General features: G+C 33.8%; 46 protein-coding genes and 3 pseudogenes (1 of these 49 only partly in view). 11 read left to right on the top strand and 38 right to left on the bottom strand.

What is annotated here, in order from left to right; translation table 11 throughout:
* Window positions 1–45 precede the first annotated feature (45 nt).
* Window positions 46–456: a DUF3284 domain-containing protein gene (locus JCM6256_RS01120; protein WP_025080008.1), complete on the top strand. Its 411-nt coding sequence runs from the start codon at window positions 46–48 to the stop codon at window positions 454–456.
* Window positions 457–536: 80 nt separating this feature from the next.
* Here JCM6256_RS01120 and celB read toward each other — a convergent pair whose 3' ends face one another.
* The 4 genes from celB to JCM6256_RS01100 form a co-directional block, all read right to left on the bottom strand.
* Window positions 537–1,886, bottom strand: a complete 1,350-nt coding sequence (celB, locus tag JCM6256_RS01115) for a PTS cellobiose transporter subunit IIC (RefSeq protein ID WP_025080007.1) — start codon at window positions 1,884–1,886, stop codon at window positions 537–539.
* 221 nt (window positions 1,887–2,107) lie between these two features.
* A complete protein-coding gene (locus JCM6256_RS01110; RefSeq protein WP_025080006.1) occupies window positions 2,108–2,620 on the bottom strand; it encodes a hypothetical protein in 513 nt (170 codons plus the stop codon).
* A gap of 102 nt (window positions 2,621–2,722) precedes the next feature.
* A complete protein-coding gene (locus tag JCM6256_RS01105) occupies window positions 2,723–3,094 on the bottom strand; it encodes a PTS lactose/cellobiose transporter subunit IIA (protein ID WP_035438084.1) in 372 nt (123 codons plus the stop codon).
* Between the two features lie 27 nt (window positions 3,095–3,121).
* Complete coding sequence (locus JCM6256_RS01100) at window positions 3,122–3,457, bottom strand: PTS sugar transporter subunit IIB (RefSeq protein WP_025080004.1); 336 nt, start codon at window positions 3,455–3,457, stop codon at window positions 3,122–3,124.
* Between the two features lie 320 nt (window positions 3,458–3,777).
* Here JCM6256_RS01100 and JCM6256_RS01095 point away from each other — a divergent pair, with 320 nt between their 5' ends.
* Both JCM6256_RS01095 and JCM6256_RS01090 read left to right on the top strand, forming a co-directional pair.
* Window positions 3,778–4,488: a GntR family transcriptional regulator gene (locus tag JCM6256_RS01095; protein WP_025080003.1), complete on the top strand. Its 711-nt coding sequence runs from the start codon at window positions 3,778–3,780 to the stop codon at window positions 4,486–4,488.
* A gap of 124 nt (window positions 4,489–4,612) precedes the next feature.
* Window positions 4,613–6,061: a 6-phospho-beta-glucosidase gene (locus JCM6256_RS01090; RefSeq protein WP_025080002.1), complete on the top strand. Its 1,449-nt coding sequence runs from the start codon at window positions 4,613–4,615 to the stop codon at window positions 6,059–6,061.
* A gap of 54 nt (window positions 6,062–6,115) precedes the next feature.
* On the opposite strand, the gene JCM6256_RS01085 is transcribed toward JCM6256_RS01090, so the two are convergent.
* Entirely contained in the window at window positions 6,116–6,319 is a 204-nt protein-coding gene (locus tag JCM6256_RS01085) for a hypothetical protein (protein WP_025080001.1), read from the bottom strand.
* 151 nt (window positions 6,320–6,470) lie between these two features.
* Between JCM6256_RS01085 and JCM6256_RS01080 the strand changes: the two genes are divergently transcribed.
* Window positions 6,471–7,406 carry a nucleoside hydrolase gene (locus tag JCM6256_RS01080; RefSeq protein ID WP_025080000.1) on the top strand — a complete coding sequence of 312 codons (936 nt, stop codon included), beginning with the start codon at window positions 6,471–6,473 and terminating at the stop codon, window positions 7,404–7,406.
* A 45-nt stretch (window positions 7,407–7,451) separates the two neighbouring features.
* Here the strand turns inward: JCM6256_RS01080 and JCM6256_RS01075 are convergent, their stop codons facing one another.
* Window positions 7,452–7,967 (bottom strand): SA1002 family membrane protein, encoded by a 516-nt coding sequence (locus JCM6256_RS01075; RefSeq protein WP_025079999.1) that lies wholly within the window; start codon window positions 7,965–7,967, stop codon window positions 7,452–7,454.
* A gap of 207 nt (window positions 7,968–8,174) precedes the next feature.
* On the opposite strand from JCM6256_RS01075, the gene JCM6256_RS10675 reads away from it, so the two are divergent.
* Complete coding sequence (locus JCM6256_RS10675) at window positions 8,175–8,318, top strand: SPJ_0845 family protein (protein WP_169787505.1); 144 nt, start codon at window positions 8,175–8,177, stop codon at window positions 8,316–8,318.
* 40 nt (window positions 8,319–8,358) lie between these two features.
* On the opposite strand, the pseudogene JCM6256_RS09370 reads toward JCM6256_RS10675, so the two are convergent.
* A pseudogene (locus tag JCM6256_RS09370) lies at window positions 8,359–9,980 on the bottom strand (ABC-F family ATP-binding cassette domain-containing protein).
* 347 nt (window positions 9,981–10,327) lie between these two features.
* Here JCM6256_RS09370 and JCM6256_RS01060 point away from each other — a divergent pair.
* Entirely contained in the window at window positions 10,328–11,938 is a 1,611-nt protein-coding gene (locus JCM6256_RS01060; RefSeq protein WP_025079998.1) for an Mbeg1-like protein, read from the top strand.
* A 341-nt stretch (window positions 11,939–12,279) separates the two neighbouring features.
* Here the strand turns inward: JCM6256_RS01060 and yihA are convergent, their stop codons facing one another.
* The 7 genes from yihA to rpsO all read right to left on the bottom strand — a co-directional run bounded on the left by yihA (window position 12,280) and on the right by rpsO (window position 20,232).
* Window positions 12,280–12,867 (bottom strand): ribosome biogenesis GTP-binding protein YihA/YsxC, encoded by a 588-nt coding sequence (yihA, locus tag JCM6256_RS01055; RefSeq protein ID WP_025079997.1) that lies wholly within the window; start codon window positions 12,865–12,867, stop codon window positions 12,280–12,282.
* A complete protein-coding gene (gene clpX, locus JCM6256_RS01050; RefSeq protein ID WP_025079996.1) occupies window positions 12,857–14,128 on the bottom strand; it encodes an ATP-dependent Clp protease ATP-binding subunit ClpX in 1,272 nt (423 codons plus the stop codon). Before clpX ends, yihA begins: the two co-directional genes overlap by 11 nt.
* Before the next feature lie 139 nt (window positions 14,129–14,267).
* Window positions 14,268–15,575, bottom strand: coding sequence for a trigger factor (tig, locus tag JCM6256_RS01045; RefSeq protein ID WP_025079995.1), 1,308 nt, complete (start codon window positions 15,573–15,575; stop codon window positions 14,268–14,270).
* Window positions 15,576–15,720: 145 nt separating this feature from the next.
* The gene (gene tuf, locus JCM6256_RS01040; RefSeq protein WP_025079994.1) at window positions 15,721–16,911 is read right to left on the bottom strand and encodes an elongation factor Tu; all 1,191 of its coding nucleotides are present in this window, start codon (window positions 16,909–16,911) and stop codon (window positions 15,721–15,723) included.
* Window positions 16,912–17,097: 186 nt separating this feature from the next.
* Window positions 17,098–17,931 (bottom strand): tetratricopeptide repeat protein, encoded by an 834-nt coding sequence (locus JCM6256_RS01035; RefSeq protein ID WP_025079993.1) that lies wholly within the window; start codon window positions 17,929–17,931, stop codon window positions 17,098–17,100.
* A gap of 2 nt (window positions 17,932–17,933) precedes the next feature.
* Window positions 17,934–19,787: a ribonuclease J gene (locus tag JCM6256_RS01030; protein WP_025079992.1), complete on the bottom strand. Its 1,854-nt coding sequence runs from the start codon at window positions 19,785–19,787 to the stop codon at window positions 17,934–17,936.
* Window positions 19,788–19,962: 175 nt separating this feature from the next.
* Window positions 19,963–20,232, bottom strand: coding sequence for a 30S ribosomal protein S15 (rpsO, locus tag JCM6256_RS01025; protein ID WP_025079991.1), 270 nt, complete (start codon window positions 20,230–20,232; stop codon window positions 19,963–19,965).
* A 208-nt stretch (window positions 20,233–20,440) separates the two neighbouring features.
* Between rpsO and rpsT the strand changes: the two genes are divergently transcribed.
* Window positions 20,441–20,692: a 30S ribosomal protein S20 gene (gene rpsT, locus JCM6256_RS01020; RefSeq protein ID WP_025079990.1), complete on the top strand. Its 252-nt coding sequence runs from the start codon at window positions 20,441–20,443 to the stop codon at window positions 20,690–20,692.
* Between the two features lie 56 nt (window positions 20,693–20,748).
* Here the strand turns inward: rpsT and holA are convergent, their stop codons facing one another.
* The 9 genes and pseudogenes from holA to typA all read right to left on the bottom strand — a co-directional run bounded on the left by holA (window position 20,749) and on the right by typA (window position 30,298).
* Window positions 20,749–21,735, bottom strand: a complete 987-nt coding sequence (gene holA / locus JCM6256_RS01015) for a DNA polymerase III subunit delta (protein ID WP_025079989.1) — start codon at window positions 21,733–21,735, stop codon at window positions 20,749–20,751.
* Window positions 21,732–24,023, bottom strand: a complete 2,292-nt coding sequence (locus tag JCM6256_RS01010; protein WP_025079988.1) for a DNA internalization-related competence protein ComEC/Rec2 — start codon at window positions 24,021–24,023, stop codon at window positions 21,732–21,734. The genes holA and JCM6256_RS01010 overlap by 4 nt, the downstream gene beginning before the upstream one ends.
* Window positions 23,992–24,677, bottom strand: a pseudogene (locus JCM6256_RS09365) (ComEA family DNA-binding protein). Before JCM6256_RS09365 ends, JCM6256_RS01010 begins: the two are co-directional and overlap by 32 nt.
* 77 nt (window positions 24,678–24,754) lie before the next feature.
* On the bottom strand, window positions 24,755–25,795 hold the full coding sequence (locus JCM6256_RS01000; protein ID WP_025079987.1) for a SepM family pheromone-processing serine protease: 1,041 nt from the start codon (window positions 25,793–25,795) through the stop codon (window positions 24,755–24,757).
* Window positions 25,795–26,283, bottom strand: a complete 489-nt coding sequence (gene coaD / locus JCM6256_RS00995; protein WP_025079986.1) for a pantetheine-phosphate adenylyltransferase — start codon at window positions 26,281–26,283, stop codon at window positions 25,795–25,797. Before coaD ends, JCM6256_RS01000 begins: the two co-directional genes overlap by 1 nt.
* A 2-nt stretch (window positions 26,284–26,285) precedes the next feature.
* On the bottom strand, window positions 26,286–26,834 hold the full coding sequence (rsmD, locus tag JCM6256_RS00990) for a 16S rRNA (guanine(966)-N(2))-methyltransferase RsmD (RefSeq protein ID WP_025079985.1): 549 nt from the start codon (window positions 26,832–26,834) through the stop codon (window positions 26,286–26,288).
* Window positions 26,831–27,175 carry a DUF2129 domain-containing protein gene (locus tag JCM6256_RS00985; protein ID WP_025079984.1) on the bottom strand — a complete coding sequence of 115 codons (345 nt, stop codon included), beginning with the start codon at window positions 27,173–27,175 and terminating at the stop codon, window positions 26,831–26,833. Before JCM6256_RS00985 ends, rsmD begins: the two co-directional genes overlap by 4 nt.
* Window positions 27,172–28,356, bottom strand: coding sequence for an FtsW/RodA/SpoVE family cell cycle protein (locus tag JCM6256_RS00980; RefSeq protein ID WP_025079983.1), 1,185 nt, complete (start codon window positions 28,354–28,356; stop codon window positions 27,172–27,174). Before JCM6256_RS00980 ends, JCM6256_RS00985 begins: the two co-directional genes overlap by 4 nt.
* A gap of 100 nt (window positions 28,357–28,456) precedes the next feature.
* Entirely contained in the window at window positions 28,457–30,298 is a 1,842-nt protein-coding gene (typA, locus tag JCM6256_RS00975) for a translational GTPase TypA (protein WP_025079982.1), read from the bottom strand.
* Window positions 30,299–30,553: 255 nt separating this feature from the next.
* Here typA and def point away from each other — a divergent pair, with 255 nt between their 5' ends.
* The 4 genes from def to JCM6256_RS00955 all read left to right on the top strand — a co-directional run bounded on the left by def (window position 30,554) and on the right by JCM6256_RS00955 (window position 34,383).
* Window positions 30,554–31,108 (top strand): peptide deformylase, encoded by a 555-nt coding sequence (gene def, locus JCM6256_RS00970; RefSeq protein ID WP_025079981.1) that lies wholly within the window; start codon window positions 30,554–30,556, stop codon window positions 31,106–31,108.
* Between the two features lie 369 nt (window positions 31,109–31,477).
* Complete coding sequence (locus JCM6256_RS00965; RefSeq protein WP_025079980.1) at window positions 31,478–31,699, top strand: DNA-dependent RNA polymerase subunit epsilon; 222 nt, start codon at window positions 31,478–31,480, stop codon at window positions 31,697–31,699.
* Window positions 31,700–31,705: 6 nt separating this feature from the next.
* A complete protein-coding gene (rnjA, locus tag JCM6256_RS00960) occupies window positions 31,706–33,385 on the top strand; it encodes a ribonuclease J1 (protein ID WP_025079979.1) in 1,680 nt (559 codons plus the stop codon).
* A gap of 50 nt (window positions 33,386–33,435) precedes the next feature.
* Window positions 33,436–34,383 carry a diacylglycerol/lipid kinase family protein gene (locus JCM6256_RS00955; RefSeq protein WP_025079978.1) on the top strand — a complete coding sequence of 316 codons (948 nt, stop codon included), beginning with the start codon at window positions 33,436–33,438 and terminating at the stop codon, window positions 34,381–34,383.
* Window positions 34,384–34,414: 31 nt separating this feature from the next.
* On the opposite strand, the gene JCM6256_RS00950 is transcribed toward JCM6256_RS00955, so the two are convergent.
* From JCM6256_RS00950 to JCM6256_RS00880, 15 genes and pseudogenes are all read right to left on the bottom strand, one after another.
* Window positions 34,415–34,798 (bottom strand): DUF1828 domain-containing protein, encoded by a 384-nt coding sequence (locus JCM6256_RS00950; protein WP_025079977.1) that lies wholly within the window; start codon window positions 34,796–34,798, stop codon window positions 34,415–34,417.
* A 165-nt stretch (window positions 34,799–34,963) separates the two neighbouring features.
* Window positions 34,964–35,584, bottom strand: a complete 621-nt coding sequence (locus tag JCM6256_RS00945; protein WP_025079976.1) for a hypothetical protein — start codon at window positions 35,582–35,584, stop codon at window positions 34,964–34,966.
* Window positions 35,585–36,050: 466 nt separating this feature from the next.
* Window positions 36,051–37,421 (bottom strand): IS4 family transposase, encoded by a 1,371-nt coding sequence (locus tag JCM6256_RS00940; protein WP_025079975.1) that lies wholly within the window; start codon window positions 37,419–37,421, stop codon window positions 36,051–36,053.
* Between the two features lie 190 nt (window positions 37,422–37,611).
* Entirely contained in the window at window positions 37,612–39,993 is a 2,382-nt protein-coding gene (gene recD2, locus JCM6256_RS00935; RefSeq protein ID WP_025079974.1) for an SF1B family DNA helicase RecD2, read from the bottom strand.
* A complete protein-coding gene (locus JCM6256_RS00930; RefSeq protein ID WP_025079973.1) occupies window positions 39,986–40,633 on the bottom strand; it encodes a tetratricopeptide repeat protein in 648 nt (215 codons plus the stop codon). The genes recD2 and JCM6256_RS00930 overlap by 8 nt, the downstream gene beginning before the upstream one ends.
* Window positions 40,633–41,292, bottom strand: coding sequence for a histidine phosphatase family protein (locus JCM6256_RS00925; protein ID WP_025079972.1), 660 nt, complete (start codon window positions 41,290–41,292; stop codon window positions 40,633–40,635). The genes JCM6256_RS00930 and JCM6256_RS00925 overlap by 1 nt, the downstream gene beginning before the upstream one ends.
* Before the next feature lie 51 nt (window positions 41,293–41,343).
* Complete coding sequence (locus tag JCM6256_RS00920) at window positions 41,344–42,168, bottom strand: Cof-type HAD-IIB family hydrolase (RefSeq protein ID WP_025079971.1); 825 nt, start codon at window positions 42,166–42,168, stop codon at window positions 41,344–41,346.
* A 94-nt stretch (window positions 42,169–42,262) separates the two neighbouring features.
* On the bottom strand, window positions 42,263–43,390 hold the full coding sequence (mnmA, locus tag JCM6256_RS00915) for a tRNA 2-thiouridine(34) synthase MnmA (protein WP_025079970.1): 1,128 nt from the start codon (window positions 43,388–43,390) through the stop codon (window positions 42,263–42,265).
* A gap of 4 nt (window positions 43,391–43,394) precedes the next feature.
* The gene (locus tag JCM6256_RS00910) at window positions 43,395–43,736 is read right to left on the bottom strand and encodes a DUF1831 domain-containing protein (protein ID WP_025079969.1); all 342 of its coding nucleotides are present in this window, start codon (window positions 43,734–43,736) and stop codon (window positions 43,395–43,397) included.
* Window positions 43,737–43,814: 78 nt separating this feature from the next.
* Window positions 43,815–44,510, bottom strand: a complete 696-nt coding sequence (locus JCM6256_RS00905) for a 5'-methylthioadenosine/adenosylhomocysteine nucleosidase (protein WP_025079968.1) — start codon at window positions 44,508–44,510, stop codon at window positions 43,815–43,817.
* Between the two features lie 18 nt (window positions 44,511–44,528).
* The gene (locus JCM6256_RS00900) at window positions 44,529–44,855 is read right to left on the bottom strand and encodes a hypothetical protein (protein WP_025079967.1); all 327 of its coding nucleotides are present in this window, start codon (window positions 44,853–44,855) and stop codon (window positions 44,529–44,531) included.
* Window positions 44,848–45,420: an NUDIX hydrolase gene (locus tag JCM6256_RS00895; protein ID WP_025079966.1), complete on the bottom strand. Its 573-nt coding sequence runs from the start codon at window positions 45,418–45,420 to the stop codon at window positions 44,848–44,850. Before JCM6256_RS00895 ends, JCM6256_RS00900 begins: the two co-directional genes overlap by 8 nt.
* A gap of 1 nt (window position 45,421) precedes the next feature.
* Window positions 45,422–45,643, bottom strand: coding sequence for a cold-shock protein (locus JCM6256_RS00890; RefSeq protein WP_025079965.1), 222 nt, complete (start codon window positions 45,641–45,643; stop codon window positions 45,422–45,424).
* Window positions 45,643–48,422 (bottom strand): annotated as a pseudogene (gene ileS / locus JCM6256_RS09360) (isoleucine--tRNA ligase). The gene JCM6256_RS00890 and the pseudogene ileS overlap by 1 nt, the downstream one beginning before the upstream one ends.
* A gap of 212 nt (window positions 48,423–48,634) precedes the next feature.
* Window positions 48,635–48,818, bottom strand: partial view of a DivIVA domain-containing protein gene (locus tag JCM6256_RS00880; protein ID WP_025079964.1) — the end only. Its footprint extends 683 nt past the window's final position; 184 of the gene's 867 nt are visible here — the last part of the coding sequence; its start codon lies off the right edge, out of view; the stop codon is at window positions 48,635–48,637.

The raw sequence follows: 48,818 nt of genomic DNA, 5'->3' as shown, positions 1-48,818 counted from the left end.
TACTTTAATATATAAAATAATATAGAAAAGAAAATTAAATTATCTATGATAACAATTACAAAAGAATATAATTTCTCTGCGAACGATTTTTTCAATTATTTAGATACTCAACTAATTGATGCTATTAAAAAAGCTCGTGGTACTGATCTTCCCGTTAAATTAACTTCAGGAACTCAATACAAACAAGGTGATATTGATACTACAATTACTAATTACAAACGTGGCGAAGTTTACGAAGCTCACTTTAAAAATAAACGCTTAGATATAGTTATCAGCTACAAAACTAAGGACACTGATAATGGTGTTAAAATCACTTTCTCAGAAGACATTAAAAGTTATGATCCATCCCAACATAGTAAATTAAACAATTGGTTCTACAACTTCCAATTAAAAATGGGTGCAAAGAAAGAATTAAAAAGAATGGCTGATAATGTATATGCCAATATGGCTGCTTAAATAAGCCTACAATCGCAAAGAAAAACATCTAGTCAGATTGACTAGATGTTTTTTGTTCAGTATTTTAAAGTATTTATTAATTACTTAGCAGCATCTGCTTGTTCCTTCTTAAGAAGAACGTTGTCGTAGTGCTTAATGAATGGGAACCAAACAATGAAAGCGACAATTGCACAAATAATTGAAAGAATAGCACCTTGCCAACTTACAGTTGCAATATAACCACTCAAACCTACAGGAGTTGGCCATGGTTGTTGAACAATAATCTTAGGAACAAGATGTGAAGTTACAGCAACATAACCTACAATACCTGAAGCAAGCGGTGCACAAATAAACGGAATTAACAAATTAATGTTATAGACAATTGGCAAACCAAATAAAAGAGGTTCGTTAATATTAAAGATAGCTGGGACTAATTCCACTTTACCAATTTCTTTCAATTGGCTTGAACGTGAACCAAATGCTAACCAAATCGCCATACCAAGAGTAGCACCAGAACCACCAATAATTACAAATGAGTTCATAGGGTCACCTGCAAAGAAGTGTGAAGCGCCTTTTACATTGGCAGCCATATTAGCTAAAACAATTGGAGTATAAAATGAACTCATGATTGTAGCACCATGAATACCAAACCACCACAAAAAGTGAATTAAGAAGATGATAATTAAGAATCCCCACCAAGTATCCGCAATATTGCTAATGAATGAGAATGGAATGTAAAGAACTTTAAAGATATCAGTTCCAATCATTACCAAAATCAAATTGATCACAGATACAACAACAGCAATACAAAAGCCTGGAATCATAGCGCTAAATGAGTTAGCCACACCTGAAGGAACTGAAGCAGGCATTTTAATTTGCCAATGATGCTTAATAGTAAAGCGATATATTTGAACTGTTAACCAAGCAATTACTAAACCGGTAAAGATACCAACAGACGCAATTCTAGTAATACCACCAGTTGAAGCTTCATAACCGCCTGCAACCATTTGAGTTTTAGTAAAGATTTGAACAAATTGGATAGAACCATTTTTCCAAATTAATTCTGGAACGGTAATAAAGAATGCCATCAAGAACATCAACAAACCATTCATAGGAACTAAATTAAGTTTTTCTTCTTGTTCATAAATTCTTGTATATGAGTAAGCAAAAGTTCCGGCAAAAACTAATGCTAAAATACCCATCGTTGAGTTATAAACTACTTGGAATAAATTAGTAAATCTTCCTAAAGTGTTGGCATAGAAACTAGCAAAACCCGGAATTGGAAATGCTTGTGGTAGAACAGTCAAAATTAAGAAGATTGCACCAATAATAGAAAACGAAATAACGCTATAACCAGCGTCCATAATAGCTCTTACAAAACGAGATCCGGCAAAATTACCTGCTGCCGCCGCCATTTTGTCCTTAAAAGAGCCAGAATTTGAATTAGCCATAATATTTCTCCCCTCAATATTTTATAAAGCTTATCAAATCTGAACAAAACTATTATACAATAAACCGCTTTCATATGTAAGCGCTTTTTGATACATATAACATTAAAACGATAAAATAAATGGCTTATTTAATAATAAGCCATTTGTATGTAAGCCCTTTATATTGGTAAGTATATATTTTTGGTTTACAATCAGCATTCTTAATAAAATAACATAAGAAATCATTGATTATGCTTCTTAAATGTCTTAATTACTCGCAAATATCTATCCTTTCCATTCATAATATTATTTATTCTAATCTCCGCAAAAATACATATCATTGCCCCAATCAACAAGAAGGCCAAAATTAAATAGTTGGTTTCATTTGTTGCAATAAACGGAAATAATTCTTTCTTTAAAGGAGTAAAGATAGTAATTGCTAAAACAATATTTAAAATCAATTGAATCCAAAGAAACAATCTAGTAATTGGTATCGCAGGCTTACGATTATGCATTTTAGTCAATTGTTCAATAGCTGCTATAGCAGAATAAATTGTCATAATTGTGGCTATTACTATCCCTAATATCTTCTTATATGGACATGTAAATACTAGCCAAAATAAATTAGTAAACAGTAATATTGTTACAATATATCTAATCATCAGGTAGCGACTAAAATATAAATATTTAATGCTGTCTTCATGCTTTTTTCGAGCATTCTCTTCTTTTTGTTCCTGTAATGATAATTTTGTCATAAAATCCCCCTATTCCTGACTACCTCTCTAAATTATAACCAAAATAAAAAGCCCCCGTCTTGGGAGCTTTTTATTTAATTATTAAAGAAAAGATATTAATTATTATTCAGCATCTTTCGTAAGAGAGCCGGATTTGTATAGCTTTTCATAAAGATCAACCATTTCTCCAGCCATATCTCTAAAAGTAATTGCATTCATCAAGTGATCTTGTGAGTGTACAACCAATAAAGTCACATGCATGTGATCGCCTTGAGCTTCTTTGGTTAACATATCAGTTTGAGAATTATGTGCTTCAACAAGTGATTTGTCAGATTCCTTAAGCTTTTCGCGGGCACCTTCAATATCACCTTTTTTAGCTAATTTAACTGCTTCAAATGCTAAACTTTTAGCATTACCACCATTGGCAATTAATCCCATGGCTGCCATTAAAGTTTCTTGTTCTTTTTGTTCTGGAATTTTCTTTTCTTCTGCCATACAAATTATCCTGCTTTCTTAAAATAGTTAGTCTTTCATCATGTTTTCAGCTTGGGTTAATACCGTTTCGCCATCCATCATACCGTAAGCTTGCATGTCGATAACATCCAATGGAATGTCCTTACCGTCTTTACCGGCACCCTTAACTTTAGTTTCAAATTCGCCTCTCATGTAACCTACTTGAGGTCCAAGCAATACACAGTCGATTTCTTCATTTTGAATGTGTTGATCAGCTTCTGAAGCTGGACAAGCAAAAATCTTTGCATCAATGCCGTGTTCCTTAGCTGCTTGTTGCATCTTAGTTACCAAAAGTGAAGTACTCATACCTGCACTACAATTTAACATGATTGTCTTTTCTGCCATAATAAAATTTCCTCCTAGATTTTTATAAGATTTATATTCTTAATAGACTTGCCTTATCTACATCAGTTATTATAAAACGCTTTCACTTTGTTGTAAACGCTTTTTTATACATGCGATTAAAAAAGTATATACTTTTATCCTAAAAAGCCTTATTTATCTAGGTCTAAGAAGCATAAAATTTTTTTGAAATTTTTTTATTTTATTGCACATCACTCTTAAAATCTTCTTTTAATTTAAGTAACCGCTTCCAATAATGGGAGCGACAATGTACAATAAATGTGAATGTAATATTTTTCTTAACATGCAGAAAGGAGGTTCTCATGAGCCGCTATAAAGAAATTGCTACTGATATTGAAAAAGATATTATAAGTAAAAAGTATACTTATCAATTACCTGAGCAATTTGATTTAGCTAAAAAATATAACACCAGTCGTGTTACTATTGTTCATGCATTAAAAATATTAGCCCAAAAAAATCTAATAAAAACAATTAAAGGACACGGAACTTTTATTTGTGCTAAGTCAATTCCCGATGTATTTTTAAATTCTGGAGCATCAGAAAATGATGGCTTTACGCAACACGTTAACGGCAGTGCTGAAATAACAAGCCACATTGTATCTTTTAACATTCGCAAGCCTAATCAAAAAGAAGTGAAAGCACTGAATATTGATATTAATGATGATGTATATGATATTATTCGTCAAAGAATTTTAAATAATCAGCCTGCAAAGTTAGAATATACAATTATGCCTGTTAAACTAATTCCCGGAATTACAGAAGACGTATTGCATAAATCAATCTATTCATATATTAAGAACACTTTAAAATTACAAATAGGTAAAGATGACCGCATTATTACAGCTGATAAATCTGATGCTTACGATATGCAATATTTAGATTGTAATAGCGATGATCCAGTTTTATGTGTACACCAAAAAGCCTATTTAGTAGATGGGACTCCATTTGAAATTTCAGAATTTCGAAATCGCTACGATCGTGGAGCTCTAACTGTTAATGGTAGTAAATCATAAAAATATAGACATTAATTTTAAAGATTAATGTCTATATTTTTATTTTGACTTGCTAAACAAGCAAAACTATGTTTAAAATTGCTTATGTAAACGATTACAGTTACATGAAAGCGAGGTTTATTTTATGTATTCATCAAAAATGCCAAAAGGATTTCTTTGGGGTGGCGCTGTTGCAGCCCACCAATTAGAAGGTGCTTGGAACGTAGACGGAAAAGGTATGTCTGTTGCCGACGTAATGACTGTTGGTTCTGCTACTAAACCACGTGAAATTACTGATGGCGTACTTTCTGGCAAGAATTATCCTAACCATTCCGCAATTGATTTCTATCATCACTATAAAGAAGATATTAAGTTAATGGCTGAAATGGGATTTAAAGCTTTTAGAACTTCTATTGCTTGGACAAGAATTTTCCCAAATGGTGATGAAAAAGAACCTAACGAAGCTGGACTTAAGTTTTATGATGATTTGTTTGACACATGCCATCAATATGGTATCGAACCTGTCATCACTCTTTCCCACTTTGAAATTCCTTTCCATTTAATTAAAGAATACGGTGGTTTTACTAACCGTAAAATGATCGACTTCTTCGTTCGTTTTGCTACAGTATGTTTTAAGCATTACAAGAATAAAGTTAAGTATTGGATGACCTTTAACGAAATTGACAATCAAACTAGCTTTAACAATGATTTCTTAATGGCCACAAATTCAGGTATTCTTTTCAAAAAAGGCATGACTGATGAAGAAAAAGAAGCAGCTATGTATCAAGCCGGTCACTATGAATTAGTTGCTTCAGCTTTAGCCGTTAAAATTGGTCATAAAATTAATCCCAACTTTAAGATTGGCTGTATGATTAACTACTCTCCTGTTCGTCCGCTTACTCCATCCTCAGATGATGTATTACTTGCCGACAAATGGGAACAACGTCGTGACTGGTTCTCAGATGTCCACGTCTTTGGTAAATATCCAAATGCTGTCGAAGCTTACATTGAAAGAAACGGCTATCGTCCTGATATTACTGACGAAGACAGAATTGTTTTAAAAGAAGGAACTGTTGATTACGTCGCATTTTCTTACTACCAAACTACAACTGTTTCATCAGAAAACGTTAAACCGGACGATTTAACTGATTTAGCTAAAGCCGTAGCCAAGAATCCTACTTTAAAGCGTAGTGATTGGGGCTGGGAAATTGATCCAGAAGGTTTAAGAATCGCCTTGAATCAATTAACTGATCGCTATCACAAACCATTATTCATCGTAGAAAATGGTCTTGGTGCATATGATAAGGTTGAATCAGATGGTTCAGTTCACGACGACTACAGAATTTCTTACCTTAGAAATCATATTTCCGAAATGGAAAAGGCCGTAGAACTTGATGGTGTGAACTTAATGGGTTACCTTCCATGGGGCTGTATTGACCTTGTTTCTGCCGGAACCGGACAAATGGATAAAAGATATGGTTTTATTTATGTTGATAAGAATGACGCTGGTGAAGGAACATTAGCCCGCTCACGTAAAGATTCATTCTTCTGGTACAAGAAAGTTATCAAATCAAATGGTGAAGATCTAGATTAGCTTTTATAGCTATATAAACCATAAAATATAAAAAGCATCCCATTAGGGATGCTTTTATTCATTTACAATCATAACTATTTGCGGATCAGTAAAATGCTTATTAAAATCTTTTTTTAGATTAGTAAATATTTCATTATTGTTGAAATTAAGTTGACGCAACTTATTAACGCGCTTTTTAGCAACCATACGTGGGCTGCTATCTTGTGCATACATTTTAACAAATTCTTGTTCTTCTTCTGAAATTGATAATTTATTCATAAATACCTTTTTTCTTTTAGCTCTTATACTAAGTATACACGTATATTTATATAAAAGATATCATTTCAACTTTACTTAAGAAAAAAGCAAGACATTTATTCTTTTTTAGATACAATAGGATTTAAAGTTGATTAATATTGAAAGGAAAATCATGAAAGAAATTTATTTTAACCACGATGGCAATATTGATGATTTAGTTTCTTATTTATTACTATTGCAAGCACCTAATATTAAATTACTTGGCGTTGGCGCAATCGACGCTGACGGATACATTGATCCATCTGTAGAAGCGTGTCGAAAAATGACCGATCGCTTTAACTTGCGTAATGATAAACTTGAAATTGCTAGATCTGATTCAAGAGCAGTAAATCAATTTCCACAAGAATGGCGTATGGCAACTTATTCATTTAATTACTTGCCTATTCTAAATGAACGAGGAAAAATTGATACTCCTGAAGCTAAGCTTCCTGCTCATTTAGATATGATTGAAAAAATAAAAAATGCTGACAAGCCTATTACTTTAGTAATGACGGGACCTTTAACCGACTTAGCAAGAGCATTAGATCACGATCCAAGTATTGAAAATAAAATTGAAAAACTTTACTGGATGGGCGGATCATTAAACAGACATGGAAACGTTATGCAGGTCAATGCTGATGGAACACAAGAATGGAACGCATTCTGGGATCCATTTGCAGTCAAGCGTGTTTTTGAGTCCAGCATTCCAATTCAGATGGTTGGCCTTGAAAGTACAGAAGAATTGCCATTAAGTGACAAATTACGCCAACACTGGGCTAGCTTAAGGAAATACCCTGCTATGGATTTAGTTGGTCAAGGCTATAGTTTAATCGTCTCTGTACCAACTGCTGAATTATACCTTTGGGACGTTTTAACTACTATGAGTGCTCTTTATCCAGAAATCGTTGAAACTCGTGAAGCAAACGCAAAAGTTATTACTAACGGCTTAAGTGCCGGCAGTTTTGAAGAAGTATCTGATGGTCGTAAAGTTACTTTAGTAACTAATGCTAACAAAGAACTTTTCTTCCAAAAAATGGACGAACTACTAACAAGTGCCAAATTAAAATAAACCAAAAACGCTAAAGCTCATACGAGTTTTAGCGTTTTCTACTCTCTAAATTGCTTTAGTATGCTTTTTATATAAAATTATTGCAATCCAAGCGGAAATAAATGATGGTAAGATCATTACAACAATTAAATTTGGATCTAAGAAATTCCCTACTCTAACGAATTCGGAAATACTACTTATTCTTTTGATATTGCTAAAAATTGCCTGATAAACAGTTACATAGATCAACCCCCATTGAATGTAATATTCAATTAGTGTCAAAACTGTCGTAGAAAATTTCAAGAATTTTGCTGCTAAACGCATTCCCCAATAAAGCAAAATCCCTGATAAAACAACGAAAATAGCTAACAGTAAGAAAAGATTTCCCAAATTAACATGATCTTTATCATTCATCAATAAATACGATATAACAAAAAATATCAAGAAATTTACTGTACTAAAAAACAACTGAAAAATAAAAAGAATTGCTGCTTTTAGAAATTGAAATCTATTTTCCGATTTAAATAAAACAATTATTAAAGCTATAATTACGAACGCAAGAAAGAAATATGTAACTTTCATTTTATTCCTCCCCTAAAGAAAAAAGATAGGTTGCTCGCCTATCTTTTCTGGATTCATGTAGATCTAATTATTTTTAAACTACAATTCCTCATTATAAGACTAAAACAACTATAAGTTAAGGTTTAATTTCATCCCTTATGAATTCTCATACTGGTAGTAATAGATAAAATCATTTATAATTTACTTAAACGAAAGGATGATAATACTATGGGTTTAACTTTTGATAATCCAAACAACTTAAACAAAATGCTTGATAAATTTGCTGTTGTTCCAGATCCTAAGAAATCACCAATGAACAAGCGCAAAAAAGAAGAAAAAGATTCTAAGAAAAAAGACGAAAATAACAAGTAGTCTATATAAAAAGAGATCTCTATTGAGATCTCTTTTTATTTTAATAAATTTTTTCTACTTGTTCTTGAATAGCTGGACGTTCAATAAATTCATCGTAACTAGTATCAGCACGGCTTACAATGCCTTTAGGACCAACCTCAATAATATGGTTGGCAATAGTTTGAATAAATTCATGATCGTGAGAGGTAAATAAAATTGAACCTGGGTATGCCTTTAATGCATCATTGAGGGAGGTAATTGATTCAAGATCTAAGTGGTTAGTTGGATCATCCATAATCAAAACATTAGCAGGTTGAAGCATCATTCTTGATAATTGACAACGAACCTTTTCTCCACCGGAAAGAACATTAATTTTCTTTTCGATTTCATCCCCACTAAAAAGCATTCTTCCTAAAAAGCCTCTCAAGAAAGTATTATCATTTTGATCCTCTGTAGCATATTGACGAAGCCAATCCAAAATAGTCAAATCATCATCATTAAAGTTAGCATTTAAATCTCTTGCCATGTAATTAAATGCTGTAGTTTGACCCCAAGTTACTGTTCCTGTATCAGGTTTCACTTTACCAGCAATAATTTCCATTAATGCTGTTGTTGCTAACGTGTTTCTTGATAAAAAGGCAACCTTATCACCTGGACGCACAATAAATGAAACATGATCCAAGATCTTTTCACCATCAACGCTATAAGAAACATCTTCAACTTTTAACAAATCATTTCCCAGATCACGGTGTAATTCAAATTTAACGAATGGATATTTACGTGATGATGGACGAATATCTTCAAGAGTGATTTTTTCAAGTTGCTTTTTACGAGAGGTTGCTTGACGAGATTTTGAAGCATTAGCTGAAAAACGTGCAACGAATTCTTGCAATTCCTTAATCTTTTCTTCTTTTTTCGCATTTTGATTAGCAGCCAGTTCTGCAGCAAGCTTACTTGATTCATACCAAAAATCATAATTTCCGACATAAAGTTGAATCTTGCCAAAGTCAACATCACACATTTGCGTACATACTTGGTTCAAAAAGTGACGGTCGTGGGAAACTACAATAACAATATTAGGATAATCAGCTAAAAAGTTTTCAAGCCAATCTACTGTATGAACATCCAACCGTTAGTTGGTTCGTCCAAAAGCAAGATATCGGGATTACCAAATAAAGCTTGAGCAAGAAGAACCTTAACCTTATCTGCTTCCGGCAAATCACTCATCATGCTTTGATGCATACTCTCAGGAATTCCCATTGATTGCAAAAGTTTAGATGCGTCAGCTTCTGCATTCCAACCATCAAGTTCTGCAAATTTGCTTTCAAGTTCAGCTGCCTTAACACCATCTTCATCACTAAAATCAGGCTTAGCATAAAGTGCATCTTTTTCCTTCATTACTTGATAAAGCTCTTTATGCCCCTGAATAACCGTATCCATAACGGTAAATTCATCAAAAGCAAAGTGGTCCTGATTTAAACTGGACATTCTTTCATTAGGATCGATTGAAACTGAACCTGTTGTTGGTTCAATTTTTCCTTCTAATAATTTCAAAAAAGTAGACTTACCAGCACCATTTGCACCAATAACTCCATAGCAGTTGCCTGGCGTGAACTTTAAGTTGACATCTTCATATAATGTACGACCAGATAAATTAAGACTTAAGTCGGTAACTGTAATCAAAAAATTGTCCTCCCTATTAGAAAAAGTAAATTCAAATTAGTATATCAAATTATTTGCAAAAAGCCATCTCTTCTAGATGACTTTAAAGTATTTTTAAAAATATAAATAGATCACTAGTTAATATACCATCATAAGTAGTAATTTGATATACTAGATACGGGTCTTGAATATTTAATAAAGTCCTTAATTATGACCCTTTACTAGGTAGTTGAATCCCCTTCTACCTAGTTTTTATTTTAAATAAAAGTAACATTAGTTATATAATAAACTTATAATCTTTTTGCTTTTTCATACTCTGCTATTCCATATTTACGTTAAAATTGATATATAGAATTAGAGGTGAGCTCATGTACCCAGAAAATAATGTATTTTCTTACTTAAAATGGCGTGGTGATATTGATCTTGAAAAGGCGCCTTTTAATGAAATTGACGCTTTAGTACTATCAGTTTTTTCTTATGTTGATTTAAATGGCATTGTCACTGACGATGGAAAAGAAATAACTGTTGAAGAAGCTGAAAAGATCTACTTTTCTCCTGATGGCAACAAAACCGATCATAGATATTACCAGCGTCTAATGAAATTAATGGGCTCAGCAAATCGATTTAAAAATGCTAAACTTTCCTATTTCATTGACACTTTGACCGATCAAACTCAGTTTAGTGCTGTAAAAATAAGGCTAGAAGATGGAACAAATTTTATCGCTTTTCGCGGAACTGATGATTCACTCGTCGGCTGGCGAGAAGATTTCGAAATCAGCTTTCGAACAACTATTGCACAAAAACAGGCTAAAGATTTCTTAGAAAAAGTAATGAAATCGGATGATGAAAATTACCTTTTAGGTGGCCACTCCAAGGGTGGAAATTTGGCTGAATATGCAGCTTTAAACATTGAACCCAAGCTAAGAAAAAGGATCAATGCAATTTATACATTTGATTCACCAGGAATAGCTAAAGAAGTCGGTGCACAATTACCACAAAAATTTTTACAAGAAAAATTGAAACGTTATGTACCTGAATTTAGCGTAATTGGCAGACTATTTGAGCCAAATAATATTCCACCTACAATTGTTGAATCATCACGACCAAATTTAGCCCAACATGATGCATTTAGTTGGACAATTACCGGATCACATTTCGTAACTAAAAAACATAGAAACGCACAAGCCAGAATTTATAATCAGCTAATTAATGATTGGATCGGTGATGCTACCCTATCTGAGCGAGAATCGCTTACTAACGATCTTTTTGATGCTTTAGGGTCTGGTGGATCTACTAAGATTACAGAGCTTAGCAAGAATGGTTTTGGGGGCTTTGGAGCGATTTTATTTTCCTTAGCTGGATCATCACGGCGAACTCGTTTTGTATTTGGTAGTTTATTTTCTGCAATTTGGCAAACTATTAAACGAATGCAGATTCCCAAATTACTTTTTTCCGTTGATTCAATTATCGGTTGGATTATGATAATTTTAGGAATTATTACGTTAACTGCTCCTCAGTATTCATTGCGTGCTTTTGGCGCATTAGTTGCTTTTGCTGGAATTGGCTTTAGCGTCAAACAAATCATCGATGCCGCGGTATCTAGTTTAAAAGAACAACAAAAACGATTCTTTATAATCAGTTGGCTAATTATATTCGCTCTATCTGTTGCTCTTCTTTCAAATAATCGCTTATTAATTTTCTTGGCTCATTATTTTTTAGGAACATTTTTAATCGTTTATTCTTATGTAAGAATACGACAGCTTATTTTAAAGAAAATAAATGGTATTTTTTACAAAATTATTGTAACTATTGAAGCGCTTGTTGCTTTTGCATTAGGAATAACGATTATTATCAATCCTAATTACTTCACTAAACAATCATTAACAGTTTTAGGAATTTTATTAATAATATATGGTTTCTTTAAACTAATTGGTGAGCTTTTCTCACAACGAAAAAAATTGCCGGATAAGCATAGATAAAATAAAAAAGCTTGGTGTTGCCAAGCTTTTTGTATTATTCTTAATTATTTTTCTTCCTCGATAATTGATGAATCCAAATGCATGAAGAATCCTCTTATCATCCCCATTAAGCCTGATGAAATAATCGCATGAGTAAATACCTTAGCAACAAGCAAAGACTGTTAGGAACAAGATTTAAAACGTTTCTGAGCTCTTTTTGGGTGTCCCATGCACAATATAAGTAATATTTTCTATATTTGCAATTGAACCTAAGACATCATGTTGATAACTTACGAAAATTCTTTTTCAGGCATTATTCATATAAACAAAAAAGAGAGAACAATAATAGTTCTCTCTTTTTTCTACTTAAGTTTGTCTTCTATCCAGTCACCTAGTTCTTTAACGTGAACTTTGCTTACAGAACTAAATGTCAATACAGAAACATTTTCATAGCTAAGATCTAAATTCTTCTTCAAATTTGCTCTTACTTTATTAAGTTGATTCTTTTTTAACTTATCAATTTTTGTGCAAACTACTAAAATAGGCAAATCTAGGTATTGCGCATAATTATACATGGCAATATCATCTTTAGTTGGTTCATGACGACTATCAACTAAAATAATTAAACCTCGCAAATTTGCACGTGTTTCCAAATAATCTTGAATCATCTCGCCAAATTCTTGACGTTTTTTCTGAGAAACTCGTGCATAACCGTAACCAGGTACGTCAACTAAGTAAAAACTATCATTTACACGATAGAAGTTTAACGTTTGCGTTTTTCCGGGCTGAGAAGAGGTTCTCGCAAGATTTTTTCGCTTAAGCAAGGTATTTATCAAACTAGATTTACCTACGTTAGAGCGACCCGCAAGAGCTATTTCAGGAAGATTATCTTTAGGATACTGATCTTCTCTAACTGCACTTACAGCATATTCACTATTTTTAATTATCATCTGCAGCTGCCTTTGCTTGTGCTTCTTCATTATCTTTTCGACGTGTAATTCGAGGTTGAGAATGACGAGTAATTACATCTTTGGTAACTTCTACCTTTTCAATATCTGATTCGCTTGGCGTCTTATACATGATATCCATTAACGAATTTTCGATAATAGTTCTCAAACCACGAGCACCCATATTACGATTAATGGCCAAATCAGCAATTGCTTGCAAGGCACCTTCAGTAAATGTTAAATCAACATCATCTAAAGACAACAATTTCTGATATTGTTTTACTAAAGCGTTCTTAGGTTCGGTTAAAATTCTGATTAAGTCTTTACTATCTAACTTATCTAAAGTCGTAATGACTGGAATTCTTCCGATAAATTCTGGAATCATACCAAATTTAACTAAATCACCTGTAGTCAAATGATGAGTCCATTCTTCATCATTTGATTTATTAAATTCATTTTCTGCACCGAAACCAATTGTCTTTTTACCTAAACGATTCTTAACAATCTGTTCGATACCATCAAAAGCTCCCCCAACAATAAACAGAATATTAGAAGTATCCATTCTAATCATTTCTTGTTGTGGGTGCTTACGACCACCTTGAGGTGGTACTGACGCAATAGTACCTTCTAAGATCTTCAAAAGCGATTGTTGTACACCTTCACCAGAAACGTCACGAGTAATAGAAACATTTTCCGCTTTTTTAGAAATCTTATCAATTTCATCAATATAAATAATACCGCGTTGAGCTCTTTCCAAATCATAGTCAGCATTTTGCAAAAGCTTAAGCAAAATATTTTCTACATCTTCACCAACGTAACCAGCTTCAGTCAAAGTAGTTGCATCAGCAATAGCAAACGGTACATTTAAAATTCTAGCTAAGGTTTGAGCAAGATAAGTTTTACCTGAGCCAGTAGGTCCAATTAAGGCAATATTCGACTTTTGCAATTGAGTAGATGAATCAACATCCATTTGTCCAATACGCTTGTAATGGTTATATACGGCTACTGAGAGAACCTTCTTGGCACGGTCTTGACCAATGACATAGTCATCCAATTGCTTTTTTATTTCCATTGGCTTAGGCAATTCACGAGTTTGCTTCATAGAATCTGCTCGTAATTCGTCATCGATAATCTTTTTTGATAAGTCAACACATTCATTACAAATATAAACGCCATTTCCGGCGATCATTTTTTTGACTTGATCTTGAGTTTTACCACAAAAAGAGCATTTAATCTCTTCTTGATCCGTAAACTGAGTTGTCATAAATCAATTTCCTCCTAATATCTACAGATTAAAGATTATCATAAATCTGATTATAATAAAGGATTTTAACTCACAAAAATAAAAGACGACTGCTTAACAGTCGCCTTTTATCAAAATAATTAAAAACTTAACTGATTAATTATTTTTCTTCCTTAAACTTTGACTTAGCTACTTGCTTTGCGTTGTCAGTAACTAAATCCATAGCCTTACGTACAGTGATGTCGTGACCCAACATATCATCGTTCAAGGTTCTACGTACAACCTTTTCATCCATGTTGTATTCAGCTGCAAGGTCCTTGATTTCTTTATCCATTTCTTCCTTGCTTGCCTTAAGGCCTTCCTTAGCAACAATTGCTTCAAGAACTAAGTTAGTCTTAACTCTTTCTGCAGCATCCTTAGCGAATTGTGCACGTAATTGTTGTTCATTAGTGTTAGTTAACTTGTAGTAAGTTTGTGGGTCAATACCTTGACGTTGCATATTGCCTAAGTATTGGTTCAATTGAGTATCGATATCTTCTTGAATCATAGCATCAGGAATTTCATCGATCTTAGCATTAGCTACAGCACCTTCAATAGCTGCTTCTTGAATAGCATCCTTAGCTTGTGCTTCCTTTTGTTCCTTCAAGTCCTTCTTGATCTTGTCTTTTAATTCATCAAGAGTATCTACGGAATCATCAACGTCCTTGGCAAACTCATCATCCAATTCAGGAAGTTGCTTTGACTTAACTTCATGTAACTTAGTAGCAAAGTGAGCTTCTTTACCAGCTAAATCCTTTGCACCATAATCCTTAGGGAAAGTTACAACAACGTCAACTTCGTCACCTGCTTCGTGACCAACAAGTTGATCTTCAAAGCCAGGAATGAATTGGTTTGAACCTAATTCGAGTGAGTAGTTTTCAGCTGTGCCACCTTCAAAAGGCTTACCATCAATAGTACCCTTGAAGTCGATAGTTACAGTGTCGCCCTTAGCAGCCTTGTCTTTCTTAAGAACAAGTTCAGCATTTTGTTCACGACGCTTGTCAATTTCAGCATCGATATCCTTAGCGTAAACACGAGTGTTTTGCTTAGGAACCTCAATACCCTTGTATTCGCCTAATTCTACTTCTGGTTGAACTGAAACAGTTGCTTTCATAGTCCAGTCCTTACCCTTGTCCATTGAAACTGGGGTAATTTGTGGTTGACCTACAGCATCAATCTTAGCTTCCTTAACGGCTGCAGCATAAGCAACTGGCAATACAGCGTTTAAAGCATCTTCATATAATGCTTCTTCACCATAGTATTGATCAAAAATTACACGAGATACGTGACCTTTTCTAAAACCTGGTACACGCAAGTTCTTCTTTACTCTTCTAAAAGCTTGGTCTAAACCTAATTTAATTTCATCTTGTGAAATATCAAAAGTAAGTTCACCGGATGTTTTACCGGTTTTTTCCCATTTTACAGACATTAATTAAATACCTCCAATGTCAAATTTGAGTTTGCTACTTGCATACTAAGTTATCTTACCTTAAACAGACTCAAAACACAAATTTTGAGCGAAAAAAAGATGCACTTCCCTGAAGAAGTACATCTCTTTTATATATCGTTAGAAATTAGTCAAGGATTTCAGTAACTTGACCGGCACCAACGGTACGACCACCTTCACGGATAGTGAACTTAGTACCCTTTTCGATGGCAGCTGGCTTGATTAACTTAACAGTAAATTCTGTGTTATCACCAGGCATAACCATTTCAGTACCTTCTGGCAATTCAATTTCACCAGTAATATCAGTAGTGTGGAAGTAGAATTGTGGACGGTAGTCTGAGAAGAATGGAGTGTGACGACCACCTTCGTCCTTCTTCAAGATATAAACTTGACCCTTAAATTCCTTGTGAGTTTGGATTGAGCCAGGTGCAGCCAATACTTGACCACGAACAACTTGGTCACGGTCAATACCACGAAGCAATACACCAACGTTATCGCCGGCTTCACCCAAGTCCAAAGTCTTGTGGAACATTTCCAAACCAGTAACAACTGACTTAAGAACCTTGTCTACCAAACCAACGATTTCAACTTCGTCACCGACCTTGATAGTACCACGGTCAATACGACCTGAAGCAACAGTACCACGACCAGTAATAGTGAATACGTCTTCAACTGGCATTAAGAATGGCTTGTCAGTTTGACGTTCTGGAGTTGGGATGTATTCATCAACGATGTCCATCAACTTCAAGATTTGTTCTTGAGCTTCCTTGTCGCCTTGTAAAGCCTTCAAAGCTGAGCCACGAACAACTGGAATATCGTCACCAGGGTAATCGTATTCAGTTAACAAGTCACGAACTTCCATTTCAACCAAGTCGATAAGTTCTGGATCGTCAACCAAATCACACTTGTTCAAGAATACAACGATGTATTCAACACCAACTTGACGAGCAAGCAAAATGTGTTCACGAGTTTGTGGCATTGGACCATCGGTTGCAGCAACAACCAAGATGGCACCATCCATTTGTGCAGCACCAGTAATCATATTCTTGATGTAGTCGGCGTGGCCTGGAGCGTCCATGTGAGCGTAGTGACGATTTTCAGTTTCGTATTCTACGTGGGCGGTGTTAATAGTAATACCACGTTCCTTTTCTTCTGGAGCAGCATCGATTTGGTGGTAGTCTTCTGCCTTTGCCAAACCTTTTTCTGCCAAAACAGTAGTAATAGCTGCTGTCAAGGTAGTCTTACCGTGGTCAACGTGACCGATAGTACCAATGTTTACGTGTGGCTTAGTTCTAACGTAATGTTCTTTTTCTGCCATTAAAATGACCCTCCTGTAAATTTGCAAGAAGTCCGTTGAGATAAGTTAACGGATAATTCTCTGTTGAATATTGTACTACTTTCATCGGCAAATGCCTAGTAAAAAATGCTAGTGCCATGCCTCAATGAAAATAACCTTAGCTAATTATACTAAATAGAATTAAAAAGTAAACCTTTTTGAATAAAATTATTTTGGTAAGTATGTATAAATTTTTTTAAAAAGTTTTTGATGTCTTCTACCATTGCCTGTATTCAAAAATGAAATCAAATCACTTGTAAAACTATCTGTTTCATCAACATAACTAGACAATTTTGGATACAAACCACCTAATATCAAGTTTATTTCACCTAGCATCATAGGAAGCTGACTAGGATTATTTCTAAATTTACTACCTATTCCTGAAATGATTTCTTTATAAATCGGGCTTTGTTCTAATAATAAAGTATCCGCTGGAACAAACTTTTCTTCTTCGCCTAAAATTATAATCTTAATATTTTCTTTAACTCTTAATCGTATTAAATCTTCACATAAAGAAAGTCTTACTGCAAAATTTTGGCTTGGGTCTAACAACAGGCTTTGAGCAAAATTTTTAAAATTAACCAAATCCAACTTTAATAGTTGTTCGTAATCCCATTGCGTAACATTCTTTTGCCTTTTGAACAAATCCATTATTAAGTTTTGCTTCTCTACACTAGCCGCTTCTACCTTTATAGGAATCTTTTTTCCACTTAGCCGTTCTAATTGAAGTGCTTCAATAAAAAAATGATTTGCTGCTAATATTTCACAATATTCTTTATATACTTGCTGATCAGAAAAAAGATCAGGTTCTTCCTTGATTAAGGTATACGCCCGATCTCCCTGATTATTTTTCCTATATAAGCGACATAAATACAACATTATTTCATTAGAGCGTCCGCTTCTCAAAGCTTCCTCCAAATTCTGAATTGCTGTTTCTATGTCACCTTTTTGTTCATTTTCTTCAGCAAGCTTTAATAAGTTCTTTTGACTTACTGATATCATAATTATTTATTTTCTTTATCCTTTTCTACTACCTTTTTCCCACTCTTATTTACATCAATTGGATGCTTGTGTTGACGATTGTTATATTTATTAGAACCTGAATTATGTGTTTTATGAGACTTCTTATTAATCTTTGCTTGCTCGTCTTTTGCATTATTCTTCTTTTGCATTGCACGATGACGATTTTGATTTACTTCCATCACGACTGGCAAAACAACAGGACGACGATTAGTTTGCTTGTACAAGAATTTTTCAAGATCATTTCTAATATCTTGCTTTAACTCTGTCCAATCAAATTTCTTATGTTCAAAATTATTGTCAATTGCCTTTTTAATCACTTCGATCGAATCATGCATCAATTTATGGTTAGCCTTGATATAAACAAAACCACGACTAGTTACTTGAGGCTGAGCAATAATCTTCTTCTTTTTACGATCAATTGTCACTACAGCGATAAAAATACCATCGTCTGAAAGTATTTCACGATCGCGTAAAACAATATTACCAACATCGCCCACTCCAGAGCCATCAATCATAGTATCTTCACCTGGAACAGGATCTGAAAGGTAGAAATGGTCCTTATTCTTTTCATAGACATAGCTTTCGCCATTTTGAACAAGATAAATATCATCTTTCTTCATGCCTACTTTAATTGCAAGATTCTTATGAATTTCCATTAAACGGTATTCACCAATAACAGGGAATAAAAACTTAGGTTTTAATGTATCAATAAGAAGTTGCAAATCTCTTCCTGTAGCATGACCGCTAGTATGCTTATTTCTTCCTAACTGAATTACAGTTCCGCCTGCACGGTAAACCATGTCACTAGTTTCAGCAACCATAGTTTCAACAGAATTAGAAGGTGTAGTTGCAATAAATACCAAATCACCCTTATGAATTCTAATCATGCTATGACGCTTTGTAGCCATCTTTTGCAATGAATTTAATGGTTCACCCATACGGCCTGTTTCTAAGATAACTGTCTTTTCATCAGGAGTTGTCTTAAGATCTTTAACGCGCATTAAGAGACCATCAGGTACATCTAAATAACCAAGCTTCATTGAAGTTCTAACTATTTTTGCAACATCTCGGCCAGTTAGAAGCACACGTCTACCTGTTTTATGAGCAGCATTCAAAACTTCCTGAACACGATTCAAATTTGAAGCCTTAGCAGCAACAATAATTCTGCCTTTTGCATTTCTAAATACATCAGTTACATATTTTTCAATATCTTGTTCTGAGGCGCTTGGGAACCAAGCTTCAGAATTTGAGGAATCGCTCAATAGAGCCAAAACTTTATTAAGGCCGATTTTAGCAAGCAAATCCATATCAGTACGATAATTTTGTGTTGCGGAAGGATCAAACTTAAAATCACCTGTATAAACAATTTGGCCTTCTGAAGTATGAATTACAATACCTAAAGAATCAGGAATTGAGTGAGTTGTATGGAAAAATGAAACTGAAGCTGATTTAAATTCAATTTCACTATCTTGGTCAATTACGTGGAATAATTTATTATTAATCTTTTTATTTTCACGTTTAACTTCAATTTTTGCTAACGCAATAGTTAATTCGGAACCAAAAATATCAATATCATAATTTCTTAAAATATATGGTAAAGCGCCGATTGAATCTGCATGACCGTGGGTTAAGAAAATCCCTGAAACTCGGTCTCCATATTGAGCAAAGAAATCCATATCAGGAATTACTACATCAATTCCAAACAAAGAGCTATCAGGATACTTTAACCCCGCATCTAAAACAAAAATTTGTCCATCAACATCTACGGCAAACATGTTTTTACCATGTTCACGTGCTCCACTAAGAACCATTATTTTAATTTTTTGATTTGTCATTTTATTTCCTTTTCTTAATTTAATTTCTTTTAATTAGTTTCTATATTTAAAGTTTTATGGATCTTTCGATCAATTGTAGATACAGTCTGAATTAATTTTAGCATAAAGAAGGTTATTATGACAAAAACAAAAAAGCCAGTCCAAACGGACTGACTTTTTATTGGTAAAGTTAGAATTAACGACGCAAACCTAACTTCTTAATCAATTCACGGTAACGGTTGATATCGTTGTTTTGTAAGTAACGAAGCAAGTTACGACGGTGACCGATCTTCTTAAGCAAACCAACGTATGAGTGGTGGTCATGCTTGTGGTTCTTCATGTGTTCAGTCAAATTGTTGATATCTTCAGTTAAAACTGCAACTTGAACTTCAACAGAACCAGTGTCACCTTCGTGAGTTGCGTATTCTTTAATGATTTCGTCTTTCTTTGCCTTTGAAATAGCCATTAATAATCACCTTTCAAAAAAATAAATAATAATTGCCACTAACAACGTTAGACGTCAGGTGTGAGCGTACAAACAGCGTTAATGGTTCACAACATCTTTTATGATACAAAGAAATTTTTTAAAAAGCAAGCGGAAATTGTCTTGCATGAATCTTTATTCTTAAGTATAATCAATTAAGTAAAACTACCAACTAATGGAGGTGAAATTCATGCCACAAATTAAATCAGCTATCAAACGTGTTAAGACTCAAGACGCTACTAACAAGCGCAACGCTGCTCAAATGAACAAGTTAAGAACTATCGTTAAGAAGTTCAAGAAGGCAGCTGTAGCTGGCGAAGAAGACGCCTCCAAGTTACGTTTAGAAGCAGAAAAAGCTTTGGACAAGGCCGTTTCAAAAGGTTTAATCCACAAGAACAAGGCTTCTCGTACTAAGAGTCGTTTAGCTAAAATGAGCAAATAATTTAGCATTTAATAAAAAGAGACGAAGTTCAAGTGAACTTCGTCTCTTTTTTGTTATTAAACACTTAAAATAAACATTTTCAAGAAATTATCCATACGATAATTGCCATTTTTATAATTATAATCTAGCTTAATTAGTTCTTCCAACATTTTTTCAAGCTTCTCGATTGACTGCTTATTTTGTAATGCTAATTTTATTCGATAAGGATGTACGCCTAATTCTTTAACAATTTGCGGCTGATTCCTTCCCCGCTTAGCTAAAATTTTTGCAACTAGAATTAATTCAACTTGGTTTTCAAACACTGCTAACAGTTGAACCGGATTACTTCCTTCTCTTAATTGGTCATTAAGACGTTCAAGTGCCTCATGATAGTTTTGTCGCAAAGCATCATCTAAGATTGCGAATACATTTTGAGCTAAAGATAGATCAATATTTTGCCTTACAGATTTTTCAGTAATTTTATCATCTTCGGAAACAACTTTAAGCTTAGAGTAGTTGCTTAAAATTGTATCCATTACCTGATCACTTCTTTCAACTAAAAGTTGCAAAGCAGATTGAGATATTTGATAGCCTTCGTCTTTTATTAAGGCCTTAGTAATGGCACTTACCTCGTACGGCTTAATTTGTGGTTCAACCACATTAAAATTAGCCATAACAGTCTTGGTCAGCTTTTTGCGACGATCTATTTTTTCATAAGAAGCAACAATTACTACCACATCCTCAATATCGCGGATATGCGAAAAAATATTCTGTAATTGTTCTAATTGTTTTTGATTTTTCTTAAAAGTTTTTGCAGTTAAAAAGAATGGATTCTTTACAGTAATTACTTTTTGGCTAGAAAACAAGCTAGATTCTGTCAAACTAGCAATCAATTCATCTAAACCATCACTTTCACAATCAACAGTTACTTGATCTAAACCAGAAAATTTTTCATCCTTAATATATGATTTTGCTAAATAATCATTTAAAAAGTCATCTGTTCCCCAAATCAATGTGTGAGGGTTATTATTATTTGTATTTTTAAATAATGAAAGTAAGCTCATTGCGACCCTTCCTGTAGAAAACGGACAAATTTAGGCTTTTGAAAATAACCATAATACCAGCTAATCATACCACAGTCTTGAGTCGATGCCCACGGGATGCTTTGAGCTTTTAATGTCTCCAGTGTCTCTTGATGAGGATGACCAAATCGATTGTTTCGTCCTGCAGAAATAAAAACTAACTCGGGATGGATTATTTTTAAAAATTCTGGATTTGATGCTGTTTTGCTTCCATGATGCCCTAATTTGAAATAATCTACTCGTAAATTGGGAAATTGATGGATTAATTCTTTTTCTCCATCTTGTCCTAGATCTCCCGTAAATAGCCACTTTTTATTAGCCAGTTCAAAAAATATAGACAATGAATCTTCGTTTTTACCCTCTCCGGCCCGAAAAGGATATACAACTTGAAAATTCAACGGATTATTTTTAGTCTGCATCCCTGCTAATAATTCTACTAATTTAGTATGATCAATTACCCCTTCTACTCTTTTTCTAAATGAAGGATTTTTTATCAATCCTTGAGCCATATAAATATTATTTATCTGAATTTCTTTTAACAAGGCCCTCACATCGCCAACATGATCAGCATCTTGGTGAGACACAAATAAGCCATCAATTTTATTTATCCCTTGTGCTTTTAAAAATGGCAATGTAATTCTTTCAACTTGCGGTTGCTGTTTTCTACCTGAAAAGTTTAATTTTCCACCCGTATCAATCATAAAGACTTTTCTCGGAAATGGTGTTGTTATCAAAATACTATCGCCTTGTCCAACATCAATAAATGTTACTTGTCCAATTAAGGGAAAATGAATAATAGCAAAAAATATTGTATAAATTAAGCTAATTGTTCCTATAAATTTACTTTTTATCTTTTTTGACTGAACTTTTTCATTTAGATATGCCACAAATACAAAAGTAAGTGCCAACAGCAATAAACATTGCCACCAGTTGATTTTTCCAAATGTAATCATCCCTATTTTCGTTTGAGAAATATTTCCAATAACTGTTTCGCATTTTTCTAAAATATCTTCAAATAAATAGCTTAAATTAGAAAATCTACTAAAAACTATTAAATTAAAAAATGTTATCGGAATTACCAACCAATTAAAATATGGCACAATTAGCATATTAAAAAAGACAGTTAAAACGTTCACTTGAAAGAAATAGACCAACAATAAGGGCGTTAAAAGCAAATTTAAAGTTACTGATTGTTTCAACTTAGACATCTTGCTTGTTAATTGTAATCCTAAAGCTAAGACATAACTTAAAATAGCACCTATGCCCATAAATAATCGTGGTAAAAACATAATATAAACTAAACAAGTTAATCCCAAAAGATCTATACCAGCTATTTTTAATTTCTTAAACGAAAATACTTTTCCTAAAACATAAGCCAAACTTGCACGAACAAATCCAGGCTGGTAATTACTTAAAAATATCCCAATTACCAAAACTACTACGCAAAATATAAAAGTTTCCTTTTCTGTGAATTTTAATAGATAGCATAAGGTGCTTACTGCTAAAGTATAAATTCCTACATGTAAACCAGAAATACTAAGCAAATGGATTACACCTAAATCACGATAATTGTTAAGAATATCTTGATTATTCATGGAATTATTCTCTGCCAAAATTAATTCACTAGTAAAAAATCCAAGTAACCGTGGCATTTTCATAAAGTATTCTTGTAAACGAAACCTAAACATATGGCAATATCCTTGCCAGTCTAAATTGGCCATTTTCATTCTAAAGCTTTTAAATTTTACTCTTTGAAAAATTCTCTTAGCAGCATAATACTTTTGAAAATCAAATTCACCTATATTGGTGGCCGGATCAATTTTGGAAAGATCACCATTTATATTAAAAAACATCAAAGGATAACCCTTTTTTATTAAACGCTGATCTTCTTTAGAAATTTTCCCTGAAATTAAAACTTTCTGTCCATCAGCTACCCCAACTCCAGAAAACCAATCATCTTTTATTTTAATTTCATCAGGATAAGCTTTAAAAATGGTTCTGTCAGTTAAATTTAGACATTGATTTTGACTACTGCGCCATAAAATAAAGCAAAATAAAGCAATTAATATACTGATAGCATACTTAAAATTACTATATTTTTTTAAAAGTAAAAATATTAAATATATAACTATAGTAATAACTACAAATCTTTGCATAATCGTATTAGTTTGATAAAAATAAAACGATAATGATGTTAACAGCAAAGCATTTAAAAAGAAAAAACCTAATTTGCAATATTTAGATAGCCAACTGATCTTTAAGTGCAGCAAATGTTTTTTCTCCTATTCCTGAAACCTGCATTAAATCTTCTACTTTTTTGAACTGTCCATTTTGATCACGATAGGCAATGATTTGCTCAGCCTTTTTTTCACCAATTCCATTTAATTTTTGCAAATCAGCTGCTGACGCGGTATTAATATTTACTTTTTCACCGTTTTCCTTATTTTGAGAATTAGATGCAGCATTTTGATTATTAGACTGGTTGACATCATTTGTTACAGTTGTAGCACTTTCAACTTTTTCTCCTTTGTAAGGAATATGAACTTTATCCTGATCTTTTAGCATCACAGCTCGATTGATTGCCTTAAGTTGAGCATTATTTTTCAATCCACCTGCCGCAGATATTAATTCTTGAATGCGTGTCCATTCTTTAATGTATACACCCCTTCATGCTTTACTGCACCTGAAATATCACAAGTAACAGTTTTTGGTTGATCAGAAGTTGATTTTTGTATTTCTGTACTTTCAGATTTATTTTTAAAAGAACTTTGGCTCATCTCTGTTTTCGCTCCTAAAAGAGCAGAATTGTCCGCCTTCTGTTGATCATTATGTTTAAAAAATATAACTGCAATCACCATTACAATAATTGCTATTCCATAAAATTTCTTTTCAATGACAAAATCTTTAATTTTTTCAATATTCATAAATTACCTCCCTATTTAAATGCGCAAAAAAAGCTCAGATTTTTGTCTGAGCTTTTTTCTTTATAAATTCTTAAATTTTAATATTTTTTCTCTAAATAATACAAAGCATCATCAAACTTGCTTACTGGAACAATCTTCATTTTAGAATGAATTCGCTTGGCTGTCCTTTTAGCTACTTCATAATTGCTTTGGCTTTTCTTAATTCCTTCATGATCAGTTGGAGCAAAAAACACTTCAGCGCCAACTCTGTTTGCTGCTACAACCTTTTTATCTACGCCACCAATAATCCCTACTTTTCCTGTAGGATCAATTGTACCTGTTCCGGCAATTTTATGACCATGCGTCAAATTTTTATGAGAAAAAATCTCGTAACTTTGCAGTGAAAACATTAAACCCGCTGACGGTCCGCCAATATCTCCTGCATTAATAGTCAATTTGGGTCTTGTAGTTACATTTACATGCTCAACAAGTTGAATTCCAATCCCTGAGCGCCCTGTACCAGCAACTTTTACAATTTTACCTGTAAAAGTTCGTTTTTCCTTATTTCTCAAAACTTGAATTGCAACCTTTGAGCCTACCTTTTGTCTAGCAAAATATGACATCATTTGTTCAGTTGAATGAAATCTAATCCCATTAGCACCTAAAACTGTATCACCAATCTGTAATTTATGCTTGAAACTAGAATTTTTTTGAACAGCCATCACATAGACGCCTTTATAACTTAATTTCGGCTTTAAGCCTGCTTTTTTGGCTGCATAATATATCGCGTTTTGCTGTGAGGTTTCCATATACCAATTTTGAAGTTCATTATACTGACTGCTTGTTTGCCCTTGCATTAATTCTTTACCATCAATACGAGTATCAAAAGGTCGAGTAAAACTCCACAAATATTGAAGTACAACTGCAGGTTGTGAAGATACACTTACAGTCACCATATATAAATTATTTTGATTTTTTTGTTTATCTTTAGAATCTATAAATTGCGCAACAGGAACCGATTCTCCAGGACTTTCTATAAAATATTTTGTTGGCCAACAAGCAACTATTGCAACTACGATAAAAACTAGGATGGCAATTATCCAGTTCCTAGTTTTCCTTTGTATTCTTTTTTCTTTCATTAATCTTTTCGCCCTAATTTATTCTTCAAAGCTTCAGCAGCCTTTTGTGGCAAAAACTTTTCAATTGAACCGTTAAATTTTGCTATTTCTTTAACCATGCTCGATGCTACAAAATTATTCTCAGGATTGGTAAAAAACAACATTGTTTTAACATCATCATTTAATTTTTTATTCAAAAAAGCAATTTGTTGTTCATAAAGAAAGTCCTCACTATTGCGTACTCCACGTACGATAGCTTTGGCATTTAATTCATGTGCAACATCGACAGTTAAAGAATCTGGTTTTTCAATTACTGTAACATTTTTTATGTTTTTTACTGCATCTTGAGCAAAAGCTGCACGTTCACCAGCTGAAAAAAGATAATTTTTATGCGTATTAGTCATAATTACCACATAAATCTTTTCAAACACAGCTGCAGCTTGTTCAATAACGTCTATATGTCCATTTGTTATTGGATCAAAGCTACCGGGAAAAATAGCAATCGCCATAACTATTCCTTTCGATAAATTCTCACAATTGTCTTGCCTAAATGATGCTCTTTAACTAAAGAAAATCCGTCAATTTCAATTAATTCAGTGTCATCATCCGTTTCAGCTACAACAATAGCCTTTTCATTCAATAAATCAAACTTAAGCATCTTTCCCATATCAGATGCAATACGTTGCTTAGCATAAGGCGGATCTAAGAAAACAAGATCAAATTTTATTCCATTTTCTTTAAAGAAATCTAATGCCGCATTGCTGGACATTTTATAAACTGAAAATTTATTTTCTTCTTTTGTTAATGCAACATTCTTTTTAATAATATTAACGGCAGCATAATTAATATCAATTAAAGTTGCATGATCACAGCCTCTTGATACTGCTTCAATTCCTAAAGCGCCAGAGCCACCATACAAATCTAATACTTGGCCACCGTTAAAAAATTGACCTAATGAATTAAATAAAGATTCTTTTACTTTATCACTAGTTGGTCGAGTTTTTCTGCTTTTTAAAGTAAATAAATTTCTTTTAGCATATTTTCCTGAAATTATTCTCACTTGAGTATATCCTCATTTTCTTTTTGTCTTTTTTGCAATTCAATTTCTGCTTTTTCAGACATTTCTATAAGCTGTTTTTCAATATGTTTACTGTCTAAATCTAATTGATCTTTTTCAGAAATCTCAACACGATCCACAAAATCCAAGTGTGAAATTTCTGATAGTTCATAGTCAATATCGCTATCATCAATATATAATACGCAATATCGCATTCTTTTTGAAAAATATACAATATCGCCAAAGTGCCGCAATTTATATTGATCACTTGCGTTCTTTAAATATACAATTAACCCCGCGCGTTGAGACAAACCCGCATCTGCAATATCCTTATTTATACTCATGCTACAGTATCTTCAGCCTCCTTCTTAATTTTTTCATTAGCGGAAATATTTAAAACTAACCCTATACATGCCGTCAAAACAATCATTGATGAACCACCATACGAAACAAAGGGCAACGTAACACCAGTAATTGGTAAAAGTCCCAAAACCGCTCCAATATTAAATAATGATTCCGTAAAAATAATTGTTGTAATACCAAAACAAACCAGCGCATTAAACTGTGATGTAGCATGGATACCAACTTCCATAATGCTCCACATTAAATAAAAAAGTAATCCTACAACAATTATGGCGCCAATAGCACCTAATTCTTCAGCTGTGATTGACAAAATAAAGTCAGTATATGGTTCTGGTAAATAGCCACGTTTTTGCATACTATTTCCTAGACCAACGCCGAACAGACCACCATTATGAATTGCATAAAATGAATTAACTAGCTGTGCCCCACCTTTTCTTTCAAGTTGAAAAGGATGAAGAAAAGACATTAATCTCTGGAATTGATAACTATCTTGCAAGAACTTAGGATTCCACGTAATAATTATAAAAAACAAGACGCCTACGCTTATGAATATTAAAGCTAGCCATTTAAGTGCAAGAATAGTTGGAATTCCAGAAACTGAGAACATCACTAATGCGATCATGAACAAAATTGCCGTACCGCCAAAGTCTGGTTCAACAATTACTAATCCCATCATGACTGCCGTCATAATTGCAGGATGGGCTAAATTGGTCCAAATTTGACCTCGTACCAATTTACCATCACGTTTATCCAATACATATCCTAAATAAATTACCAAAGATAACTTAGCAACTTCAAGTGGCTGTAAATTGATAAATCCTAAATTAATCCAACCAACTGCACCGTTAACGGCAGCACTTGATCCGCGAACGACTTTCATTACTACCAAAAAAAACAGCATAGCTAAACTTATTAGCAAAAACCACATGACAAACTTTTTATTTTTGAAAACCTCTAATTTCAAAGCAAAAAAAGGTATACCAAAAAAGAAAAAAGCTACTCCGGCATAAATGGCTTGCCTAATACCATAAGTTGCTGGTTTAAATCCGTTAACCAAAAGAATATCCGAACTAGCCGAATAAACTAAAATTACACCTAAAATAACCAGCACAATATATGGAATAAATATATTCAAATTTAAATAATGTATTTTTCGACGCACTTTATGCCGTCTCCTTTTCGACTAGATAATATCTATTTAATTATAAAACAAAAAAGTCACTACTTCTATGAAGCAGTGACTTTTTAAAATTCTTAACTAATTAGTTGCGATTACGCTTCTTATCAGCCTTTTGACGTTCTGAAGTATTCAAAATCTTCTTACGAAGACGAATTGATTCTGGAGTTACTTCACAATATTCATCATCATTCAAGAATTCGATAGCTTCTTCCAAAGTCAAAGTCTTTGGAGTCTTAATAGCAGCAGCATGGTCCTTACCAGAGGCACGAGTGTTAGTTAAGTTCTTACCCTTAGTTACGTTAACTGCGATATCACGTTCACGGCTTGATTGACCTACGATCATACCTTCGTATACTTCAACACCAGCACCAATGAACAAAACACCACGTTGTTCAACTGATTGAAGTGAGTAAGTAGTAGATTGACCTTGATTAATAGATACCAAAGCACCATTACGACGGCCTGGTTCCCAGTTCTTAACAACTGGCTTGTATGAATCAAAGGTGTGGTTCAAAATTCCGTAACCACCAGTTTGTGACATAAATTCATTGTTGTAACCAATCAAACCACGTGATGGAACCAAGAATTCAAGACGAGTTTGGCCACTTCCTGTTGATTCCATGTTTTGCATGGTACCTTTTCTTTGTGAAAGTGAGTCAATAACTGAACCTACGTATTCATCTGGCGTATCAATTTGAACAGCTTCAAATGGTTCACACTTTACACCGTCAATTTCACGGTAAATAACCTTAGGACGTGAAAGTTGTAATTCGAATCCTTCACGACGCATTTCTTCAACCAAAATTGAAAGGTGAAGTTCACCACGACCTGAAACAGTCCAAGCATTAATTTGATCAGTTGGTTCAACCTTCAAAGAAACATCAGTACGAGTTTGACGAATCAAACGATCTTCAAGCTTCTTAGGAGTTACTTGATCACCTTCACGACCTGCAAATGGTGAGTCATTAGCAACAAAGTCCATTTGAAGTGTTGGTGGATCAATCTTAAGAAGAGGCAATGCTTCTGGATGTTGAGCATCAGCAATAGTTTCACCAACGTAAATATCATTAATACCACTAATGGCAATAATATCACCAGCTTCGGCTTCTTGGATTTCATTACGCTTCAAGCCAAAGAAGCCAAACAACTTAGTAACACGGAAGTTTTGAGTTGAACCGTCACGCTTCATAACAGTGATGTTGTCGCCAACCTTTACCTTACCACGGTAAATACGACCTACACCAATACGACCTACGTAATCATCCCAATCAAGCATAGTGATTTGGAATTGTAATGGTTCATCTGAGTTGTCGATTGGGGCTGGAATATTCTTGATAACAGTATCAAAAATAGGATCCATAGTATTTTCTTGTTTTGCTGGATCTTCATCGTATGATGATGTACCGTTTAAAGCTGATGCATAAACAACTGGGAAGTCAAGTTGTTCATCATTGGCACCTAATTCAATAAAGAGTTCAAGAACTTCATCAAGAACTTCCTTTGGACGAGCACCTGGACGGTCAATCTTGTTTAAAACAACAATTGGCTTAACGCCAGCTTCCAAAGCCTTCTTTAAAACAAAACGAGTTTGTGGCATTGGACCTTCGTAAGCATCAACTAACAAAAGTGCACCGTCAACCATGTGCATGATACGTTCTACTTCACCACCAAAGTCAGCGTGTCCTGGCGTATCCAAAATGTTAATAGTAGTGCCCTTATATTTAACAGCAGTATTCTTAGACAAAATAGTAATACCACGTTCACGTTCAATGGCATTTGAGTCCATTGCACGATCTTCCAAGTTCATGTGCTCTGGCAAAGTGTCAGATTGCTTCAATAATTGGTTAACTAAAGTAGTCTTACCGTGGTCAACGTGAGCAATAATTGCGATATTTCTAAGATTGTCTCTTCTTTTTTCTGACAAAAATATTCCTCCCCACTCTTCAATAAAAAAACTGTGACTTTGTCACAGTTTCGGTAGCGCGTTTTTACGCCTTATCGAAGTGCTTAAAATCTGTATAGTTACGTTGATAAATTTTACCACCTAGCTTCAATAGGGTCAACGCTTTAAGCAAAAGTTTAATTTACAGAATCAAAATAAAAATAAAGCATAGATTTTATTTTTATGTAAAAATATACTATATAATGAAATTAACAATTAATAAAAGGAGTAATTCAATTGATTTTAATGAAAGATATCACTCGTGATGGAAATCCCGTTTTACGTAAGGTTGCTAAGCCCTTAACATTTCCATTAGATGAACACTACCAACAATTAGCTAAAGATATGATGGAATATTTAATTAATTCACAAGATCCTAAGATCGCTGAAAAGCATCAATTACGTGCCGGTGTTGGTTTAGCTGCACCACAAGTTGACGAAAGCGTACAAATGGCATCCTTGCTTGTTCCTGATGACAAGGGCAACATTATTTTCAAAGAAACATTTGTTAATCCAGAAATCATTTCTGAATCTGTTCGCCAAGCTTGTTTAAGTGAAGGTGAAGGCTGTTTAAGTGTAGACAAAGTAATTAACGGTTACGTTCCTCGTCCTGATAAATTAACTATTCATTACTTTACTGTTGATGGCGAAGAAAAAACTATTCGCTTAAAAGATTATCCAGCTATCGTCGCTAGTCACGAAATTGATCACTTAAATGGTCATTTATTCTACGATAGAATCAACAAGGAAAATCCATTCGATTTAGCAGACGATACTGTTGTTATTTCCTAATTCGTTATTTTAAATTTAATATTATATTATGTTAATAACAAAAAGGACACCTCATTGAGGTGTCCTTTTACTATTAAAAAGAAGCGGTACCCACTCCGCTTCCCTTCATGGGAATTAAGAAGATTGAAGAGACTTCTTAACATAAGTAAGCGAGTTTTTCTACTTACTTCAGTTTCATCTTATATCTAATGTTATTTTATGTCAACGTGTTATGTAATTTTATAGCTTAGTAATTAAAGTAATTTCTGCAAAACTTGTTTCTATACTTGACTGGACAAATATGATAAAATTTTATTAGCTATTGAATATTTTGAAAAAAGTATTCATTAATAAGAACGTTTTTACAATTAAATAAGGAGATTATTAATTATGATCTACAAAGTTTTATATCAAAAAGACAAGATTGTTAACCCACGTAGAGAAACTACTCAAACTCTCTTCATCGAAGCAGACAATCAAGTCGAAGCTAGAACCATGGTTGAGGACAACACCCCCTACAACATTGAACTCATCCAAGAATTAACCGGAAATTCTTTAAAGTACGAACAAGAACACGCTGATTTCAAATTAACGTCGTTCGATAAGAAGTAATTCAGATTGAGAATTAAAAATAATGAAGTTGCCGTTTTCGCCATCGGGGGGTTGCACGAAATCGGTAAAAATATGTACTGTGTACAGTACCAAGATGAAATTGTCATCATGGACTGCGGAATTAAGTTTCCAGAAGATGACCTCCTAGGTATTAATTACGTTATCTCTGATTATTCATACCTAGTAAAAAATCGTAAAAAAATCAAAGCCTTGGTAGTCAGCCACGGACATGAAGACCATATTGGCGGAATTCCTTTCTTACTCGAAAAGATTCCAGAAATTCCTGTCTATGCTACTCCATTTGCTCTTTCTCTTATCAGAGGAAAACTTGAAGAACATGGAATTCTTAATACTACTGAACTTCATGAAGAACATGAAGATACTGTCCTTAAGTTCAATAAATTAAGTGTTTCATTCTTCAGAACAACTCACTCAATTCCTGATACTTTGGGAATTGCTGTTCACACACCACTTGGCGCAGTAGTCTTTACTGGTGACTTTAAGTTTGACCTTACTCCAGTAATGAATCAACCTGCTCCTGACTTCCAAAAAATGGCAGAATTAGGACAAGAAGGCGTTTTAGCTCTTTTATCTGATTCAACTAACGCAGAGGTCTCACAATTTACAAAGTCTGAAAGATTTGTTGCCAAATCACTTCATGATATGATCACTGGTATTAAAGGTAGAATCATTTTTGCAACATTTGCTTCTAACCTTTACCGTGTTTCTACAGCAATTCAAGCTGCAATTGATACAGGCCGTAAAGTTGCTATCTTTGGTAGAAGTATGGAAAACGGCGTTCAAAATGGTATTGATCTTGGTTACTTAAACGTACCTGAAGGATTGATCGTTGATGCTGATGAAATTAATCATACTCCTCCAGAAAAAGCTATGATTTTATGTACCGGTTCACAAGGTGAACCACTAGCTGCTTTATCAAGAATTGCTAATGGTACTCATAGACAGATCAGTCTTCAACCTGATGATACTGTTATCTTCTCTTCCAACCCAATTCCAGGAAATACATTAAGTGTTAACCACCTTATTAATAAATTAATGGAAGGTGGAGCTAACGTAATTCATGGCCGTGTTAATAATGTCCATACTTCTGGACACGGTGGTCAAGAAGAATTAAAGTTAATGGTTGAATTATCTAAGCCAAAATATATGATTCCTGTTCACGGTGAATACCGTATGCAAGTTATTCATACTGAATTGGCCCAAGAAGCTGGTGTTCCAGCTGATCATACTTTTGTTTTAAGCAACGGTGAAGTTGTTTGCTTTGGCCCAGAAGGATCAAGAATTGCTGGTCATATTCCGGCTGGTGATGTATATGTCGATACTTCTGGCACGGCAGATGTTGGAAATGTAGTTGTACACGATCGACAAATCTTATCAGAAGAAGGACTTGTCGTTGCTGTAGCGACTATCGATTACAAACATAAACGTGTTTTAGCTGGTCCTGATATTTTAAGTCGCGGATTTGTTTACATGCGCGAATCAACAGAATTAATTAGTCAAGCTCAAAAACATGTTTACCATGTTCTCAGAAACGAAATGGCAAAATCAGATAAGCCTAAAGATAGTGAAATTAGAAAAGCGATTATTGAAAACCTATCTGATTTCCTATACTCAAAGACTGAACGTCGACCAATGATTTTACCAATGATCGTTGAAAAGAAATAGATTACTAAAAAATCCCCTTAATGGGGGTTTTATTTTGCAAAAAATATATAATGAATACAAAAATAATTTTACATATCCTATTAAATCCTGTTGCTGGTAATGGAAAATCAAAAAAAGCTTATGCAAAATTAATTCAATTTTTAAAACAAAAGAAAATTGAATATTCTACTCATTCCAGTTCTTATTCAGGGAATTTAACAGATATCGCTCAAAAATACGGTAATTCCCTCCACTCAAAAAATGAAATATTATTGGTAATTGGTGGTGATGGTTCCTTAAACGAAGTAGTCAATGGCATTAAAAGATCTCAGCATCCTGATACTGCTATTGCCTATCTTCCAGCAGGATCAGGCAATGATTTTGCTCGTGCCGCAGGTCTTACTAACAACCCTTATAAGTTAGTAAATCAGTTACTTCAGAACTATCCTGCACAACAAGTTGATTGTGGTTTCTTCGTAGACAATGATATCAAAAATGAACCAATTTATTTCATTAATAATTTTGGAATTGGACTAGATGCATATATTGTTAATCGAAGCAACAGTCATTCTCTAAAGAAAAAACTTAATAAAATTAATTTTGGAAATTTAGTTTATGTATCTAATATTTTTAATGCTTTAATAAAACAGAATACATTTTCAGTTACCGTTAGAGCAAACGAAAAAGAATATAAATACGATAATGTATATTTTACTACAACTACTAATCATCCATACTTTGGTGGCGGCGTAGCCATTTTACCAAAAGCTAATATTTATAGTCATGTATTAGATACTGTTGTAGTACAAAAACCTAATTTCATTAAATTTATAAAGCTTTTTACCAAACTTATTAAAGATGGTTCACATGTTAATGATCCTCTTTTTCACTATATTGAAGCACAAGAAATTCATATTAAAACAAATATACCTGAATACAGTCAAATTGATGGAGAAAGCGGACCGTATTCTAAGTATGACATTACCTTTAAAATTGATTACTTTAATTTACGCAAATAAAAAGACTAGAAAATTCCTAGTCTTTTTTATTTTATCCCAAATATGAAATAGCAATTTGTAATTGAGATAATTTAACAATTGCTTGTACTAAATTTTCTTTTTCTGTTGTTACAGAAATTTCACATACCTTTTCATCAAAATCAAATCCTGCACCAATAGCAATTTCTTCAGCAGTTTGATAAAGTTCAGGATCAGTTTCTCCCGGATCTAATTTAAATAAGATCCTACCTCCATCACTAATTTGATACCAGTTATCTTTTTTAGTGACAAAACAGTAAATTGTATCTCCATATGCATCAATTTCTGTAGTTGCAACTTCAAAAGTATCTTCACTAACTTGAATAATATGAGTATGATCACTAATCCAGTCACCAATACCCTTTTTCATAAACTTTGCTTCTCCGCTAGAATTCATTAATTATTTCCTTTCAAGCATATATATTTTTATATTACCTTAAACAAAAAAATTTAGCCATCAAAAAAGTCGCCCATATAGAGACCCGGCGACTTTGAAGAAACATATTGTATAGTTGTGCGTAAGCCTATCTCACGCACCTCGTATAATATAACATATGTTTTTTTAATTATTCAACTGATCGACTAAAATTTGTTTTATCTGAATTGCGGGATAATACGGAATAATTGTACTACTATCTTCTGCTTGTTCTAAGTTAACTTGAGACAATAATCGTTCAAAATTTTCTTTATCAATATTAGGATATATTTTTAAAAATTGTTCTTTTGTAAGACCATATTTTCTAAATCCACTTTGAGCAAAATTTTCAGGAAAAATATCCTTAAAATCTGCTAATTCATACAAAGGTTCACCATTTTCATCAAAATATTTTATTTCAATATTTTCCAATTCAATAAATGCACCTAATTGTTCTGCCATATTAGGCATTAATTTTGCTAATTCATTAATATACTTGCCATCCTTTTTTATTTCTTTATTAGGATGTAATTTCTTCCAGGCTTCACGAATTTCACTTTTATCGTCACGGCTAGAAATAATTTCTTTTATTCGTTTTAAGTTCTCTTCACGTTGCTTTTTTTCTTTACGAAAAGCTAGTTCACCCACCATTTCACGATATTGAGGTGGAAATGGCTGCTTTAAAACATTCCAAATAAAATAAAGTTTGTCAGTACTATACTTTTCATAATCTTCATCACGCCATTTTAATTCATTATACGAACTCATTTAAATTCCTTCTTCACAAAAACCCTAAGCCTGAATAGCTTAGGGTTTGGGACATCGATTTGACTCTAACTACTTATATTTTACCTTATTCTTGCAAATTATTTAATCATATTAAGCGCTTTCTTAAACTATCCATAAACAAATCTACATAAAATCTTCACATTTAGAGTCTATTCTATGTTTAAACCCAAGATAAGAAAGGATGATGAATATTGATTCATATTTTCCTTACTTGCTGCTCCTTTTTAGTATTACTACTAACTGCAACAAGTATCACAATGATTAAACCAAAAGAAGTTCCTGTTAAAAATAAGAAATTCAAATAAAAATATAAAAGGCTTAAGAATCAAATTCAATGTCATTAAGTTAAGACATTGACAAACTAGTTTTGACTTTTTAAGCACTGATTTAACAATTAATTTGTTAAATTGGTGCTTTTTTGTATGATATAGCACTTTTTTAATTTTTAAGCTACACGATACAAATAATATACAGCTGATTTAGGTTTAATAATTCTCTTATCCTTGCGTCCCGGCCTAATCGGAATCGTATAATAACTGATTTGAATAAGAATCCGTTCAAAATCTCGCGATAAAGAAGAAATCAAATACATACTTTGAATGATAAAGCATGATTGTTTGAAATTGATGGCATATTGATACTTGCAATGCCTTTGTGGGATATAGGCTTGTGCATCGATTTGACTAATTGCGTTAAACATAATCATATGAGCATAAATTTCCATTTCAATAAATTTATCTTGTTTAGAATGAAATTCTACACAGCCTAAAGAATACTTAAGCTTCCTAAAGGAGCTCTCAATACCCCAACGCAAATGATAAAGCTCTTTAATTCTTTGTAGTGGGAAAGTTTTCCGATCAAGATTAGTTAGCACAACTTCCCATTCTTCTTTGTCATATTTGGAATCATTTATTTTGAACTTGCAAGCACGAAATTTTACTGTACATAATTCGCCAAAATCCCAGTTGCGATCTTGTGTATTTTTAGAACGATATTTAATATATTGGTGATAATGATGATTGACATGATGGATATTTTCATGTGCTTTATGTGTGATGTAGTAATAATTAGAGGTAGTTACGCGACAGGAAATATCACGATCACAGTCTTGATTAGGCAATGTTTCTATTTCTTTAAATCCGCTACGTCCAACTTTAGTTCGTATTATGTAGTAACAATTTGGTAAACGATTACAGTTTTCAATCATATTAAAACTGGTGTAACCACGATCCATTGTTACAATGTATGGACCACAATTCAAAGCTTTAAGCATTTGTACAGCCGCTTTACGTTCATCCATTTCTGATTTAGGCTGAAAAATACAATCCTGATAAGTATTATTCATTAGATCATATAAGGCATTAACATGAATTTGACAATAAGGCTTATTTATATGAGTTGCAGATTGTACAATATTTTTCGATTTTGAATTCCAAATTTGATTAAAATCAGAACCATCAATGGCAAACAAACGATACTGGTGATCTAGCAGCTGAATATTAAACAAATCTTGATTAAAGACCGTCAAAATATGTTTAAAACAAGCAGGAGTCAATTGACTTTTGCGTTGGACATATGCAGATGTGCTAACTATTTTGTCATTATTTTTGATAGCTTTTTTACCAAATGCTCTAAACAATTCATTTGTTAAATTCTGCCCCTGCATATTAATTGTAGTTTTAAGAACAGTCGCTGCATCTAAAGTACGTTTTCTGGTAAAGGCATGAGAATTATCAATAAAATTATGAATATGCTTACCGGTATCATTGATAATTTGATCAAGACGCTCTAAAATATTTTTATGAAGGGCTTTCATAATTAGCACCAGCTTTCTGGTAATAAAGTTGAAGGTCTAAAATTTAATACTAAGGCGAGAAGGTAGGTCTTTTCGCCTTTATTTTATGCAAAAAAAGAATCGAATCCAAATGATTCGATTCTTAAAAACACTTTCAACTATTATTGTCAATGTCTTAACTTAATGACATTGAATCAAATTCTTAAGTCTTTTAATTTTGAAACAAAGTAATCCCTTCCATCCCAATCATTGGATCAATTTCACCCGAATATATTTTTTCTTTAGTCAAAATATAATTTTCTGATCCCTTATTACTCTCTACCTTGGATTCTTTATCTTTTTTATTATCAGTAGCACTAACACTTTTTGTATCCGATGTATCTTTTTCATCAATACCTAGCATCTCTTGCAATTTTCTAGTCAAACCTGTTTTACGATCATTGCCAGGAGTATTAAGAGCTGCAATATATGCTCTTGGATCACCAATAAGCACTAAATTCTTTTCAGCACGTGTAATAGCTGTATAAAGCAGATTACGTTTAAGCATTACATAATTCTGCATGGTTAAATTAAGAACCACCAGCGGAAATTCTGAACCTTGTGATTTATGAATAGTAATAGCATATGCCCTGGTTAAATCATTTAAATCTTTTCGATCAAATTCAACCTCTCGACCATCAAAATTAGCAATTAAACAAGCCTTAGAATTTTTTTCATCAATACCAATAATTTTACCTATTTGTCCATTATAGATATCTTTTTCAGGATTATTTTGTAATTGTAAGATACGGTCGCCAATTCTAAACGCTTCATCATGAATTTGAATTGACTTACTTTTAGCCTTAGGTGGATTCATAATTTCTTGAATAATATCATTTAAATTATTAACCCCACCATTTCCATGATACATGGCCCCTAAAACTTGAATATCATCTTTTTCAAAACCACGTTTTAAAGCAAGTTCAACAATTTGTCCTACAGCATCCCCAACTAATTGTGGCTTACATGGAATAAATGAATAGTTTTTAGTTTTTTTAAATAAAACTTCTTGGTTTGTTCCTTCATTTACGTCATGTGCCAAAGTAATAATACTTGAATCATCACCCTGCCGGTGAATTTGTTTCAAAATTGTTGTGGGAAATGCGCTTGATTTAATTAAATCGCTAAAGACATTTCCTGCTCCAACCGATGGCAATTGATTTTTATCACCCACAAAGACAATATGACGTGTCTGATTGATACTAGATAATAGTTGCTTAAACAAAAACATATCAACCATCGACATTTCATCGATAATTAAAATTTCACCGTTTAATTCATTTAAATCTTCGGTATTATTATCGCTAATTCCTAATCCCAACAAGCGATGAATCGTTTTAGCAGCAATTCCAGTAATTTCACTCATTCTCTTAGCTGCTCGACCCGTTGGTGCAGCTAAGAGAAATGGTGGATCTTCGCTATAAAGAGCCGAAGCAGGAATATCAGCCAATTCACGCAAAACCAGCAAAATTCCGTTCACAATCGTTGTCTTACCGGTACCCGGACCACCTGTAAGGATTGAAATCGGATTGTTTACAGCATTCTTAATAGCCATCTTTTGAGTTTCGTCATACTCAATACGTAATTGCTTTTCCGCATTGGTAATTGCATCATCAATATCTTCATCATCGTATTTTTCATCTTTTTGAAAATTACGTTTTTCAACCAAATTTTTCATCAATCTGGCAATTTCTACTTCTGTTTGATAGATATTGCTTAATGCCGCATCTTCACCATCGACAACTACTTTTCCATCTGCCTGTAACGCATTAACTTCGGTAGCAATTGGATCAAATTGATTAATATTAAGTAATTTGCTCGCTTCTGTTAAAAGTGTGGCTAAACTTACATAAGTATCGCCTATGCCACTTAAAGCATCCAATAAGACTTGAAAAATAGCGCCCTTTATTCTTTTAGGATCATCTGGAGCAAGACCTATTTCACGTCCAATTTGATCAGCAGTTTTAAAACCATAACCTATTACCTCTGCAACTGATGCATAAGGGTCCTTTTTCAATTTTTCAACAGCTTCACCATGATATAACTGATACAAGCGAGTTGCAGTTTTACGATTTATCCCAAATTGTGCAAGCTTAAGAAGAACCTCCGAAAAAGAATCCATAGTATTAAGTCCTGATAATAGGCTATCTTTTTGTTTCTGGGTTAAATCCAAATCATCAATTTTAGCAGGGTTATCTTTTAAAACATCTAAAGCTTTTAAACCTAACTCACCAATAATTTTTTCTGCAGCTTTTTTACCAATACCTGGGAATTTATTAGAACTTAAATATCTAGTTAAACTTCCTTCTTCATGGGGCAAAACCTGCTTATATGTGTTGGCTCTAAACTGCAATCCAAACTTTTCATGCATCACCAAATAGCCATCAAACCGATAGCTTCCGCCAACCTGCACATCACCAAAATTACCGGTTACTTTTATTTCATCACGCTCATAGTCATCAAGATTTCCAATAATCTCAACATCGAGAATTTTAAAAAGATCTTTATCATTTTCAAAAACGATTCCATTGATCTTACCGGTAAACTCAACCATTTTTCTTTTCCTTATCGTTGACTAATTTTAAAATTGAAGCATATTGATCATGGGCTTTTTGGAAATATTTTTCATCCATTTTTTTAGAAATTGCAAACATCTTTTCTGCTTGATCACGATCATGATCAAACAATGTAACGCCCAATAAGAAATATATTTTTGCAGATCGTTTTTCATCAGGAATTTGAAAATAAGTCTTTTCTGCTTCTTTAAGTTGACCTAAGCTCATCCAAATATCACCCAATAATTCCTGTACACGCTCATCAATATTTTTAATTGTAAGTGCAAAAGCTAAAGCCTTTTGACTTTGCCCCAATTTTAAATATACCAATGATTTTTGATACAAAGTCAAATCATCATTAGGGATGCGATCAAGTAAATTTAGTGCCTTATCAAAATCGCCTTGCATATAGTAACAAACTGCTAAATTATAAAATAATTCTTGCGGTTTTTTCACTAAATGTTCAGCCTGCTCTAAAAGCTTTTGGGCTTGATCTGGACTCCCCTGTTCAATCAAATAAGTTGATAATTGTAAATAATTCTCAACTTGTTGAGGATGTGCATCTATTTTTTCTATTAATAAGTGAATGGCGCGGTCAATTTTGCCCGCGTCATACAATTCTGATATTTTTTTATCCATTACAATGAATCCGTTTTTGATAATTTTCTTCCTAAGAAACTAGTTTCATTCCAAACAACCGGATGGAAAGTTTTTCCTCCATCCTTAGTTTCAAGAACCGTTAAACTAGTATTGCTAAGACCACCACGTTTACGAACGTCCTTCAAAGGATAGCCTAACAAACCACCCATAATTGCAGATAAAGCCGCACCATGGCTAACTGCTAAGATTTTATCATTATCATCTGGAAAACGTTCAGCCATTTCCTGTGCAAAATTTTTGCCACGCGCAATTACATGTTCATAATCTTCTCCGTGAAGTTCAGTAGGATCATATTTTTCAGGATGATGCCAAAAATTGTCAATTTGTTCTGGATACTTTTTAGCAGCATCATCGAATTTCATCCCTTCCATATCACCAAGATTAAATTCACGTAATCTTTCATCAATTACAACAGGTAAATTAGCATTCATCGCATCATCGATGCCTTGTGCAGTATTAAAAGCTCGTTGCAATGGACTCGCAAAAACACCTCTAAATTTTGTACCTTGTAAATGATGTCCTAGTTTTTTAATATCTTCAAGACTTTGTGGCAATAATGGTGAATCGCCATGTCCCCCTTGAAAACGACTAGCTAAATTCCACTCGGTTTTACCATGACGAACAAAATAAATTTGCATAATACAATTTCTCTCCTTATGGAACTATTGTAGCAAAAATTCTATTCAAATTTAATTGTTATCTTCGTTTAAAACGAAGCGTTCAATTGCTTCGGCTACCCCGCCTTGATTATTATCAGCCTTGGTAATTATATTGCATTGATCCTTCATATCAGGATTAGTATTAGCCATTCCAACACCCAAGCCTGCTGCTTTAATCATTGATAAATCGTTAAAATTATCACCTAATGCCATCGTTTCTTCAGGCTTAATACCTAATTTATTTGCGAGCCACAATAAACCAACGCCCTTATTTATACCTTGACTATTAAATTCAAGATAGCGATTAGAAGAATACGACACATCTAATTTATTCGCCAGTTCTCCCATTTCTTTTGCAATATCACGCAAATATTCTTGATTGGTGCTTTCATATAAAACCTTAGGAATATCCTGTCCTTTTATAAAACTTAAATCCGCTTTGTCAATTTCTTCAAAACGATGCCGTTTTTCCATATATTTACGTTCATCATCATTCATGTTATATACATAAACGATATCTTTTGTATAAACATGAATACAAACATCTTTTTCTTTACCCATTTTATATAACTCATTTGCAATATCATAATTCAAACCGTCAAAACGCAAAACTTGATTACTTTTATTTTCAGTTACACATGCCCCGTTAAATGAAATAACGTACTCATTTTCTTTATTATATAGTCCAATTTCTTTTAAAGTTCCTGAAACTGCATCATATCCCCGTCCCGTAGCAGGTACAAATTTAACGCCTAAATCTGTTGCTTTTTTAATAGCTTCTTTGTTTCGCTCACAAACATGAGTATTATCGCTTAATAAAGTTTCATCTAAATCGCACGTAATAAGTTTATACATTTTTCATCCCTCAATAAAATAAAACGTTTTCTATAATTTTATCATTTAATTTTAGTTAAAAAAAGAGACCCGAAATCGGATCTCTTTTTCATTTTTATACTAATTGAAGTTTTTTATCGCCCTGGTAAGCAGCATCAATATTTCCGCCACCAATACATTCTTCGCCATCATATAAAACTAATGCTTGACCAGGAGTAACTGCACGAGCAGGTTCATCAAATAATACATCAACAGTATTATCTTCAGCATGATACTTAACAGTTACACCAACATCACATTGACGATAGCGGAACTTAGCGCTGCAATGGAATTCTACATCATGATCTGGCTTACCAGTAAAGAATGACATATCACTAGCCTTAAGTTCAGTTGCATAAAGCAATTTACTATCATAGCCTTGTTGAACAATTAATTCATTCTTTTTAAGGTCCTTACCCACTACAAACCAGGGATCAGTTGATTCCTTAGTTGAACCTAAACCCAAGCCTTGTCTTTGACCAATGGTATAGTACATAAGACCAGCGTGTTCACCGACAACTTTACCTTCTGGCGTAACCATCTTGCCTGATTTAGCAGGAAGAAACTCACTCAAAAACTTTCTAAAGTTTCTTTCACCAATAAAACAAATTCCGGTTGAATCCTTCTTTTTAGCAGTAGCTAAACCATTGGCAAGGGCAATTTCACGAACTTGTGGCTTAGTTAAATTAGCTAATGGGAAAATAACCTTTTTAATTTGATCTTGATTTAATTGACTCAAGAAATAAGTTTGGTCCTTATTACCATCTTTTGGACGCATCATATGCACTACACCATCTTCATCCTTAACGGTCTTAGCATAGTGACCCATAGCAATATAATCAGCATCCAAGTCCATGGCAAAGTCAAGGAAAGACTTAAACTTGATTTGACTGTTGCACATTACATCGGGATTAGGTGTTCTGCCTTTTTTGTATTCATCTAAGAAATATTCAAAGACACGATGCCAATATTCCTTTTCAAAATTAATTGAGTAGTAAGGAATCCCAATCTTATCTGCAACCTTTTTTACGTCTGCGTAATCTTCGGTTGCAGTACAAACGCCTGCATCATCGGTATCATCCCAATTTTTCATGAAGACACCAACTACATCATAGCCTTGTTGCTTAAGCAAAAGTGCAGAAACAGAAGAATCTACACCACCACTCATACCAACGACTACTCTGATCTTACTATTGTCAACCATTCAATCAATCCTTTACTGGAACAATAATTTTACGCTCTTCAAGATCTTTTAAAATGTAATTTAAAAGTTCAACAGTTGGCGCTAATTGCTTGTTCTTAAAAATATTAACCTTTTGCAAACCATTGCGATCAGTAACAACCATTGTTAAATGAGACAATTCTTTATTAATAGTCATCTTAAGCTTAGTTGGAGCATTATAAGGTGAGTCATTATATAAAGGATGTTCATAATTATAGTTGCCTTTAGCTGTTTTAGTAAAACCTGCATCAATTAAAGCATAAAGCTTAATATCAGGACTCAACGTAAATTTACGATTATCACCATTAATCACAACTTTATTTGCCATAGTTTTTCCTCGCTTATTAATAATAAGTTACTTTCTTTTTAAAAGCAACTATTTATACTTAAATGCTCACAAATAGGATTAATTTAAATTTTCAACATAATCACAAATTAACTTAGCTGCCTTAGCTCCTACTTTTTTAACAAAAGCATCAAAGTCTTCATTAGCATCTTCATCACCATTATCAGAAATTGCACGCATAGCAATCAATGGCTTATTAAAATGGTAAGCAACTTGTGCAAAAGCTGCACCTTCCATTTCGACGCCTAAGGCATCTGAGAAATTCTTTCTAATTGCATCTTTTTGAGCATCAGAAGCAATAAATGAATCTCCAGTTACAACTAGGCCTTCCTTATACTCAATACCTCGAGATTTTAAATATTCGCCAAATGCAGTACGTTGAGGTGAATCTAACTTAAATCTTGCAGGTTCTTGAGGAATTTGTCCTTCAACATAGTCACCTGCCATAGTATTATGCGCATCATGGTACGCAAATTCACTTGGAAATACTAAATCTTCTTTATGTACATCTTCATTCATTGAACCCGCAGATCCAGTCATAAAGATCATGTCTATATCCACATTACTCAATAAACTTGCTAAATTCATTGCAGCTTGAACTTTACCAATTCCACTCAAACCAAGGTAAATATCATTACCATTAACGGAAAAATGTTCGAATACAGTTGATCCGAACATTTCCTTATCTTCTGAGTGAAAATTCTTGCGGTAATATTCTGCTTCAATTTCCATTGGAACAATAATCGCAATCTTCATTTTCTTCCTCAATTCATATTATAAATGAAACAGTGCTAATAGCACTAATATTATTAAAACGAACACTATCAGAATAGCACTATTCAATCTTTTTTTCAGGCGCAATCTCTTATCTTCACTTGTGGCATTAATATTTTTTATATTTTCAATATTCTGATTAATATCTTCAATACCATTACCATCAAGAGGTCTTCTTTCTGACGGATCACGCTGAAAATCTGGATTGACATCCACATCCTCTTGATCAATATCGCTATCATCAAAAGCTGCCTTCATTTTTTGAAAAAAGTTTTTTGGCTTTCTCTGATTTTGCTTTTTACGATAATCAGATCGCTTTTCAGTCATCGTTTTCCTTCACTTGCTTACCATTAAGCAACATATTTTCCCAAAAAGTAATTGCAAAAATAGTTTTTAAATCTACAATTTTCCCTTCGGAAATTAATTTCTTAAGATCATCTAAACCATACCAGCTTGCAATCAAAAATTCATCTTCATCAAGTGACCGTTTATCCTCTAGTTTAGTTAAGGTATCACAATAAAACAAATGAATTTTTTCATCTGCAAAACCAGGTGAAGTATAAAATTCAGTAACCTTTTCCCAATATTCCGCGCGATAGCCGCCTTCTTCATTTAATTCACGCTTCATCGCATCTAATGGACTAGCATCGGTTGAATCAACCAAACCAGCTGGAACTTCTAATGTTAATTGCTTAATTGCCTCACGCCATTGCTTAACCAAAAGCATTTGCTTTTTATCATTAATTGCAATAACTGCAGAAGCAGGCTGATGTTTAACTACTTCACGCGTAGCAGTTTCTCCATTGGGAAGTTCAATCGTTCTAACTGAAAGATCAACAATTCTGCCTTTAAATATTGGCTGTGAAGAAATTTCGGTTTCTTTTAAATCCATATTAATCCTTGTCTTTTGAATCAGCCAAGTATACATTAACGCATTGCAAACCATTTTTGCCCTGAGCTAATTGATATTTTACCTTTTGGCCTACTTCTAAGCGCTTATATCCTTCTTCTTTAATTGCAGTATAGAAGACAAAATAAGATTTATGGTTTAAATCGTCTTCAACAAATCCATAACTACTGCCTTCGTCAAACTGCTTTACTTTTCCTAAACGCATTACTTTTCAAATCCTTCTTGAACAGCTTCAGGATAATTTTCTTCAACTATTTTTGCACAACGGGCACAAAGCATTGGAAGTTTTGGATCTGAACCAACATCCTTGCTGATCATACGACAACGTGGACAAACTTCTCCTTCAGCCTTCTTAACTACAATAGATGCGTTAAACAATTTTTCAGCATCTGCAGGTGCTTCACCATCAGAAATAGTCAAATCTGAAACAATTAAGATTTCTCTTACGTTTGCATCTAATTTATCAAGCATTGCCTTAGTTTCTTTATCAGGATAAATAGTTACAGCAGCTTCAAATGACTTACCAATCAACTTGTTATTTCTAGCTTCTTCTAAAGCCTTCAAAACATCATCACGAAGCTCATGAACTTATGCCAGTTTTCAATTAATTCATCATGATTATCATAAGTTTCAACTTCAGGCATTTCAGAAAGTTGAATGTATTCGCCATCTTCCTTGAGGAAGCCCCAAATTTCTTCCATTGTGTGTGGCAAAATTGGAGTCAAAACCTTAGCCAATTTAACTGCAGCATCGTAAATTACAGTTTGCATTGAACGACGAGCATGACTATCTTCAGCTTCGATGTAAAGAACATCCTTAGCAAAGTCTAAGTAGAATGATGAAAGATCGTTTGAAATGAAGTTAAATACCTTCTTAAAGACAGTTGAGAAGTCATACTTATCATATGCTTCCAAGCAGTCTTTAATTAAATCATTAAGCTTAACTTCCATGTATTGATCCACTGAACGAAGATCAGCATAAGCAACACGATTTTCCTTAGGATCAAAGTCACTAGTGTTAGCAAGCATGTAACGGAAAGTATTTCTAATCTTACGGTAGCTTTCTGCACATTGACTTAAGATATCGTATGATACAGCAACGTCAGATGAAGTATCAGCTTGTGCTACCCAAAGACGAATAATTTCTGCACCCATCTTCTTGATAACATCATTTGGAGAAATAACATTTCCAAGTGACTTAGACATCTTATGACCCTTGTCATCCAAAACAAATCCTTGTGAAAGAACTTGTTTGTATGGTGCCAAACCAGTGGCTGCGACAGAAGTAATTAAACTTGAATTAAACCAACCACGGTATTGATCTGAACCCTCAAGATAAAGATCTGCTGGGAAGCCCAAACCACGCTTTCTCATAACGCCAGCCCATGATGTACCTGAGTCAAACCAAACATCAAGAATATCAGTTTCCTTCTTAAATTCACCATGTGGTGAGTGTTCAGAAGTAAAGCCTTCTGGAAGTAATTCTTTAGCTGTGTGCTTAAACCAAGCATTTGAGCCTTCTTTTTCAAAAATTTGCGCAACATGTTCGATCGTTTCTGGAGTAACGATTGGTGTACCATCTTCAGCGTAGAAAATTGGAAGTGGAACACCCCAAGCACGTTGACGTGAAATTACCCAATCACCACGATCTTTAATCATATTGTAAAGACGAGTTTTACCCCATGAAGGGATGAAGCTAGCCTTTTCGATTTGATCCAAAATTTGGTCTCTAAATGGTGCAATTGAGGTAAACCATTGTGTAGTAGCTCTAAAGATAACTGGCTTCTTAGTACGCCAATCGTGTGGGTATGAGTGAGTAAATACCTTAAGCTTAAGAAGAGCACCTGAATCTTTAAGTTTTTCAACCATCAATTTATCAACATCTTGGTAGAACATACCTGCAAGTTCAGGAACTTCATCAGTATACTTACCTTGAGCATCAACTGGACTAAAGATTGGTAAATTATACTTTTGACCAACATTAAAGTCGTCTTCACCAAAACCAGGTGCAGTATGAACCAAACCAGTACCATCATCTAAAGTTACATGGAAGCCTTCGATAACAAGACTTTCTTTATCGTAAAGTGGGTGCTTAGCAGTCATGTATTCCATATCTGCACCCTTGATAGTCTTAATTACTTCATAATCTTCCCAACCGATTTGTTCAGCGACTCTATCAAGCAAACCAGAAGCAATAACATAATTCTTGTCTCCAACTTTAACTACTGAGTAATCAAATTTAGGATTTACACAAATAGCTTCATTAGCTGGAATAGTCCAAGGAGTAGTTGTCCAAATTACAAAGTAAGTATTTTCTGGATCAATAATTCCCTTGCCATCCTTGACAGGGAAAGCAACAAAGATTGAATTTGCTTCAACATCTTTATATTCAACTTCGGCTTCTGCCAAAGTGGATTCACTTGACCATGACCAGTAAACAGGTTTCTTACCCTTGTAAATGTAACCTTTCTTGAACATTTCACCGAAGATACGAATTTCTTCGGCTTCAAATTCAGGTTGCAAGGTAATGTATGGATGGTCCCAATCTGCCATGATGCCTAAACGCTTGAAGTCAGTCATTTGTTTTTGAACTTGTTCTTCAGCGTATTGACGACAAAGTTCACGGTACTTAGCACGATCCATCGTCTTACGATCAATACCCTTTTTAGCTAATTGCTGTTCAACAGGCAAGCCATGAGTATCCCAACCAGGAACGTAAGGTGCGTAATAACCATTCATGTTCTTGTAACGAACAATAATATCTTTAGAAATGTGGTTCAAAGCATGACCCATGTGGATATTACCATTTGCAAATGGAGGGCCATCGTGTAAGTCAAAACGAGGTTTACCTTCGTTAAGCTTTAATCTTTGTTCATATAATTTATTTTCACGCCATTGTTTTTGCCATTCGCCTTCACGAACTGGAAGGTTACCGCGCATCTTAAATTTAGTTTTTCCTAAATTAAGAGTATCTTTGATTCTCATAAAAAATCCTTTCTAAACGAAAAACCTCGTCCCTAATTAGGACGAGGTTAACCGTGGTACCACCTAAATTGAGCTACTGCTCCACTTATTATTGTGTAACGTACAATAAAACGCATAGACCCATCGGCAGCTGATCAATTATCCGGCTCTTATGCTAACCTTCCACCAACGTTAGCTCGCTGTAATGCTTTCAAATTTTACTGTCAGTCTATTTAATTATGATCTTTGTAATCATCTGGGAAAACAATATTTACATCTGAACTACGTCTCTTCGGTTCATCACTGATGTTCATTGTTTGATGACTTGGACTATCTCCGGTCATTGGTTGAGGATTTTCACCCTCATCATCCTCAGACTCTTCATTAGAGTCTACTTCATCTGGGTCATCGCTGTCA

This window comes from Lactobacillus hamsteri DSM 5661 = JCM 6256 (genome assembly GCF_000615445.1).
GTDB classification, from domain to species: domain Bacteria; phylum Bacillota; class Bacilli; order Lactobacillales; family Lactobacillaceae; genus Lactobacillus; species Lactobacillus hamsteri.
The sequence above is the reverse complement of the archived record's forward strand: the minus strand, read 5'-3'. Positions and strand labels throughout refer to the sequence as shown.

Coding starts and splice junctions, on each gene's coding strand:
- JCM6256_RS01120 (WP_025080008.1), top strand. CDS start 46: ATGATAACAATTACAAAAGAATATAATTTCTCTGCGAACGATTTTTTC.
- celB (WP_025080007.1), bottom strand. CDS start 1,886: ATGGCTAATTCAAATTCTGGCTCTTTTAAGGACAAAATGGCGGCGGCA.
- JCM6256_RS01110 (WP_025080006.1), bottom strand. CDS start 2,620: ATGACAAAATTATCATTACAGGAACAAAAAGAAGAGAATGCTCGAAAA.
- JCM6256_RS01105 (WP_035438084.1), bottom strand. CDS start 3,094: ATGGCAGAAGAAAAGAAAATTCCAGAACAAAAAGAACAAGAAACTTTA.
- JCM6256_RS01100 (WP_025080004.1), bottom strand. CDS start 3,457: ATGGCAGAAAAGACAATCATGTTAAATTGTAGTGCAGGTATGAGTACT.
- JCM6256_RS01095 (WP_025080003.1), top strand. CDS start 3,778: ATGAGCCGCTATAAAGAAATTGCTACTGATATTGAAAAAGATATTATA.
- JCM6256_RS01090 (WP_025080002.1), top strand. CDS start 4,613: ATGTATTCATCAAAAATGCCAAAAGGATTTCTTTGGGGTGGCGCTGTT.
- JCM6256_RS01085 (WP_025080001.1), bottom strand. CDS start 6,319: ATGAATAAATTATCAATTTCAGAAGAAGAACAAGAATTTGTTAAAATG.
- JCM6256_RS01080 (WP_025080000.1), top strand. CDS start 6,471: ATGAAAGAAATTTATTTTAACCACGATGGCAATATTGATGATTTAGTT.
- JCM6256_RS01075 (WP_025079999.1), bottom strand. CDS start 7,967: ATGAAAGTTACATATTTCTTTCTTGCGTTCGTAATTATAGCTTTAATA.
- JCM6256_RS10675 (WP_169787505.1), top strand. CDS start 8,175: ATGGGTTTAACTTTTGATAATCCAAACAACTTAAACAAAATGCTTGAT.
- JCM6256_RS01060 (WP_025079998.1), top strand. CDS start 10,328: ATGTACCCAGAAAATAATGTATTTTCTTACTTAAAATGGCGTGGTGAT.
- yihA (WP_025079997.1), bottom strand. CDS start 12,867: ATGATAATTAAAAATAGTGAATATGCTGTAAGTGCAGTTAGAGAAGAT.
- clpX (WP_025079996.1), bottom strand. CDS start 14,128: ATGACAACTCAGTTTACGGATCAAGAAGAGATTAAATGCTCTTTTTGT.
- tig (WP_025079995.1), bottom strand. CDS start 15,575: ATGTCTGTAAAATGGGAAAAAACCGGTAAAACATCCGGTGAACTTACT.
- tuf (WP_025079994.1), bottom strand. CDS start 16,911: ATGGCAGAAAAAGAACATTACGTTAGAACTAAGCCACACGTAAACATT.
- JCM6256_RS01035 (WP_025079993.1), bottom strand. CDS start 17,931: ATGATATCAGTAAGTCAAAAGAACTTATTAAAGCTTGCTGAAGAAAAT.
- JCM6256_RS01030 (WP_025079992.1), bottom strand. CDS start 19,787: ATGACAAATCAAAAAATTAAAATAATGGTTCTTAGTGGAGCACGTGAA.
- rpsO (WP_025079991.1), bottom strand. CDS start 20,232: ATGGCTATTTCAAAGGCAAAGAAAGACGAAATCATTAAAGAATACGCA.
- rpsT (WP_025079990.1), top strand. CDS start 20,441: ATGCCACAAATTAAATCAGCTATCAAACGTGTTAAGACTCAAGACGCT.
- holA (WP_025079989.1), bottom strand. CDS start 21,735: ATGAGCTTACTTTCATTATTTAAAAATACAAATAATAATAACCCTCAC.
- JCM6256_RS01000 (WP_025079987.1), bottom strand. CDS start 25,795: ATGAAAGAAAAAAGAATACAAAGGAAAACTAGGAACTGGATAATTGCC.
- coaD (WP_025079986.1), bottom strand. CDS start 26,283: ATGGCGATTGCTATTTTTCCCGGTAGCTTTGATCCAATAACAAATGGA.
- JCM6256_RS00985 (WP_025079984.1), bottom strand. CDS start 27,175: ATGAGTATAAATAAGGATATTGCAGATGCGGGTTTGTCTCAACGCGCG.
- JCM6256_RS00965 (WP_025079980.1), top strand. CDS start 31,478: ATGATCTACAAAGTTTTATATCAAAAAGACAAGATTGTTAACCCACGT.
- JCM6256_RS00955 (WP_025079978.1), top strand. CDS start 33,436: ATGAATACAAAAATAATTTTACATATCCTATTAAATCCTGTTGCTGGT.
- JCM6256_RS00950 (WP_025079977.1), bottom strand. CDS start 34,798: ATGAATTCTAGCGGAGAAGCAAAGTTTATGAAAAAGGGTATTGGTGAC.
- JCM6256_RS00945 (WP_025079976.1), bottom strand. CDS start 35,584: ATGAGTTCGTATAATGAATTAAAATGGCGTGATGAAGATTATGAAAAG.
- JCM6256_RS00940 (WP_025079975.1), bottom strand. CDS start 37,421: ATGAAAGCCCTTCATAAAAATATTTTAGAGCGTCTTGATCAAATTATC.
- recD2 (WP_025079974.1), bottom strand. CDS start 39,993: ATGGTTGAGTTTACCGGTAAGATCAATGGAATCGTTTTTGAAAATGAT.
- JCM6256_RS00930 (WP_025079973.1), bottom strand. CDS start 40,633: ATGGATAAAAAAATATCAGAATTGTATGACGCGGGCAAAATTGACCGC.
- JCM6256_RS00925 (WP_025079972.1), bottom strand. CDS start 41,292: ATGCAAATTTATTTTGTTCGTCATGGTAAAACCGAGTGGAATTTAGCT.
- JCM6256_RS00920 (WP_025079971.1), bottom strand. CDS start 42,168: ATGTATAAACTTATTACGTGCGATTTAGATGAAACTTTATTAAGCGAT.
- mnmA (WP_025079970.1), bottom strand. CDS start 43,390: ATGGTTGACAATAGTAAGATCAGAGTAGTCGTTGGTATGAGTGGTGGT.
- JCM6256_RS00910 (WP_025079969.1), bottom strand. CDS start 43,736: ATGGCAAATAAAGTTGTGATTAATGGTGATAATCGTAAATTTACGTTG.
- JCM6256_RS00905 (WP_025079968.1), bottom strand. CDS start 44,510: ATGAAGATTGCGATTATTGTTCCAATGGAAATTGAAGCAGAATATTAC.
- JCM6256_RS00900 (WP_025079967.1), bottom strand. CDS start 44,855: ATGACTGAAAAGCGATCTGATTATCGTAAAAAGCAAAATCAGAGAAAG.
- JCM6256_RS00895 (WP_025079966.1), bottom strand. CDS start 45,420: ATGGATTTAAAAGAAACCGAAATTTCTTCACAGCCAATATTTAAAGGC.
- JCM6256_RS00890 (WP_025079965.1), bottom strand. CDS start 45,643: ATGCGTTTAGGAAAAGTAAAGCAGTTTGACGAAGGCAGTAGTTATGGA.